Origin of the sequence: Nonomuraea terrae (assembly GCF_044465245.1) — a bacterium.
GTDB lineage: Bacteria > Actinomycetota > Actinomycetes > Streptosporangiales > Streptosporangiaceae > Nonomuraea > Nonomuraea terrae.
This window is the reverse complement of record NZ_JBITLL010000005.1, coordinates 654,682-711,164: the sequence shown is the minus strand read 5'-3', so window position 1 is coordinate 711,164 and position 56,483 is coordinate 654,682. Positions and strand designations below refer to the sequence as shown.

The following is a 56,483-nucleotide window of genomic DNA, read 5'->3' as shown; positions in this document are numbered from 1 at the left end:
CCGACAAGAACGCCGACAAGCCGATCGTGGCCTACCTGAACGGCTCGCCGACGGACAACAACGCCACCCTGTTCAAGAGCGGCTACGACGGCGTGCTCAAGCCGAAGTTCGACGCCGGAGAGTACGTCAAGGGCCCCGAGCAGTCCGTGCCCGACTGGGACAACACCCAGGCCGGCACCATCTTCGAGCAGATGCTGACCCAGGAGCCCGACATCGCCGGGGTGCTGGCCGCCAACGACGGCCTCGGCAACGCCGCCATCACGGTCTTGAAGAAGAACAACCTCAACGGCAAGATCCCGGTCACCGGCCAGGACGCCACCGTCCAGGGCCTGCAGAACATCCTCGCCGGTGACCAGTGCATGACCGTCTACAAGGCCATCAAGAAGGAGGCCGACGCCGCGGCCAAGCTCGCCGTGGCGCTGGCCAAGGGCGAGAAGCCGGCGGCGACCAGCAGCGTCAAGGACCCGGAGACGGGCCAGGACGTGCCCGCCGAGCTGATGGAGCCGCAGGCCATCTACGCCGACAACGTCAAGGACGTGGTGGCCGACGGTTACGTCACCAAGGAGGAATTGTGCACCGGCGACTTCGCCGAGAAGTGCACCGAGGCGGGAATTCAATGACATTGAGGGGTACGGCCCGCGCCACGAGCGCGGCCGTACCCCCTGTTTAGGGAGCTACATGACCCCCCTCCTTGAACTGCGCGGGATCGACAAGAGCTTCGGTCCGGTGAAGGTCCTGCACGACGTCGGGCTCTCCGCGTACGCCGGCGAGGTCACCGCGCTCGTCGGCGACAACGGCGCGGGCAAGTCGACGCTGGTCAAATGCGTGAGCGGCATCTACCCGATCGACGCCGGACAGATGTTCTTCGACGGCCGCGAGGTCCACGTGCACAGTCCCCGCGACGCGGGCGAACTGGGCATCGAGATCGTCTACCAGGACCTCGCCCTCTGCGACAACCTGGACATCGTCCAGAACATGTTCCTCGGCAGGGAACGCAAGAACGGCCTCCTCCTCGACGAGGACACCATGGAGGAGCTGGCGGAACGGACGCTCAGCGGGCTGTCCGTGCGCACGGTCACGTCCATCAGGCAGCAGGTCTCCAGCCTGTCCGGGGGGCAGCGGCAGACCGTGGCGATCGCCAAGGCCGTGCTGTGGAACAGCAAGGTCGTCATCCTCGACGAGCCCACCGCGGCGCTGGGCGTGGCCCAGACCGCGCAGGTCCTGGAGCTGGTGCGCAGGCTGGCCGACACCGGCCTGGCCGTGGTGCTCATCTCCCACAACATGAACGACGTGTTCGCCGTCTCCGACCGGATCGCGGCGCTCTACCTCGGCAGGATGGCCGCGCAGGTCAGGACCGCCGACGTGACGCACGCGCAGGTGGTCGAGCTCATCACCTCCGGCCGGAGCGGCGAACTGGGCCTCAAGAACGGGGTCACCGCATGAGCAAGGTCAAGGAACTCCCCGGAGCGGCCATCGTCGCGGCGACGCAGGTCCCCTCGGTCAGGAACACCGCCGCCGCGTATGTCCAGCGGGTGCGCGGCGGCGAGATGGGAGCGCTGCCGGCCGTGCTCGGCCTGGTCGTGCTCTGCGCGGTCTTCGCCACGGCCCGGCCGTCCTTCTTCACCGCGATCAACTTCGCCAACCTGTTCACGCAGGGCGCGGCGGTCACGCTCATCGCCATGGGCCTGGTCTTCGTGCTGCTGATCGGCGAGATCGACCTGTCGGCCGGCTTCGCCAGCGGCGTCTGCGCGGCGGTGCTCGCCGTCACGCTCACCAGCGCCGGCCTGCCCTGGTACGTGTGCATGCTGGCGGCCATCGTGACGGGCGTGGTCATCGGCGTCGTGCTGGGCACCCTGGTCGCCAAGGTCGGCATCCCGTCGTTCGTGGTCACGCTGGCCGCGTTCCTCGCCTTCCAGGGCCTGGTGCTGGTGCTGGTGGACGAGGGCACGAACATCTCCATCCGCGACGAGATGGTCGTCGCCATCGCCAACAGGAACCTGCCGCCGTGGCTCGGCTGGGCCCTGTACCTCGTCTGCGTGGCGATCTACGCCGGCGTCCAGCTCCGCCGGGCCAGGAGCCGCACCAGGCGGGGGCTGGCCGCCGACCCGCTGTGGCTGATCGGCGCCCGCGTCGGCACGCTGGCGCTCGTCGCCGGGCTCGCGGTCGCCGCGCTCAACCTCGAGCGCAGCCGCAACCCCAACCTCGTCTCGCTGACCGGCGTGCCGATCGTGGTGCCGATCATCCTGGCGCTGCTGGTCCTGTGGACGGTGGTGCTGCGCCGCACCTCGTTCGGCCGCCATCTGTACGCGGTCGGCGGCAACACCGAGGCGGCCCGCCGGGCAGGCATCCCGGTGGACCGGATCAAGATCATGGCGTTCGTGATCTGCTCCTCGATGGCCGCGATCGGCGGCATCGTGGCCGCGTCCAGGGCCAGCTCCGTCGACCCGAACACCGGCGGCAGCTCCGTCCTGCTGTACGCGGTCGGCGCGGCCGTCATCGGCGGCACGAGCCTGTTCGGCGGCAAGGGACGGGTGCTCGACGCCGTGATGGGCGGCGCCGTGGTGGCGGTCATCGAGAACGGCATGGGCCTGATGGGGTACGGTGCCAGCGTGAAATACCTGGTCACCGGGTCGGTCCTGCTGCTGGCCGCGGGCGTCGACGCCCTGGCGCGTAAACGGGCGTCCGCTGCCGGGCTAAGGTGATCAGCGACTCGCGGCCCTTCAGGGAACCCCAGACCATGCGTGCCGGCCCCTCACAGGAGGACATCAGGCGCCACAATCTCGGCGCTCTGCTCCGCCATGTCCACCTCGGCGGGCCGATCTCGCGCTCCGAGCTGACCAACCGGATGGGGCTCAACCGCAGCACCATCATGGCGCTGACCTCCGACCTCACCGCCGCCGGGCTGGTGCGCGAGGAGCTGCCGCGCGAGACGGGCCGCGCCGGGCGGCCCTCTCTCGTGGTGCGCCCGGAGTCGGCGCGGGTCTACGTGTTCGCCTTCGACGTGGGCCCCGACCGGCTCGCCGCCGCCCGCGTCGGGCTCGGCGGGGTGATCCTCGACCGTCGCGAGGCCGTGCGCGAGCGCGGCGCGTTCCAGCTGGACGAGCTGACCGAGGTGCTGGCCGGGTTCGCCCGCCGGATGCGGCGCAAGACCACCGCCGACACCGTCTGCGTGGGAGCGGCGGCCGCCGTGTCGGGCGGGGTGCGCAAGGGCGACGGCGTGGTGCGGTTCGGGCCCAACCTGAAGGCCGAGGAGGTGCCGTTCGGTGAGGAGCTCGCCCGCCGGCTCGGCCTCGGCCTGCCCGTCAGCGTCGGCAACGACGCCAACCTCGGCGCCCTGGCCGAGCACAGCCGCGGCATCGGGGCGGCCGCGCGCGACCTCATCTACCTGCACGGCGACGTGGGCATCGGCGGCGGCATCATCGCCGGCGGCCACCTGCTCGGCGGCCACGAGGGCTACGGCGGCGAGGTCGGCCACATGGTGGTCAACCCCGGCGGGCGGGCCTGCGGCTGCGGCTCCCACGGCTGCCTGGAGGCGGAGGTGGGGGAGCGGGCGCTGCTGGAGTCGGCCGGCCGCTTCGGCGGGCAGCAGGGCCGCGACGCCGTCCGCGCCGTGGTGGAGGCCGCCGACCGCGGCGACATCGTGGCCCAGGAGGCGCTCAACCGGGTCGGCGAGTGGCTCGGGCTCGGGGTGGCGAACCTGGTGAACATCTTCAACCCCGAGATGGTGGTCTTCGGGGGGATGCTGCGGGAGATCTACCTCGGCTCGGCGGCCCAGGTCCGCAGCCAGCTCGCCCTGCACGCGATGGCGCCGCAGCGCGAGCGCCTGCGCCTGCGCACCTCGTCGCTGGGCGACGCCGCCACCCTCGTGGGCGCCGCCGAGCTGGCCTTCTCCAACGTGCTGTCCGACCCGCTGGAAGTGCTGGCGCGGGCGCACGCCCAGCTCAGCTGATCTTGTCCCGGCCGGCCGTCCACGTGTTGCAGAAGCCGGTGGCCCCGCCCCGGTAGCCGCGGTTCTGCCAGAACGCCAGATTGCGTGGCTTGCCGTGGATGTCGCTCTCGTCGGCCAGGCGGACCGCGTCCATCCACGCCTCCCATCCGATGCCGGGGTCGATCGAGTCGAGCGCGGCGCTGTAGAAGACGCCGGCGAAGCACTCGGCCTGCATCTCCAGCCGGTGGTTCAGCAGCCGGCGGGCGTCGCCGGAGGCGGGGCCGTACAGGGCGCTCTGCGCGGACAGCACCCCGATGAGGCCCTGCACGTGGTGGCCCCACTCGTGGGCGACCGAATGTGCCAGATTCATCCTGAACGGCTCGCGCACGTCCTCCTCGGTGACGCGGATCACGATCGTGCGCTGCTGCGGGCAGTACTGCGCGCCGCTGCCGCCGATCGCCCCGCAGACCGAGTCGTCCCCGGTCGTGATCTGGACCGCCGGCGGCGTGTACGCCAGCCCCGCCGCGGCGAACCGGTCCGCCCAGAAACGGTCGGCGCACTCGGCCGTCGCCCGGTGGAAGGACCGGAGCGAGGCCACGCGGCCCGCCCGGATCGAGGGGATCGCGCAGTCATGCGGGACCACCTCCCCGCCCATCACGCCCATCAGCCCGCCGCCCTGCCCGGGACCGGGGGCCGCCAGGGCCGGTGCGGGCACGCCCAGGACCACACCCAGGATCACGGGCAGGCACAGGAGCGGCGCCAGGAGGAAGATGCGCACGATCGCGGATCCTAGACGTTTCCCGGCCGAGCGGGGAGCGGGCGGCTCAGGTCACGTTGCGGGGGCTGGCGGCCCAGGTGTTGCAGGCGCCCGGTGTGCCCCGGTTGAAGCCGCGGGTCATCCACGCCGCCTGCGTGGGGCCCCTGCCGTGGTCGTTCTGCGGCCAGCCCTTGGCGCCGTTCTTCCTGAACCAGTCGACCGTGTACGCCCAGTCGGCGTCGGTGACCAGCGGCGTGCCCTTCATGGTGCTCATGAAGACCGCCGAGAAGCACTCGGCCTGCAGCTCGGAGTTGCGCGACAGCTGCAGCCGCCTGGCCTTGCCGGCGATCGTCCGCGCGGCCCAGTAGTAGCCCCACACGCCCGAGACCTGCTGCACGTGGTGGCCGTACTCGTGGGCGACCAGGCGGGTGATGCCGAGCGGGAACGGGTTGCGTAACTGGTCCTTGCCGATCATCAGGTAGATCGTGCGGTCGGTGGAGCAGTAGACGCCGTCGGCGCCGGCGTTCCACGTCCCGCAGAGCGTCGTGACCCGGCGGGTGATGATGCGCAGCTCCGGCTTGGTGAACGGCAGCCCGGCCTTGCGGAACTGCGCGGCCCACGCCTTGTTCAGGCACTGTGTCACCCGGGTCAGGAAGCGCCGGTACGCCGTCATGCTCCCGGCGGGCAGGTCGCCCGGCCGGCAGTTCACGTCGGCGAGCCGCCCGGTGCGGTAGAGCGGGTTCGCCGTCGCGATCCGCACGCCCTGCGCCGCGCCGCCCCCCTGCTTCTGCCCCGCCTGGTCCTTCGGGGGCGGTGCGGCGGTCTGCCCGGCAGCGGCGGGCGGGGACGCCGCCGAGGTCGTGGCTCTGTCGGCCAGCACCACCACCAGGGCGGCCAACGCCACGGCAAGAGCCGCGACGGAGGCAACGATCGCTACCACTTTGCCCTTGGTGACGGAATTCATATGGTCCGCAAGACTAGGTCAAGATCGGACATATGTGTGCGCACTTTGACTCGATGGAGTCAACGGGGCCTTTGCGAACTAGACTCTGGGAGGTCGGCGAACAGAGCAGAGGGGAGTCGCATCCGTGAGCGGGTTGCTGGGCTCGATCAAGGGACCGCAGGACGTCAAACGACTCACTGACGAGGAGTTGCCGCGGCTCGCGGGCGAGATCCGTGACCTGCTGGTCGACTCCTGTGCCAGGTTCGGCGGCCACCTGGGCCCCAACCTCGGTGTGGTGGAGCTCACCATCGCCGTCCACCGCGTCTTCGACTCGCCGCACGACCCCGTCGTGTGGGACACCGGCCACCAGGCGTACGTGCACAAGATCCTCACCGGCCGCGCCACCGGCTTCGACGCGCTCAAGCAGGAGGGCGGCCTGTCCGGCTACCCGAGCCAGGCCGAGTCCGAGCACGACTTCGTCGAGAACTCCCACGCCTCCACCGCGCTGTCCTACGCCGACGGCCTGGCCAAGGCCTACAAACTGCGTGGCGAGCACGACCGCACGGTCGTCGCGATCATCGGCGACGGCGCCCTGACCGGCGGCATGGCCTGGGAGGCGCTCAACAACATCGCCGCCGTGAAAGACCTGCCCGTCGTCATCGTCGTCAACGACAACGGCCGCTCCTACTCGCCCACGATCGGCGGCCTGGCCTCCCACCTGTCCTCGCTGCGCGTCAACCGCCGCTACGAGGACGTCCTCGAGTACGTCAAGGACAAGCTCGGCAACGTCCCCGTCCTCTACGACGCCCTGCACGGCTTCAAGAAGGGCGTCAAGGACGTCCTGGCGCCGCAGGTGATGTTCGAGGACCTCGGGCTCAAATACGTCGGCCCCATCGACGGCCACGACGAGCAGGCCATGGAGGCGGCGCTGCGCAAGGCCCGCGACTTCCGCGGCCCCGTCATCGTGCACGCCCTCACCCAGAAGGGCCGCGGCTACACGCCCGCGGAGAACCACGACGAGGACCAGTTCCACTCCCCGGGCGCCTTCGACCGCGCCACCGGGGCGGAGAAGCCCAAGGACCGCAGCTGGACCAACGTCTTCGGCGAGGAGCTCGTCCGGCTCGGCAAGGAGCGCGACGACCTCGTCGCGATCACCGCGGCCATGCTCCACCCGACCGGGCTCAACGCGTTCGCCGAGGCGTTCCCCGATCGCATCTACGACGTCGGCATCGCCGAGCAGCACGCGCTGACCAGCGCCGCCGGGCTCGCCCTCGGCGGCATGCACCCGGTCGTGGGCGTCTACGCCACCTTCCTCAACCGCGCCTTCGACCAGCTCCTCATGGACGTCGCCCTGCACCGGCTGCCGGTCACGGTGGTGCTCGACCGGGCCGGCGTCACGGGCGACGACGGCGCCAGCCACAACGGCATGTGGGACCTGTCGATCCTCCAGGTCGTGCCCGGGCTCAAGATCGCGGTGCCGCGCGACGGCGATCGGCTGACCGAGCTGCTGCGCGAGGCCGTGGCGGTCTCCGACGGCCCGACCGTCGTGCGCTTCCCCAAGGGCCCGGTCGCCCAGCCCCTGGAGGCCGTCGGCAAGCTGGGGGAGATGGACCTCCTGCGCGCCGCCGAGGCGGAGCCCGACGTGCTGCTGGTGGGCGTCGGCCCCATGGCGCAGGTCTGCATGGACGCCGCGGTCCTGCTCGACGCCCAGGGCATCGCCTCCACCGTGGTCGACCCGCGCTGGGTCAAGCCGCTCGACGACGCGCTGGCCCTGGCCGCCGGCGCCCACAAGCTGGTGGCCGTGGTCGAGGACAACGGCCGCGTGGGCGGCGTGGGCGACGCCGTGGCCCGCCTGCTGCGCGACGCCGACGTCGACGTGCCCGTACGCACCTTCGGGATCCCGCAGCGCTTCCTCGACCACGCCAAGCGGGCCGTGATCCTCGGCCGGATCGGGCTGACCGGGCAGGACCTCGCCCGCCAGGTCACCGAGGCCATCGCGAAGCGCACCTCCCCCGTGGAGCCCGCCCGCAGCTGACGAGTTCGCCGGGGCCGGTCGGACCGTCCCCGGCCTCGCGATCCCCCGAGCGGCAAGGGAATCCCGCGCTTTCCACGGGCATGATCACCGGCGGTGTGGGAAGGATCGCCGAGCGTGGACATCTTTCGCACGAAGAGCGTCGAACAGTCGATCCGCGACACAGAAGACCCCGAGCACCAGCTGCGAAAGCGCCTGACCGCCACCGACCTCACCGTCTTCGGCATCGGCGTGATCGTCGGCACCGGAATCTTCGTGCTCACGGGGCAGGTCGCCAAAGAGCTGGCCGGACCCGCTGTGGCGATCTCGTTCATCGTCGCCGGCGTCGTGTGCGGGCTGGCCGCCCTGTGCTACGCCGAGTTCGCCTCCACCATCCCCGTCGCCGGTTCCGCCTACACCTTCTCCTTCGCCACGCTGGGCGAGTTCCCCGCCTGGATCATCGGCTGGGACCTGCTGCTGGAGCTGGCGCTGGCCGCCGCCGTGGTGTCGGTCGGCTGGTCCGGCTACGTGGCGTCCATGTTGTCCTCCATCGGCCTCGGCCTGCCCCCGTCCATCGCGGGCGAGAACCCGGTCGTCAACGTGCCGGCCATGCTGATCGTGCTCGCCCTCACCGTGATCCTGGTGGCCGGGATCAAGCTGTCCTCGCGGGTCAACCTGATCCTGGTGATCACGAAGATCGCGGTGGTGCTGCTGGTCATCGTGGCGGGCCTGTTCTTCGTCAAGGCCGCCAACTACACGCCGTTCATCCCCGAGGCGGTGGCCACGCAGCGGGTGGAGGGCCTCAAGGCGCCGCTCATCCAGCTGCTGTTCGGCATCACGCCGGTCGCGTTCGGCGTCATCGGCATCTTCTCGGCCGCCGCGATCGTCTTCTTCGCGTTCATCGGCTTCGACATCGTGGCCACGGCCGCGGAGGAGACCATCGAGCCGCAGCGCGACGTGCCCCGCGGCATCCTCGGCTCACTGGCCATCTGCACCGTCCTGTACGTCGCCGTCTCGCTCGTCGTCGTCGGCATGCAGCGCTACAGCGAGCTGAGCACGTCCGCGCCGCTGTCGGACGCGTTCACCTCGGTGGGCCACGCCTGGCTGGGCACGATCATCAGCGTGGGCGCCATCGCGGGTCTGACGACCGTGGTGCTGGTGCTGCTGCTCGGCCAGACCCGGGTGCTGTTCGCGATGTGCCGCGACGGCCTGCTGCCGCGCTCGCTCGCCACCGTCAACCCGCGCTTCGGTACGCCCGCCCGCCTCACGATCATCATCGGGGTGGTCACCATGGCGCTGGCCGGGTTCGTGTCGTTCGGCGAGCTGGCCGAGCTGGTCAACATCGGGACGTTGTTCGCGTTCGTGGTGGTCTCGGCCGGAGTCATCGTGCTGCGGAAGACGCGCCCGGACCTGCCGCGGGCCTTCAGGGCGCCGCTGGTGCCGGTGCTGCCGATCCTGTCGGTGCTGGCCTGTCTCTATCTGATGCTCAACCTGCCGGCGCAGACGTGGCTGAGGTTCCTCATCTGGATGGTCCTCGGCGTGGTGCTCTACTTCACCTACGGCTACTGGCACAGCCGGACCGCGATGCCGTGGCAGAAGACGCGCGGCTGAGCCGCGCCGGCGCCCGCCCCGGGGGGAGAACGGGGGGCGCCCGGCCCGCGTCAGAGCGCGAAGAGCGCTCCGGTGGCCGCCCGCATCTGGCAGCCGTTGGCGTAGACCTTGCCCCACTTCAGCACCTGGCCGTTCCAGCGGCCGACGACCGCGGCGGCGTGCGGCTTGAGCTCCTTCTTGCAGGCCGCCGCCGACTTGAGGTTGAGCTCGCCCGGCTGGCCCTTGGCCTTCTCCAGCAGGCGGCAGGCCGCCTGGGCGCGGGGGTGGTCGCCGCCGGTGGGCCCGCAGTGGAGCCAGACCGACTTGGTCTCGCCGCCCTTGACCGCGTAGATGACCTTGACCTGCACCTTCGGCGGCGGCGCGGCCAGGGCGGGGGACGAGCCCAGCAGGACGGCTCCGCAGAGCGCGATCGCACCGGCTGCTCTCAGCATGGTGACTCTCCGTTCGTAGGTAGGCACGGAACGCTACGAGAGAGTACACAACCCGGAGTGGAGGCCCGCCGTGCGCGCCTCCAAAACCGGGAGCACCAGATCAGGCGGGGACGGACGCCACCCCGGGCGCGAGGAATCGCGGCTGGGAGATGCCCAACCTGTCCAGGTACGGCGTGATCCCGCCCAGATGGAACGGCCAGCCGGCGCCGAGGATCATGCACAGGTCGATGTCCTCCGGCGCGGCCACCACGCCTTCGTCCAGCATGATGCGGATCTCCGTGGCCAGCGCCGTCAGCACCCGCTCGCGCACCCGCTCGGCGGTGGACGGGGCCGTGCCGCCCTCGAACAGCGCCACCGCCTCCGGGTCGAGCGTGAAGTCCGGACGGTAGACGCCCGGCTTGCCCGCCGCGACCAGCTTGGCGAGGTTCTCCGACAGGGCGAAGCGGTCGGGGAACGCCTCGTGCAGCGTCTCGGCCACGTGCAGGCCGACCGCCGGGCCGACGAGCTGCAGCAGCGCGAACGGCGTCATCGGCAGCCCGAGCCCGTCGAGCGCGTGCTCGGCCGTCTCCAGCGGCGTGCCCTCGTCCACGGCGCTGATGACCTCGCCCATGAAGCGGGTCAGCAGCCGGTTCACCACGAACGCCGGGGCGTCCTTGACCAGCACCGACGACTTCTTCAGCGACTTGCCGACCGCGAACGCCGTGGCCAGCGTGGCGTCGTCGGTCGCGGCGCCCCGGATGATCTCCAGCAGCGGCATGACGGCGACCGGGTTGAAGAAGTGGAAGCCGACGAGCCGCTCGGGGTGGGCCAGGCCGGCGCCCATCTCGGTCAGCGACAGCGAGGAGGTGTTGGTGGCGAGCACGCACTCCGCCGACACCACGGCCTCGACCTCGGCGAACACCTGCTTCTTGACCGCCAGGTCCTCGAAGACGGCCTCGATGACGAAGTCGGCGTCGGCGAAGGCGTCCTTGGCCAGCGAGCCGGTCACCAGTGCCTTGAGCCGGTTCGCCTGGTCGGCGGAGACGCGGCCCTTCGCCAGCAGCTTGTCCACCTCGGCGTGTACGTACCCGACGCCCTTGTCGAGGCGGGCCTGGTCGAGGTCGGTCAGCACGACCGGGACCTCCAGGCGGCGGGCGAACAGCAGCGCCATCTGCGAGGCCATCAGGCCCGCCCCCACCACGCCGACCTTGGCGACCTTGCGGGCCAGCGACCTGTCCGGCGCGCCCGCCGGCCGCTTGGCGCGGCGCTGCACCAGATCGAAGGCGTAGAGCCCGGCCCGCAGCTCGTCGCTCATGAGCAGGTCGGCCAGGGCCTTGTCCTCGGCGGCGAAGCCCTCGTCACGGGTGGCGGTCTCGGCCAGCGCGATGAGGTCGAGCGCCCGGTACGGCGCCGGCGCGGCCCCGTGCAGCTTCATGTCCACCAGGAAGCGGGCGTCGGCGACCGCCTTCTCCCAGCCGTCGTGGGACGGCCGCTCGACGCTCGCCTCGCCCTGGAGCACCCGGGCGGCCCAGCGCAGCGACTCCTCCAGGAAGTCGGCCGGCTCGAACATCGCGTCGGCGATCCCCAGGTCGTACGCCTGCGCGCCCTTGATCATGCGGTTCTGCGCCAGCGGGTTCTCGATGATCAGCTTGATCGCGTTCGCCGGGCCGATCAGACGCGGGAGCAGCTGCGTGCCGCCCCAGCCCGGCACCAGGCCGAGCGAGCACTCCGGCAGCGCCAGCGCGGGCACGCCGGAGGAGATCGTCCGGTACGTGCAGTGCAGCGCGATCTCCAGGCCGCCGCCCATGGCCGCGCCGTTGACGAACGCGAACGACGGGATCGGCAGCTCGCCCAGTCGCCGGAACACGTGGTGGCCGAGCTGCCCGATGGCCAGGGCCTGCTCGCGGGTGGTCACGTCGGCCGCGCCCTTGAGGTCGGCCCCGACGGCGAAGATGAACGGCTTGCCCGTCACGCCCACCGCGGCCAGGTCGGTGCGCGCGGCGATCTCCGACAGCGCGCCGTTCAGCGCGAGCAGGCCGCGCGTGCCGAACGTGTTGGGCTTGGTGTGGTCGAAGCCGTTGTCCAGCGTGATCAGCGCCATCGTGCCGGCCCCGCCGGGCAGCCGCACGTCGCGTACCAGCGCCTTGGTGACGACCTCGTCGGGGTTGCGCTCGCCGAGCAGCGCGCGCCAGGTCTCGATACCGCTCATGCCAGGTTCTCCCAGATCACAGTGCCGCCCATGCCCATGCCGACGCACATGGTGGTAATGCCGTAACGCACGTCGGGACGCTCGCCGAACTGCCGCGCGAGCTGCGTCATCAGCCGCACGCCGGAGGAGGCGAGCGGGTGGCCGTAGGCGATCGCGCCGCCGTACGGGTTGACGCGGGGGTCGTCCTCGGCGATGCCGAAGTGGTCGAGGAACGCCAGCACCTGGACGGCGAACGCCTCGTTGATCTCGAACAACCCGATGTCCGAGATGTCGAGACCCGCCAGGCGGAGCGCACGCTCCGTGGACGGGATCGGCCCCACGCCCATGACCTCCGGGTCCACGCCCGCGAACGCGTACGACACCAGCCGCATCTTCGGCGTGAGGCCCAGCTCGGCCGCCACGTCGGCGGCGGCCACGACGCAGCCGGTGGCGCCGTCGTTGACGCCCGAGGAGTTGCCCGCCGTGACGTGGCCGTGCGGCCGGAACGGCGTCTTCAGCCCGCTCAGCGCCTCCATCGTGGTGCCCGGCCGGGGCGCCTCGTCCTCGACCGCCAGGCCCCAGCCCTTCTCGGCCGTCCTGATCGCGGTCGGCACCAGGTCAGGCTGGATCTTGCCGTCGGCGTACGCCTTGGCCGCCCTCTCCTGCGACAGCACCGCGTACGCGTCCGCGCGCTCCTTGGTGATCCGCGGGTAGCGGTCGTGCAGGTTCTCCGCGGTCATGCCCATGACCAGCGCGCTCGGGTCGACCAGCTTCTCCGACAGGAAGCGCGGATTGGGGTCGACGCCCTCGCCCATCGGGTGGCGGCCCATGTGCTCGACCCCACCCGCGATGGCGACGTCGTACGCGCCGAACGCGATGCCGCCCGCGACCGTGGTGACGGCGGTCATCGCGCCCGCGCACATGCGGTCGATGGCGTAGCCGGGCACGGTCTTGGGCAGCCCGGCCAGCACCGCCGCCGAACGTCCGATGGTCAGTCCCTGGTCGCCGATCTGGGTGGTCGCGGCGATGGCGACCTCGTCCACCCGCTCGGGCGGCAGGGTGGGGTTACGCCTGATGAGCTCGCGGATGACCCGGACGACCAGGTCGTCGGCGCGGGTCTCGGCGTACAGCCCTTTCGGCCCCGACCTGCCGAAAGGGGTGCGAACGCCGTCGACGAACACGACGTCACGAGAGGAAGGCACGGATTCGCTCCTCGTTGCTGGATGTGGTTCCGCGCCCAATGCTACTCGTCAGTAACTACCGCGCAGACGAGGGCTGCCGTGACCAGGAGGTAGACCAGCCACGAGGCCGGCTCCCAGAGGTGCGCGCGGGCCGCGATCAGGACCGCGACCGCGAGGACCGCTCCCGTCCGGAGTGCCGGGCCCACGCGGGGGCGCGCGCCGCGGCCGGGATCCCAAGGATCGCCAGGTGATCCACCCGAGCGCACGGCACGCGCCAGTATCCCCACAGCGTCCCGTGCCCACCACAGCGCGAACGACACCCCCGCCGCGACGCTGACCACCGACAGCGCCTCGACGGCCCAGCTCAGCGCGTCGGCGAAGGCGTGCAGGGCGGACTCGTGGAAGAAGCGCGGCAGGGTCCAGCCGAGCAGCAGCGTCACCGTCCAGCCGCAGGCGACGGCCAGCCGGGTCAGCGGGCGGGCCAGGCCCGAGCGGGCCAGGCCGTACAGCTCGCGTTCGCGACGCCGGACCCGGCGGGCGCGCACGCCCCAGACGTACTGGGTGACGGCCAGCGCCGGGAGCGCGGCGGCGAAGACGGCCAGCGCCAGCACGGCCAGCGGCAGCGTCTGGTCCCTGGTCGGGGCCCGTTCGGCGAGTAACTGGGTGGTGGCCAGCAGCGCGATCGAGGCGATGACGGCGACGAAGGCGCGGCGGCGGGCGGCGTCGGCCCCGGCCCGCAGGCCGGCGACGTCCCGGGCGCCGGGGAGGGGCGTCATCTCGGTCAACAGCATGAACGTCATGATGACGTCACCGTGTGTCATGGCGCCCGGAATTCGTCGGCTTTGCATGGAGCCCTCGCTGATCGCGCTGTGCGCGTCTACCATCGGCCCGGGGGGATTCCCCTCCGCACCTGGTGAGGGAGGGGTGTCCGGGCAGCCATGTTCTGGTGATGACGGAGCGGCGGGCCGGCTTTGTCGCCGGAGTCGCCCTCGCTCGCTCCGGCCGGTGAGTATGCTTCGCGATCATGGTTCGAGGAGTGGACAGCGTGAGAGGGCAGCGGGACGACGCGGTTCTCGGCCGCCGGGTCGCTCCACCGCCTGCCCCGCCGGAGGGGCGGGGCAGAGGCCGACCCAGGCCGCCGCGTAACCGGCTCACGCCGCTCGGGTGGGTGAGCGTGGTGATGACGGTCGTGCTCGTGGCCGGCCTGCTCGGGGCCTACGGCTACTACCGGTACGTCCTGAGCGGCCTGGAGACCGAGCCGATCGAGGCGGGCACGAACCGCCCGCCCGAGACCGGCGCGCTCAACGTGCTGCTCGTCGGCTCCGACTCCCGTGACGGCGACAACAAGGTGTACGGCGCCAAGTCGCAGGGCACGGGCGAGCGCACCGACACGATCATGCTCCTGCACATCGCCCCGAACCGCGACAACGCCACGGTGATCAGCTTCCCCCGCGACACCATGGTCCAGATCCCCGAGTGCGAGGGCCGGGGCGGCGCCGTCCTGCCGGCCGGCATCCGGCAGATCAACTCCGCCTTCAACGACGGCGGCATCAACTGCACGATCAGGACCCTCGAGTCGCTCACCAACATCAAGATCAACCACTTCGTGAAGGTCGACTTCACCGGCTTCAAGTCGATCATCGACGCCATCGGCGGCATCGAGATCTGCCTGCCCAAGCCGGTCAACGACCCGCAGGCCAAGCTCCAGCTCGGCGCGGGCAAGCACGTGGTCAACGGCGAGCAGGCGCTCGGCTACGTGCGTACCCGCTACTCCCTCGGCGACGGCAGCGACCTGAGCCGGATCCAGCGCCAGCAGGTCTTCCTCACCAAGGTGGCCGAGAAGGTCACCGACGGCGGCCTGCTCACCGACCCCGCCAGGCTGAACAGCTTCGTGCAGGCCGCGGTCGGGGCCGTCACCGTGGACGAGGAGCTCACGGTCGATCGCATGCTGGAGATCGCCGACAGCGTCCGCGGCCTGACCGCCAAAGAGCTCAAGGGGATCACCGTGCCCGTCGAGCCGTACCCGCCGGACACGGATCGGGTGCAGTTCGCCCAGCCGGCGGCCGGCAACTTCTTCGAGAGCGTGCGCAACGACGTCGAGGTCACCGCGGCCCCGACACCCGGCAAGTCCGCCGCGCCCAAGATCGAGCACAGCCAGGTGCGGGTGCAGGTCCTCAACGCCACCGGCGAGCAGGGCAAGGCGGGGCAGGTGGCCGAGGAGCTGGCCGCCCAGGGCTTCGTCGTCACCCACGTGGGCAACGCCGCCCAGGCCCCGACCACGACGATCCGCTACGCCAAGAAGGACGCCCAGGACGGGCCCGCGTACGGCGACGTGGTGGCCGCGCGGCTGTCGAAGGACAAGCGCACGCCGGTGGAGGGCAAGATCAAGCCGCTCACCGCGGAGCCGTACGAGTCGAAGGCGGCCAAGACGCCGGGCGGTCCGGTCATCCAGCTCGTCATCGGCGCCGACTGGCCGGGCGTGCGGGTGCTGTCGGCGATCCCCGACTCGCTCAAGGACAAGGTCGTCGACACCAGCACCAACCCCTGCCTGTGACCTCGGTCGCGGGGCGCTGATCGGGCACGTCTCCGTAAGTCACACGAAACCGCATGCCATTGGGGCGGTTGTTACCGAGCGTGATTTTAGGGAAACAAGTGAAAATTCCGGACAATGTGTGGTTGATTCTGCTAGGAAAGGGCGCTGTCCGAATACGTGTGAGAGAGGTTCCATCGTGGCGCGCGACGAGAACGACAGGTCGTACGAGGATGGGCAGGGTAGGTCGTCGAACCCCGACTTGACGGGGGACGTGCTGTCGCCGCGGTGGAGCACCGAGGACACCGACGAGCAGCCCGCCATCCAGGTCTCCGGCAACGAGACCTACATCCTGCCGCTGGACAAACCGGTCGAGCCGCGCCCGGGTGAGGGTGTGCGCGACGTGCTCGACGGCCCGGCGCCGTACGACGTGCTGGGCGGCGGTAACCCGTCCCACGACGTGCTGGGCGGTGGCGACCCGTCCCACGACGTGCTGGGTGGCGGGAGCGCGTCTCGTGACGTGCTGGGAGGCGGGAACTCCTCCCATGACGTGCTGGGCGGCGCCAGTGGATCTCATGACGGGATGAGCGGGCCCCATGACGTGCGGGGCGCCGGGTACGACGACGTCCTCGGCACGAGCGCGATGGCGGGCGCGGGCCACGACTCCGGCGACTCCCGCGAGTCCGGGCGGCGCGACGACGACAGCGGGGCGTACCCGGTGGAGGACGAGCCGTCCTACCTGCCGCTCGACCGCGGCTACGACGCCGACGACGACGACCGCCCCCGCCGCGGGTTCCTCGGCTCGGGCTGGACCGACGACTCCCACGACTCCCACGAGCACCCGCGCGGTGAGCGTGAGGTGCGCCGCCGTACCAGGACGCTGCTGGTCGCCGCGGCCGCGGTGGTGGCGGTCGGCGTGGGCGTCGGCTGGATGCTCACCGGCACATCCGCCGACGACCCCTGCGCGGGCGGCCGATGCGCGAGCGTCGGGGACGTGAGCGCGCCCTCCGAGTCGGCGTTCCCCGAGGACGCACCGGTCGAGGACGAGGAGGAGGTCGCCGAGGAGCCGACCGAGAGCACGGAGCCGACGAAGCCGTCGAAGCCGCGCGAGCAGGTCGCCGACCAGCCGGACAACTCCGGCTACACCCCGCAGACGCCCGCCGAGCAGCGCGCCCGGCCCACGCGCGAGCCGTCGGAGCGCCCGGAGCGCCCGCGCGCCACCGAAACGTCGGCCGAGGAGAACGACGGGCCCGCCCGCGTCTCCGAACGGCGGGTAGGCGACAGCACCGGCAGCAACGGCACCGGCAGCAACGGCACCACGGGCAGCGGCAACACCGGTGACAGCAAGGACTCGGACAACACGGCCGAGGAGTCAACGGGCGGCGGCGGCAACACCGAGCAGTCCGACTCCACGCAGGAATCCGCCCCGGCCCAGACCCAGGCCCCCGAGCCCGCCCCGGTCCAGGAAGAGAACAAGGGCCTTCTGGACATCCTCTTCCCCTGGATGTGACGGCCGCGCCGGGCGCTGTCGACCGAGTGCCTTGGCGTTCGCCGACCGCGGCCGCCGCGTGCCGGTCGCGTTCTCGTGTGCCGTACTGCACGTGCCGGCCGTACTGCACGTGCCGGCCGTGTGCTGGACGCGCGCTGCGTGCCGGCCGCAGCTGAGTGCCGGCCGCGCACAGCGCGGCCGCCGCATGCCCGTCCCGTGCCGGACGCCGGCCTGTCGCGACCGGGTCACGCCCGCCCACCCCGCCCCGGTTCGGTGGGACACGTGCGAGGATGCGGTTTCGAGGGTCGGTCTGGCAGACTTGGAAATCGCTTTCCGGGGAGGGTGTCGTGGTCACGCTGGAAGACGTCGCCAAGCAGGCGGGCGTCTCGCTCGCGACCGCCTCGCGGGTGCTCAACGGCAGCACCCGCCAGGTGGGCGCGGACCTGCGGGCCCGCGTCGAGCGCGCCGCCGACGAGCTCGGCTACCGCGCCAACATCGCCGCCCAGACGCTGGCCCGGGGGTCGAGCAACGTCATCGGCATCGTCGTGCACGACCTGACCGACCCCTACTTCGCGGCCCTGGCCGACGGCGCGATGCGGGCGGCGGCCACCGAGGGCCTGCTGGTCATGGTCGGCACCACCCATCGCGATCCCGAGCAGGAGCTCGCGTACGTGGCCACGCTGAACGCCCAGCGCGTGCGCGCGGTGCTGCTGGCCGGCTCGCGTGTCGCCGACCAGGCGGTGACCGGCCGCCTGCGCGAGGAGCTGGCCCGCTACCGCGACAGCGGCGGCCGGGCGGCCTGCGTGGGCCAGGACCTCCTCGGGGTCGACACGGTGGCGCCGGCCAACAGGGAGGGCGCGGCGGAGCTGGCGCGGGCGCTGGCCGGGCTCGGTCACACCCGTTTCGCGGTGCTGGCGGGCCCGCCCCACCTGATGACGGCGGCCGACCGCAGCGCCGGCTTCGCCGCCGCGCTGGAGGAGCTGGGGCTGCCCGCGCCGCAGGTGATCCACGGGCCGTTCGACCGCGACGGCGGCTACGCGGCGGCGCGGCAGGTCCAGGACGCCACCTGTGTGTTCGCGGTCAACGACGTGATGGCGGTCGGGGCGCTCGCGGCCTACCGGGAGCGCGGCGTCAGGGTGCCGGACGACGTCTCGGTGGCCGGGTTCGACGACATCGTCACGCTGCGTGATCACGTGCCGGCGCTGACGACCGTGCGGCTGCCGCTGGCGGACATGGGGGCGCGGGCCTTGGAGCTGGCGCTCAACGATGAGGAGCCGGTCGTCGTCGAGCACGTCGCCGGCGAGGTCGTGCTGCGGGAGAGCGTACGGAGGATCGTGTGAGGCTGGCGGTCAGCACCCTGGGGATGCCCGGCGACGGGCTCGACCGGGCGATCGAGATCGCGTCCGGGCACGGCTGTCAGGGGCTGGAGCTGCGCCTGCACCCCGACACGGGTGTGCACGCCGGGCTCGGCCCGGAGGGACGGCGGTCCGTACGCGAGCGGGTGGAACGGGCGGGTCTCGAAATTTCCGCTCTCGCCGGATATGTCGGCATCTGTCAGCCGGGGCCGGACGAAGAGGCCGTGGAGGCGCTGCTCGCCGACCTGCGCCTGGCCGCCGACCTCGGCGCGCCCGGAGTTCGGGTGTTCCCGCGCGGTGGCGACCCGGCCGTGGGCGCGCGCCGGCTCAAGGCGGTCTCCGGCCCGGCCGCCGACCTGGGGACGCGCGTCCTCGTCGAGACACACGACCAGATGTCCACCGGCGCCGCCGTGGCCGCGCTGCTGACCGAGGCCGGCTGCCCCGGGACCACCGGCGTGATCTGGGACCTGCTGCACCCCTGGCGCCACGGCGAGAGCCCGGCCGCCACGCTGGCCGCGCTGCGGCCCTGGCTGTCGTACGTGCAGGTCAAGGACGCGGTCTCGGCGCAGGAGACCACGCCGGTGCCCATGGGCGAGGGCTCGGTGCCGCTGGAGGAGGCGGGCGAGCTGCTGCGCGGGGCCGGGTTCGGCGGCTGGGTGTCGCTGGAGTGGGAGCGGACGTGGTATCCGCAGGTGGCCCCGGTCGAGGAGGTCCTGCCGGGGGCCGTCGCATGGGTGCGCCGTTTCGCCGCGTAGACAGCCCGCTTAGATAGGGGGATGTCCGCTCTCACAACCCCCACCGACAAGGTGCTCGTCGTCGGCATGGACGGCCTGCGGTTCGACCGGCTCGTCGCCCTCGACGCGCCCGTGCTGGCCGGCCTGATGTCCACCGGCGCGTACGGCACCAGCATGCTCCCCTACGGCGAGGCCGAGGCCCCGCGTACGGAGTCGCCCGGCGAGGTCGTCCCCACCTCGCCGGAGCAGGACGACGGGGTCCGGGTGATCAGGTCACGTACGGACTCGGGGCCGGGGTGGTCGTCCATCGCGACCGGTGTCTGGCCGGACAAGCACGGCGTCGTGGACAACGGCTTCGCCGCCCCCCAGTTCACGAAATTTCCGGACTTCTTGACGCGGGCGAAGCTGGCCCGCCCCGACCTGACCACCTCGGCCTTCTTCTCCTGGGCGGCCCTGGCCGAGCAGGGCGCGTTCGGCCCGGCCATCGACCGCCGTTTCGTCCTCGACGGGTTCGCCGTCGGCTGGTCAGACGCCGACGCGCAGGTGGCCGAGGCAGCCCGTGCGCACCTGGCCGCCGACGACCCCGACGCCGTGTTCGTCTACCTGGGCGACACCGACGAGGTGGCGCACGCCCTCGGCCCGCACTGCCCGGAGTACGCCGCCGCCCTCGCCGCCCAGGACGCGTACCTGGGAGGGCTGCTCGACGCGATCCGCGCCCGCCCGTCGTACGGCGGCGAGCGCTGGACGGTGCTCGTCACCACCGACCACGGCCACGTGGACGCGGGCGGCCACGGGGGTGTCTCGGCCGAGGAGCGCACGGTGTTCGTCATCGCGCACCGGCTGGGAGAGGACCTCGGCGGCCGGGGGCTCGACGGCCCGCGCCTGGTCGACGTGGCCCCGACGGCGCTGGCCGCGCTCGGCGTGCCGGTGGACCCGGCCTGGGAACTGGACGGGACGCCGCTGGGTTTCATCAGCTGTTGAATTTCCGGCCGTGAGGCGCGAGACTGGACGACAGGACGCCGAACGCCGGGAGAACACGCGATGACGATGGTCCTCGACCTCACCGAGATCCATGCCGCGATGACGGCCGAGGTCGGCGGCAAGGCCGCGAACCTCGGTGAGCTGACCAAGGCGGGGCTGCCCGTCCCGCCCGCCCGGGTGCTGACCACGCAGGCGTACCGGCAGGTCGCCCAGGGCCTGGAGACCACCGGTGAGGGCCTGGCCGAGCGAGCCAGGCGGCACCTGCTCGACGCCCCGGTCCCGCCGGACGTGCGCGAGGCCGTCGTCGGCGCCTACGCCTCGCTCGGCGACGACGTGCCCGTCGCCGTGCGCTCGTCCGCCACGGCCGAGGACCTGCCGTTCGCCAGCTTCGCCGGGCAGCAGGACACGTTCCTCAACGTCGTGGGCGCCCAGGCGGTCGTGGCGGCCGTACGCCGCTGCTGGGCCTCGTTGTGGACCGACCGCGCCGTGGCCTACCGCGAGGCCGCCGGCATCGACCACGCCTCGGTGAGCCTCGCGGTCGTCCTCCAGGTCATGGTGGACGCCCGCGTGGCGGGGGTCATGTTCACCGCCAACCCCGTCACCGGCCGGCGGCGCGAGATCGTCATCGACGCGAGCCCTGGCCTCGGCGAGGCCGTCGTCTCCGGCGCGGTGAACCCCGACCGCTTCGTCGTCTCCGATGGCGAGATCCTGGAGCGGCGCGCCGGCGACAAGAAGGTGACCATCCGACCCCTGCCCGGCGGCGGCACCGAACGCGTCGAGACCGCCGGCGACGGCCTCTGCCTGACCGACGGCCAGGTGCACGAGCTCGCCGCCCTCGGCGCCCGCGTGGAACGCCACTACGACGCGCCGCAGGACACCGAGTGGGCCCTCGACCACGACGGGCGGCTCTGGCTCACCCAGGCCAGGCCGATCACCACGCTCTACCCGCTGCCGGAGCCGAAGGGGCCCGGCCTTCGGGTCTACTTCTCGGTCAACGTCGTCCAGGGCGTCATGGGGCCGATCACGCCGATGGGCATCGCGGCGTTCCGGCTGGTCAGCGCCGGAGGCGCCGGCCTGTTCGGCCACGGCCCCGCCGATCCCCGCGACGGCGCGCCCTTCTTCGCGGTGTCGGGGGAGCGCCTGTGGTTCGACATCACCACCGCCGTACGCAGCCGTCCCGGCCGCGCCCTGTTCGGGCGCCTGGTGACGCTCGGCGAGGCGCGTACCGCGACCGTGATGCAGCGGCTGTTCCAGGACCCGCGGCTGGCGCGGCTCACCACCTCGCGGCGCGGCTTCCTGCGCGGGGCCGGGCGCTTCGCCGGTCATCTGCGGCTGCCCGCCCGCGTCCTGACGGCGCTCGTCAGCCCGCGCCGGGCCCTGGCCTCCGTCGCGCGGATCGGCGCGGACGTCGACCGCCGGCTCCGGGTGCCCGGCTCGGCGACCCCGGCGCAGCGGCTCGACCACGCCGAGCGGGTGCTCGCCGGGACGTTCCCGCGGATCATCTCGATCATGCCGACCGTGATCACCGGGTACGCCCTGTTCGCGCTGGCCTCTCGGCTGTCCGGGGTGCCGGTGAACGAGATGGGCGACGTGCTGCGCGGCGTCCCGCACAACCCGACCACCGAGATGGACCTCGCGCTGTGGGAGCTGTCCACCAGGATCGAGCCGGAGCCGTTCCGCGAGCTGTCCGTCGCCGAGCTGGCCCGCCGCTACCGCGAGGGACGCCTGCCGCCCGCCGCCCAGCGCGAGATCGCCGCCTTCCTGGACGCGTACGGCCACCGCGGCGTCGCCGAGATCGACCTCGGGGTGCCGCGCTGGTCGGAGGAGCCCGAGCACATCCTCGGCGCGCTGGCCAACTACCTGCGCATGAAGGACGACGACCTCGCGCCGTCCGCGCTGTTCGCGAGGGGGGAACGGGAGGCGCGTTCCGCCGTCGTCCGGATCTCGGCGCGGGCCGGGCGCGGGCGGCCGTGGCGGGCCGCCGTCGTGCGGTACGCGCTCCGGCGCACCCGCACCTACGCCGGGCTGCGCGAGCTGCCCAAGTTCCACCTGGTCAAGACGCTCGCGGCGGTCCGGCGGAGCCTGCTCGTGGTGGGCGCGCACCTGGCGGACCTCGGTGTCGTCGACGCGCCCGGCGACGTCTTCTTCCTCGACCTGCGTGAGGCCAGGGCCTCACTCGGCGGGGGCGACCTGCGCGCCCTCGTGGCCGCGCGCCGCGAGACGTACGAACGGGAGCGGCGCCGCCGACACGTGCCCCGCGTGCTCCTGTCGGACGGCACCGAGCCAGAGGCGGTTCCCTCGGCGGCCGCCCCCGACGGGAGCGGCGCGCTGACCGGCACCGCCGCCTCTCCGGGCACGGTCACCGGTCCGGCCCGCGTGGTCCTCGACCCCGTCGGCGCGCACCTGGAGCCCGGCGAGATCCTCGTCTGCCCCTCGACCGACCCCGGCTGGACACCGCTGTTCCTGACGGCGGGCGGCCTGGTGATGGAGATGGGCGGCGCGATGTCGCACGGCGCGGTCGTGGCCAGGGAGTACGGCATCCCGGCCGTCGTCGGCGTCGCCGACGCCACCCACCGCGTCACCACGGGCGAGCGGATCACCGTGAACGGCGCCGCCGGCACCGTGGTTCACGAGGCCGGCAGCACCACCTCCGCGTAGCGGGACTTCATCGTGGCCACCACCTCGTCGGGGTCGGCGGCCCAGATGTCGGCGTTGAAGATCTCCACCTCGATGTCGCCGGTGTACCCGGCGGCCAGGACGGCCCGGGTGATCGGCGGGAAGCCGATCACGCCGTCGCCCATCATGCCCCGCCCGAGCAGCACGTCCTCGGGCAGCGGGTGCAGGTAGTCGCACACCTGGTACGACGCGATCCGCCGCCCCGCCCGCGCGATCTCCTCGAACAGCCGCGGGTCCCACCACACGTGGAACGTGTCCACCACCACGCCGACCTGCTCCTCCGGGTACGGCAGGCTGAGCTCCAGCGCCTGACCCAGCGTCGACAACACCGCCCGGTCGGGGCAGTAGATCGGGTGCAGCGGCTCCAGCGCCAGCTTCACCCCCCGCTCCCCGGCGTACGGCGCCAGCTCCGCCAGCGCCTCGGTCACCCGCTCGCGCGCTCCGGCCAGGTCACGGGTGAAGCCCTCAGCGGGCAGCGCCTCGCCGGGCCGGACGCCGGGCAGGCCGCCCACCACCATCACCAGGCAGCCCGCCGCCAGCTCGGCCGCCTCGTCGATGGCCCGCCGGTTGTCCTCCAGCGCCCGCGCGAAGGCCGTACGGCCCTGCTCGCCGGGCAGCCCGCCGGCCGTCAGGAACCCGCCCCGGCACAGCGACGACACCCGCAGCCCGGCCGCCCGCACGAGCTTGACGCTCTGCGCCAGCCCCTGCTCGGCGACCTTCTCCCGCCACAGCCCGATCGCCTCCAGGCCGTGCCGGACGCACCCGTCCACGGCCTCGGCCACCGACCAGCTCCGGGTCGTCCACTGGTTCAGCGAAAGACTCACAGCCCGTTCACCTCCAGCAGCGCCTTCATCCGGCGCACGGCCAGCTCCTGGTCGGTGAGCAGCCCCGCCTGGTCAGCCAGGGCGAACACCTCCGACAGGTGCAGCAGCGAGCGGGCCGACTGGGCGCCGTTCACCATGGCGAACGCGTCCTGGTGGCCGTTCAGCCAGGCCAGGAAGACGATGCCGGTCTTGTAGTGGTACGTCGGCGTCTCGAAAATTTTTCTCGACAGCGGCACGGTCGGCGCCAGGATCTCCTCGTACGAGGCCATCAGCCGTTCCCGCTCCGCCTCGTCGTCGGCGGCCTCGGCCGCGTCCAGCACCTGGAGCGCCGCCGCCGCGGCCGGCGCGATGGCGTCGAAGATGCCCAGCAGCGCGTGCGAGCCCGACCTGATCAGCGACGGGTAGTTGAAGTCGTCGCCGGTGTACAGCTTGACGCCCTCGGGCAGCGCGGCGCGCAGGCGCACCTCGTGCTCCTCGTCCAGCAGCGACACCTTCACGCCGTCCACCGTCGCCGCGTGGGCGTGGACCAGCTCCAGGAACGACTCCGTCGCCGCCGCCACGTCGCGCGAGCCCCAGTAACCGGCCAGCTGCGGGTCGAACATCTCACCCAGCCAGTGCAGGATCACCGGCCGGTCGGCCAGGCCGAACAGCTTGCCGTACACCCGGTGGTAGTCCGCGGGCCCGGAGGCCACCCTGGCGAGCTGACGGGAGGCCATGATGATCACACCGGCGCCGGCCGCCTGCACGGTCTCGATCTGCTCGCCGTACGCGGCCGTGATCGCGTCAAGGTCGTCCGCGCCGGGCGCGTGGTCGGTGCCGGCGCCGCAGGCGACGAGCGTGGCGGGATCGCCGTACGCGCGGGCCTCGGCGGCGCTGCGCCGGATGAGCTCCTTGGTGGCCGCCCAGTCGAGGCCCATGTTGCGCTGGGCGGTGTCCATGGCGTCGGCCACCCGCAGGCCGTGCGACCACAGGTGGCGGCGGAAGCGCAGCGTGGCGTCCCAGTCGACGGCGGCGGGGGAGCCGGGTGTGTTGTCGCCGAGCGGGTCGGCGACCACGTGGGCGGCCGCGAACGCGATCCGGCTCGCGGCCGGCTCGGCCGCCGGCCAGGTGACGGGCTCTCTCAGCGGGTACGCGCCCACCCCGGGCAGGTCGATCCTCACAGCTGCGGCACCTCGATCCTGCGGCCCTCGGCGGACGAGCGCAGGCCCAGCTCGGCGAGCTGGACGCCGCGGGCGCCGGAGGCGAAGTCGTTGGGGAACGGCGCGTCCTCCAGCACGTGCCGGACGAACGCCTCCCACTGCACCTTGAACCCGTTGTCGAACTCCGCGTTGTCCGGCACCTCCTGCCAGCCGTCGCGGAAGCGGGCGGTGGCCGGCAGGTCGGGGTTCCAGACCGGCTTGGGGGTGGCCGAGCGATGCTGTACGCGGCAGTCGCGCAGGCCCGCCACGGCGCTGCCATGCGTGCCGTCCACCTGGAACTCCACCAGCTCGTCCCGGTTCACCCGGACCGCCCATGAGGAGTTGATCTGCGCGACGACACCGCCCTCCAGCTCGAAGATCCCGTACGCGGCGTCGTCGGCGGTCGCCTGGTAGGCGTCGCCCTGCTCGTCCACCCGCGACGGGATGTGCGTCACGGCCCGGGCGTAGACCGACTGGACCCGGCCGAACAGGTTCTCCATCACGTAGTGCCAGTGCGGGAACATGTCGAGCACGATGCCGCCGCCGTCCTCGGAGCGGTAGTTCCACGACGGGCGCTGCGCCTCCTGCCAGTCGCCCTCGAACACCCAGTAGCCGAACTCGCCCCGCACCGACAGGATGCGGCCGAAGAAGCCGCCGTCGATCAGCCGCTTCAGCTTGAGCAGGCCCGGCAGGAAGAGCTTGTCCTGGACGACGCCGTTCTTGACGCCCTTGGCCGTGGCGGCCTCGGCCAGCGCGAGCGCCTCCTGCGTCGACTCGGCGGTGGGCTTCTCGGCGTAGATGTGCTTGCCGGCGTCGATGGCCTGGAGCACGGCCTTCACCCGGGCGCTGGTCACCTGGGCGTCGAAGTAGATCAGGTTGGCGTCGTCGGAGAGGGCGGCGTCGAGGTCAGTGGTGAAATCCGATATTCCATGCTTCGCCGCGATATTTCCAAGCTTGTCGGCATTGCGCCCGACCAGCACCGGCTTGAGGATGACGCGCCCGCCGTCCGAGAGCGTGACACCGCCCTGCTCGTTGATGGCCAGGACGGAACGGACCAGGTGCTGGCGGTAGCCCATCCGTCCGGTGACGCCGTTCATCACGACGCCGATGGTGCGCACGCTCATGAGGATCCCTTCACCGAGGAAAGCGCTTTCCCGAACGGTACGGCCGAGCTGCCGAGGGCGTCAAGTCACGGCCCGGAGTCCCGAAGCCGCGGCGAGCCGCAAAAGTGGTGAGGCCGGCGAGTCTCACGTTCGTCGCGCGTCACCCGCTGGCCGGCGAATGCCTGCTCGAAACCGGCGGCACGCCGTTCCTCGTGACCCCGGCCGCCGCCTCAGGCGTGCTCCCGGTCTCGGGGGGCGGCTACGGGCGGCGGCGCAGCCCGTCGAGGACGATGCGGAGCAGGTGCCGGGCCTTGGCGTCCCACTCATCCTCCTCGAGACGTGTCAGGCAGCCGATGAGGAGGATGACGTCCCGGGCGTCGACGTCCGATCGGATGGTCCCGTCGGCCTTCCCGGCCTCCAGCAGCGTGGTCAGCGCGTCGCCGATCGGCCCGAGGCTGTGCGCGGCGAGGTCCTGCCACACCGCCGCTTCGACGGCGGCGAACACTCCGCGCTTGACCTGCGCGTAGTCGGCCACCCGGTCGAACCAGCGAGCCAGCGCGGTGACGGGCGGGTGCTCGGCGAGCAGCGCCGTGGCCGCCGCCACGAGCTCCTCGACGTCCTCCCGGTAGACCTCGGCGAGCAGATCCTCACGGGTCGGGAAGTGGCGGTAGAGGGTGCCCTGGCCGACCCCCGCCTCCTTGGCGATCGCATTGAGCTTGATCTCGTCCGCGTTCGCGATGACGGCTCGCGCGGCCTGGATGATCCGTGCGCGGTTGCCGGCGGCGTCGGCCCGGCGGTGGCGTGGCTCCATCGTTCCCCTGTAGCTCGGTGACCAAAGCGGACACGTGTCCGGTAAGCTGTTCCATCATGCGGACACGTGTCCACTTTAACGAAGGGATCCCCATGACAGTCATCGACGGAAAGGTCGTGGCCATCACCGGCGCGAGCGGCGGCATCGGTGCAGCCACCGCGCGCCTGCTCGCCGAGCACGGCGCGGCCGTCGTCCTCGGTGCCCGACGGGCACAACGCCTCGACGAGCTCGTCCAGGACATCCGCGACCGCGGCGGACGTGCCATCGGCTGCGTCACGGACGTGCTGCGGCAGGAGGACCTCGAACGACTCGTCGGCGCGGCCGTGGCGGAGTTCGGCCGGCTCGACGTGCTGGTGGGCAACGCGGGCATCGCCAAGATCGGGCCGGTGGCCGACCTCGACGTCGACGGCTGGTCGGTCATGATCGACGTCAATCTCCGCGGTGTGCTCAACGGCATCGCCGCCGCCCTGCCGGTGTTCCGCCGGCAGGGCCACGGCCACCTGGTGACCACGGTGTCGACCGCCGGCCTGACGATCACCCCCACGATGGCGGTCTACGCCGCGACCAAGAACGCCGTCCGTACGCTGCTGGAGGGCCTGCGGCAGGAGTCGACCGACGGCGTGCTGCGCACGACGGCCGTGTCGCCGGGCTTCGTCCGCACCGAACTCGCCGACTCGATCGACAACACACCAGTCCGCGAGCAGATCCTCCACCACATGGGACAGATCGGCATCGCGCCGGAAGCCGTCGCCCGCGCCATCGCCTTCGCCGTCGAACAACCCCTGGACGTCGAGATCGGCGACATCACCATCCGTCCGACCGTCCAAGGGTGACCGCCGTGCCGCCATTCCAGGCCGTCACGCGCGGAGGCGGGGGTCCCGCTCTGGCGGGCGTCCACGTCAGAGCGGGAGGGGCGACGGCGTCAGAGCTCGCTGCGCGTCTCCAGCCTGGCCAGGGCCTTGGCGATGGGCTGGGCGGTGAGCGTGCGCTGCCACTCGCGGGCGCCGAGCTCGCGCAGCCTGGCGGCCACGCTCTCGTCGGTGATCTCCGCGGGCGGCTCCCATGTCAGCCGGCGCACGGCGTCGGGCTGCAGGAGGTTCTCGGTGGGCATGTGGTGCTGCTCGGCCAGCGCGGAGATCACGGCCCGGGCCGCGGCCAGGCGCTTGGCCGCGGCCGGGTCGCGGTCGGCCCAGCGGTTGGGCGGCGGCGGCCCGTCGCCCGCCGTGCTGGGCAGCGGCAGCTGGCTGTCGGGCAGCGCCCGCGCCCGCGCCACCGCGGCGAGCCACTCGCTCATGTGCCTGCGCGCACTTCTCCCGGTGAATGCCGAAATTTCGGTCAATGCCTTTTTCGTGCGAGGCCCTTCCAGCGCGGCCGTGACGATCGCCGCGTCGGGCAGGACCCGCCCGGGCGCGAGATCGGCCTCACGGGCGATCCGGTCGCGCATCGTCCACAACTCGCGCACGATGGCCAGCGCGCGTACGTTGCGCACCTTGTGGATGCCCGACGTGCGCCGCCACGGGTCGGAGCGCGGCGCCGGCGGCGGGGTGTTCAGCACGGCGGCGAACTCCTCGTGCGCCCACTCCAGCTTCCCGCTCTCCGCCAGCTGCTGGTGGAGCACGTCGCGGAGCTCGACCAGCACCTCCACGTCGAGCGCCGCGTAGCGCAGCCAGTCTTCCGGCAGCGGCCTGGTGGACCAGTCGGCCGCCGAATGGCCCTTCTCCAGCCGCAGGCCGAGCACGGTCTCGACCATCGTGCCGAGCCCCACGCGCTCGTAGCCGAGCAGCCGGCCGGCCAGCTCGGTGTCGAACATGCGGCGAGGCCTGAACCCCACCTCCAGCAGGCACGGCAGGTCTTGCGAGGCGGCGTGCAGCACGATCTCGGCGTCGGCCACCGCCCGGTCGAGCGCCGACAGGTCCGGGCAGGCGATGGGGTCGATCAACGCGCTGCCGGCACCGCCCCGGCGCAGCTGGACCAGGTAGGCGCGGTTGCCGTAGCGGTAGCCGGAGGCGCGCTCGGCGTCGACCGCCACGGGCCCGTCGCCCGCGGCGAACCGCTCCACGACCTCGGCTAGGGCGTCGGCGTCGGAGACGACCGGAGGGATGCCTTCGCGCGGTTCGAGCAGCGGCTCCACTGTGCGTTCTTCTGTCATGAGCTCACCGGCCTCATGACGCTGGTGCTGTCTTGACTGGTGCCCTCACTTCGTTCGGTCACTCTCCGGATCATCACGTCGGCGTGGCAGGGCGGCCACGTCGGGCGGGAGCGGCGGTATGCCCGCGGCCAGGCACATGAGGTCGCACCAGGCGGCGACATGCCCCGACAGGTCCTCCTGGGCGGGTGACCACGACGCCCGCAGCTCGAGCTCGGTCGTGACCGGGTCGTCGGCCTTGTTGCCGAAGCCCTCGGACACGGCTCTTGTCACCGTACCGCCAGCGGCGGAGTAGTCGGCTTGGTGGGCGTCGAGAGCATCGGTCAGCCAGCTCCAGGCGACCGGCCCCAGCAGGGGATCGGAGGTGATCTCGGGCTCCATGTCGGCCCTGACGTAGGCCACCAGCCGGAACGGGCCTTCCCACCCGCGCTGGCCGTCGGGGTCGTAGAGCAGGATCAGCCGGCCGACCGCGAGCTCGTCGTCGTCGCGGTAGACCGAGGCGCCGATGGCGGCCGCATAGGGGGCCAGTCGCTGGGGCGCGGGCAGGTCTTCCAGCTCGATCTCCGGCCTGACCTCGGACGACCGCAGGCTCTCGGCCGCACGGGTGAACGCGGCGGGAGGCGGCGGCTGGTCACCGAGTGTCATAGCCGAAGCGTAGGTCGAGGTGGGACGGAAGGGGACCACGGGGGTGCTCATCCTTGGTGATCAAGCCGCAGCCGTAACCAGCTGGCGAGCAGGAAGGGTGGACTCGGCGGTGCCGAGCATGATCGCGTGGCCGCAGTCGGCGCAGGCCCATTCGGGGCACTCGCCCGGCTCGTGCCCGTCGGCGCAGGGAGGTTGCTCGAACGGCCGCTCACCGGAGCAGGACGGGCAGTGCCCCCCGCGGCGCTCTGGGGAACTCCACAACGCGGTCATCGCACGAGTCATCGAACCGGGGCCTTTCGTCGGGTCGTGGCTCCGACGTTGGCACGAGCCGCTGACAATTCCCCGCAACGCGCTCGGCGTGTCCCGAAAGTGGTCGCTGAATCGGTGCCGCGCGGTGGCTTGGGAAAGTTTTGGCCCAGTCGAGACCGGCTCTCTGGGCGGGCATGGGGTGTGTTCGACCCGTGCGCGACGCCGACACCGAGCAGACCGGTAAACCTTCATCTGGCTATCTGATCATGATTTGGGGTGTCCAATGCATCTTTTTCCGACACCTCGCATCCTCGCGTCCGCATTCGCCGCCTCTCCCACCTGGACGGACGCCGGCGACCGGGCCCCGGACGGGCGAGGACCGGGGGTGGAACCGGTGCCCGCCCGTGGCACCCTTGTGGGGTGAACCTCGCCGACTCCGTCTTCCTGCGCGCCTGCCGCCGCCAGGCCGTCCCGTACACCCCTGTCTGGTACATGCGCCAGGCCGGACGGTCGCTGCCGGAATACCTGAAGGTCCGCGAGGGCGTGCCGATGCTCACCGCGTGCTCGACGCCCGACCTGATCGTCGAGATCACCATGCAGCCCGTACGCCGCTACGGAGTCGACGCGGCCATCTTCTTCAGCGACATCGTCGTGCCGCTCAAGGCCATCGGCATCGACCTCGACATCAAGCCGGGCGTGGGCCCCGTCGTGGCCGAGCCCATCCGCGACGCCAAGGGGCTCGACGCGCTGCGTCCCCTGGAGCCCGGCGACGTGCCGTACGTCACCGAGGCGATCCAGGCGCTGACCGGCGAGCTGGGCGGCACGCCGCTCATCGGCTTCGCCGGCGCGCCGTTCACGCTCGGCTCCTACCTCATCGAGGGCGGCCCCTCGAAGAACCACGACCGCACCAAGGCCATGATGTACGGCGAGCCGGAGCTGTGGCACGCGCTGATGGAGCGGCTGACCGACATCGTGCTGGAGCACCTGCGCATCCAGATCGCGGCGGGCGCCTCGGCCGTGCAGCTCTTCGACTCCTGGGTGGGGGCGGTGGCGCCCGACGACTACCGCGAGTTCATCCTGCCCCACACCCGGCGCATCTTCGAGGGCGTCGCCGGCGTGCCCCGCATCCACTTCGGCGTCGGCACCGGCGAGCTGCTCGGCGTGCTGGGCGAGGCCGGGGCCGACGTGGTGGGCGTCGACTGGCGGGTCCCGCTCGACGAGGCGGCCCGCCGCGTCGGCTCCGGCAGGGCGCTGCAGGGCAACCTCGACCCGGCGATCCTGCTGGCGCCGTGGGAGGTCGTGGAGCGCAAGGCCCGTGAGGTGCTGCGCCGCGGCCGGGCCGCCGAGGGCCACGTGTTCAACCTCGGCCACGGCGTGCTCCCCGCCACCGACCCCGACCAGCTCAAGCGCCTGACCGACCTCGTCCACGAGTTCTGAGCCCCGCCGGTCAGGTGGTCTCCGGATCCGGCGCGGGGGAGGGCGGCGGCGTGGGGCGCCGGCCGCGGCGTACGAGATGGACGACCAGGGCGACCGGCGGGAGCAGGACGGCCAGCCACGGCACGAGAGCGCCGAGCACGGTGAGCGCCGTCTTGGTGACCGCGACCAGGGCCTGCCAGCCGGCCTTCAGCCCGCCGAGGAAGCCCGCCGGCTCCTCCGCGGGGTCCTCCACCACGGCGACCGGCCCCACCAGCCGCAGCGTCAGCGTGGCCATCGAGACCTGCGCGGCCAGCTCCTTCTGCTGAGCCTGCAGCGACTCCAGGTCGGCCTCCCGGGCGGAGATCTCCCGCTCGACGTCCAGCACCTGCCCGATCGTGTCGGCCCGCTTCAGCAGCTCGCGCAGCGACTCCAGCGACTCCCGCGCCGACGCCAGCCGGCTCTCGACGTCGGCCACCTGCAGGGTGACGTCCTGGGTGGCCTGCTGCAGCGACAGCTGCCTGCCGAGCTCCTTGCCCAGACGGCCGAGCACCTCCGGGTACTTCGCCGGTGGGATCTTGAACTCCAGCAGCGCCGTGTCCTCGGTGCCGCCGGAGGAGTCGCTCTCCTCCTTGCCGAGGTATCCGCCCGCCTCGGTGACGATCTGCTTGGCCTGCTGCGCGGCCGTGGCGACCTGCCGGGCGCGCACGGTCATGCTGCCGGTGTAGATCACCTGGCGCTCCTGCCGGGTGACCGTCACGTCGGAGACGCTGCCGTCCGTACCGGACTCCTGCCGCCGCGGCGTGCGGTCGCTCTCCTCGGCGCGGCCGGTGGCGGGGGCGTCGGCCTGGGCGGGCGCGGCCTCGCCCGCGCGGCTCTGCATGGTCGCGCCGCCGCCGCCGCAACCGGCCAGGAACAGCGCCAGGCAGGGGATCGCGATGCCGTACCGGATTCTCGTCATGCCCTTACGACGGCTGCCGGTTCGGGGTGGTTTGACGGAGGCGATCACGGTACGGTCACGCGCCCCGCGCGGCCGGGCGCCCCTCTGAGACGGTAGCGTCAGGAGACGTGGAACGGAATCGAGCCCACGTGGTCGTGGTCGGCGGAGGGATCTCCGGTCTCGCCGCCGCGTGGTATCTCCGTCAGGGCGCGGGCGAGCGGGTCAAGGTGACCGTGCTCGAAGGGTCACCGCGGATCGGCGGCAAGCTGTACGCCTCGGAGGTCGCCGGGGTGAGCGTGGACGCGGGCGCCGAGGCCATGCTGGCCCGCCGCCCCGAGGGCAGAGACCTGGCCAGGGCCGTGGGGCTCGGCGACGACCTGGTCTTCCCCGGCACCACGCGCTCGGCCGTCTACAGCCGGGGCGCCCTGCACCACCTGCCGAAGGGCCAGGTCATGGGCGTGCCGTCCGACCTCGCCGAGCTGGCGAAGTCGGGCATCATCTCGCCCGGCGGGCTGCTGCGCGTGCCGCTCGACCAGATCCTGCCGGCCACCCTGGTCCGCACCGACGTGTCCGTGGCCGCCTACATCCGGGCGCGCATGGGCGGCGAGGTCGTCGACCGGCTGGTCGAGCCGCTGCTCGGCGGCGTCTACGCCGGTCGCGCCGAGCTGCTGTCGCTGGAGGCCACGATGCCGCGCGTGGCGGCGGTGGCGCGTTCCGAGCGTTCGCTGCTCAGCGCGGCCCGCCGGCTCGCCGAGGAGACCCCGAAAGACGCCGGCCCCGTCTTCACCACGCTCAGGAACGGCGTCGGCGGCCTGCCCGAGGCGGTCGCCAAGGCGTCCGGCGCCGACGTCCGCACCGGCGTCACCGTACGCGAGCTGCGCCGCACCGACTCCGGATGGCGGCTGGTCGCCGGGCCCGTGCCCAGACCGGAGACGATCGAGGCCGACGCCGTCATCGTCGCCACGCCCGGCCCCGCCTCCAGCCGGCTGCTCAAGGCCGACGTGCCCAGAGCCGCCGCCGAGCTGGCCAGGATCCAGTACGCGAGCATGGCGGTCGTCACCCTGGCCTACCCCGTCGACGCCTTCCCCGAGCCGCCGGCCTCCAGCGGCTACCTCGTGCCGCCGGTGGAGCGGCGGCCGGTCAAGGCGGTCACGTTCAGCTCGGTGAAGTGGCCCCATCTGGCCAACGACCTGGTGATCCTGCGCTGCTCGATCGGCCGGCTGGGCGAGGAGCACCTGCTCCAGCGCGACGACACCGAGCTGGTGTCGCTGGCCACGGCCGAGATGGCCGACGTGATGGGCGCGCGCGGCCTGCCGCTCGACTCCCGGGTCACCCGCTGGGGCGGCGCGCTGCCGCAGTACAACGTCGGCCACCTCGACCGGGTGGCCAGGGTGCGCGCCGCGGTGGCGGTGCAGCCGGGCCTGGCGGTGTGCGGGGCGGCCTACGACGGCATCGGCATTCCGGCGTGCGTCGGCACGGCCCGTACGGCCGCGGCCCGGATTCTGGACCACCTCGACCTGCGAGGAGAATAGTCACCATGACAGAGGGCGCTCCGCGGCCGAAGGCCCGCGATCTCAACCAGGTGATCCGTTACACGATGTGGTCGGTCTTCCAGTCGACCGGGCCCTGCCCGGCCAACCGCGACGACCTGGCCGACGAGGTGCAGGAGCTGCTCGACCAGGCCGCCGGGAAAGACGTCGTGACCAGGGGGGTCTACGACGTGTCGGGGCTCCGGGCCGACGCCGACCTCATGTTCTGGTGGCACGCGACGACGCCGGAGGACCTCCAGGACGTCTACTCGCGGTTCCGGCGCACCGAGCTGGGCCGCCACACCCGGCCCGTCTGGTCGGCGATGGCGCTGCACCGGCCCGCCGAGTTCAACAAGTCGCACATCCCGGCCTTCCTCGCCGAGGAGGAGCCGCGCGCCTACGTGAGCGTCTACCCGTTCGTGCGTTCCTACGAGTGGTATCTCCTCGAAGACTCCGAGCGCCGGGCGATGCTCGCCGAGCACGGCCGGATGGCGCGCGACTACCCCGACGTGCGGGCCAACACCGTCGCGTGCTTCTCGCTCAACGACTACGAGTGGATGCTGGCGTTCGAGGCCGACGAGCTGCACCGCATCGTCGACCTCATGCGTACGCTGCGGGGCGCGCAGGCCCGCCGCCACACGCGCGTCGAGATCCCGTTCTACACCGGCGCCCGCAAGCCGGTCCGGGAGATCGTCGCCGCCCTGCCCTAGCCGGACGCCCGGGGCGGCGCGCAGCCGCCCCCGCCTGCCGAGTCGGCCATCTCGCTGAATTGATCTACCCCGTTTGCCACAATCAGGGAATCGCCGATCGACTGGCACGTTCCACGAGGGGGCGGGGTGACGGACTCCCGGAAGCGAGGACGCCACGCGGCGGGGCGTTCCCGGCGCGCGCGGCGCCGTACGGGCAGAGGCCTTTGGGCGGCGGGGGCGCTGGCCGGAGGGGCCGTGGTGCTGCTCGTCGTGAACGGCACGTCCGACGGCGACCGCACGCTCGGCGCGTCGCCGGCCGCCTCCGGATCCGCCGCAGGACCGGACGGTCCGCCTGGGCGCGTTCCCGCTGGCGCGCACGGCGGCCGGGGCGGGTCGCCGGGGCCGTCCGAGCGTCCCGGGTCGCGGGCGCAGGCGCGGCCGCGCGAGGCGGGCAGGCCCGCGTCTCCTCCCTCCGCCGCACCGGGGACGGTGGCCGGGGCGTCCGCTTCGCCGGGCGCCGACGGCGGTGGGTTCTCGCGGCACACCGACCCGCAGGCGGCCGAGTTCTTCCGTACGACCTGGGGCTCGCGGGACAAGGCGCTGAAACGCCTCAGAGATGTCCGTACGGTCGGCGGGTATTTACGGATTTATACAGATTTGCCGGATAACGCGGACAATTCCACCGCGGCGATCATGCTGTGTGAGCGCGGCCTGCACTACCTGCGCAGCCGCGGCGTGGCGGACCCGGTGGTGTTCGTGCACGCCAAGGCCGGCGGCAACGGCAACCCGGTGCTCGCCAACATCCTCGGACCCGCCGACCGCACCTGCCGTGTCACCCGTCCCGACCCCGGCTGACCCGGGATCGGGACGCTCGCCCGCGCGTCAGGCCTTGGGCTCGAGGCGCAGCGAGATCGAGTTGATGCAGTAGCGATCATCGGTGGGCGTCGGGTAGCCCTCACCGTGGAAGACGTGCCCCAGGTGGGAGTCGCAGCGCGCGCAGCGCACCTCGGTGCGCGCCATGCCCAGGCTGCGGTCCTCGATCAGCCGCACCGCGTCGGATTCGGACGGCTCGAAGAAGCTCGGCCATCCGCAGTGCGACTCGAACTTCGTGTCGGACCGGAACAGCTCCGCGCCGCAGGCACGGCACGAGTAGACGCCCTCGGTCTTGGTGTCGACGTATTCCCCCGTGAACGGGCGCTCGGTCCCGGCCTCCCTGAGGACGTGGTACTCCTCGGGCGACAGCTCGGCCCGCCACTCCGCCTCGCTCTTGACGACATTCTCCATGCGTCCAGAGTACGAGATGGTGGCAAAAAGAGATCTCCGCAGGGTGAAGCATCCGTTCTGGGGCGAATTCGCGTCTTTGTAGGCAAGGGGGTGTCATCGCCTCCTGCAAGGGGTGAGATCGTCCGCCAAGATCCCGCCGAGCGGCGCAGCCCACGCCCGTGCTGGAGCCGCGGGGATCGTGAGGGGCCGGCCGGGTGGCGCGCCAGCGCCCGGAACGGCGGCGGACGGTCTGGTGGCTCGTCCCGTCGAGCCCCCGGTCCCGCCACCGCGGCGGCTCCGGGACGAGCCCACCCCGCCTTACCGGCCGAGTTGTCGGACCGGGGGAGTAGGTTCGAGGGCATGGCATCGCCGTACATCGAGCTCGAGGTGGGGGAGCGGACCGTCAAGGTCACCAATCCCGACAAGGTCTACTTCCCGGAGATCGGCGCGACCAAGCGCGAGCTGGTCGAATACTACGTGAGCGTCGGCGAGGGGGCGCTGCGCGCCCTGCGGGACCGGCCGACCAACATCAAGCGCCATCCCGACGGCGTGCAGACCGAGGCCATCTACCAGAAGCGCATGCCGCCGCGGCACCCCGACTGGCTCCAGTCGGTCACCGTGACGTTCCCGAGCGGCCGCACGGCGCAGTCCCTGCGCGTCACCGAGATCGCCGCGATCGCCTACTGCGCCAACCTCGGCACCATCGACTTCCACCCCTGGCAGGTGCGCGCCGCCGACGTCGAGCACCCCGACGAGCTGCGCGTCGACCTCGACCCGCAGCCGGGCCTGGAGTTCGACACCGCCCGCGAGGCCGCCTTCCTGACCAGGGAGGTGCTCGCCGAGCTCGGCATGACCGGCTACGTGAAGACGTCAGGCAACCGCGGCGTCCACATCGCCGTGCGCATCGAGCCGCGGTGGGATTTCGTCGACGTCCGCCACGCCGGCATCGCCCTGGCCCGGGCCGTCGAGGCGCGCGATCCCGCCCTGGTGACCACGGCCTGGTGGAAGGAGGAGCGCGGCGACCGCGTCTTCATCGACTTCAACCAGAACGCCCGAGACCGCACGGTGGCCAGCGCCTACTCCGTCAGGGCCCGGCCGCACGCCCCCGTCTCGGCCCCGCTCACCTGGGACGAGCTGGCCGACGCCGACCCGCGCGACTTCGACATCCGCACCATGCCCGCCCGGTTCGCCGAGGTCGGCGACGTGCACGCGGCCATCGACGACCACGCCCACTCCATCGAGCCGCTCCTGCGGATGTACGCCGAGGACGAGCGCGGCGACATGCCGTACCCGCCCAACTATCCGAAGATGCCGGGCGAGCCGAAGCGGGTGCAGCCGAGCAAGGCCCGGTCCGACACCTGACGCCGGTCAGTGTCTGACGAGGCGGTGCGGGTCAGTGTCTGACGAGGCGGTGCGGCGCGAGTTCGCGGGTCTCGCCCCGTTCCAGACAGACGACCCGGTCGGCCAGGCCGGCCTGCTCGATGTGCCGGCGGAAGTCGTCCAGCGGTGAGCTGAAGACCGTGTAGTCGTCGTAGTGGATCGGCACGACCGCGTGCGGGTTCATCAGGTCCACCCATCCGGCGCCCTGCCGGCCGTCCATGGTGACGAGCAGCGAGCCGAGCAGCTTGGTGCCGCCCAGGTGCACGAGCGCCAGGTCGATGTCGGGGAAGCGGCGCGGGATCGAGTCCAGGCGGCGGTCGAGCAGCGTGTCGCCGCTGATCAGCATGCGCAGCTCCACCAGCCCCTCCTGGCCGCAGAACTCCAGCATCGTGCCGATCACCGGCGGCAACAGCCCCGCGATCGGGCCGGGCGCGTGCTTGGCGGGCAGGGCGGTGATCGTCACCGTGCCGCCGGGGCCGCGCAGCTCGTGCTGCTGCCAGTTCTCCAGCCCGACGCTGCGCCGGAAGCCGCGCCTGCGCAGCTTGCCCGCCGCCGAGGTGGTGGTGATGACCGGCGTGTCCTTGTCGAGGCCCTTGCGCGCCACGCGGTCCCAGTGGTCACCGTGCAGGTGCGAGAGGACCACCGCGTCGATGACCGGCAGGTCCTCGATCTCCACCGCGGGGTCGTGCAGGCGGCGTGAGGTCAGGCCGTAGCCGAGGTACGCGCGTTGCCCCTGGTGCAGGAAGTTCGGATCCGTCAGCAGGGTGATGCCGCAGTAGCGGATCAGCGTCGTCGCGTTCCCGATGAACTGCAGGCTTCCCTTCACGCTCTTCACCCCGGATGGTTCGGTCGCTGGGCCGGCGGCACGCCTCCGCCCTTGCCTCCGCCCTTGCCGCCCTTGTCCGTGCCGTGCGGGTGGGCGGCGGCGCGCTTGGCGGCTCCCTTGGTCTCGCGGGCGGCGTCCGCGGATTTGGAGTCGGTGCTGGCCTTGCCGGACCTGCGAAGCTCTGGCTGTTGTGGATTACTCATTCCTTTTGTCCCCCTTTGTCGTGATATCTCCCCTGCCACGATGCGCCACAGCCAAACGCGCCGGCAGGGCCGGAAAGACACGTGGCGGGACGGCTGCCGGCGTCGTTCCGTGATCGCGCTTGTGGCGAGCGGGCCGTCGCTCGCCTGCCGGCGCAAAGGGCTCGCTCGTGCTCGATGCTTCCGCTCGGACGGGAACCTTCCGGGGGTCGGCGTATGGGGCGGGGAGACTTCGGGGCCTCTCGCGGACAGGGGTTTGTGGCGCGGTTTTGTCGGCGGCGTTGTCTAGGGTCGCCAGGGACGGCGAGTGGGAGTCGGAGGTCCGGGTGCGAGAGTTCGAGGTGGCGCTTGGGGATGGGCGCAGCGTGCATGCCTACGATGCCGCTCCGGGGGATGACGGGCTGCCGGCGGTGCTCTGGCACCACGGGACACCCAACGTCGGGGCGCCGCCGGAGCCGTTGGCGGACATGGCCGTGCAGCTCGGCCTGCGGTGGGTGTCCTATGACCGGCCTGGTTACGGCGGGTCCACGCGGTGGCCGGGGCGGAGGGCGGGATCCGCGGCGGTTCTGGGTGAGCGGGTCGCCGACGCGCTGGGGATCGGGCGTTTCGCCGTCATGGGGCACTCCGGTGGGGGTGCGCATGCCCTGGCCTGTGCCGCCCTGCTGCGTGAGCGGGTGACGGCCGCCGTCAGCGTGTCCGCGCCGGCGCCGTACGCGGCCGAGGGCCTCGACTGGTTCACGGGGATGTACGCCTCCGGCGCGGCCGGGTTCCGCGCCGCCCTGCGGGGACGGGCCGAGCTGGAGCGCCACCAGGCGGCGGCCGCGTACGACCCGGAGATGTTCACCCCCGAAGACCATGCCGCGCTGGAGGGAGACTGGTCCTGGTTCGGCGAGGTCGTGGCGGCCGCGCAGGCCGGCGGCCCCGGCGGGCAGATCGACGACGACCTGGCCTACGTCGCCCCGTGGGGCGGCGACCCCGCCGAGGTGACGGCCCCGGTGCTGATCATGCACGGTGACCAGGACAGGGTCGTGCCCAGCGCGCACGGCGGGTGGCTGGCCGGCCGCTGCCCGTCGGCCGAGCTCCGCCTCCTGCCCGGCGACGGCCACATCTCGGCCATGCGCGCGGCCCCGGCGGCCCTCGAGTGGCTGGCCGGGATCAGTCGCCGAACTGCAGGTGCAGAGCCCGGGTGAAGTCGGAGACGGCCTCCTCGTGCCGGTCGAGCTCCTGCAGGATCTCGCCGCGCACCCGGTAGGCCCAGATGTACTCCGGGTCGAGCTCGGTCGCCTTGTCGAGGTCGGCCAGCGCGGCCTCGTTGTCGCCCAGCTCGCTCAGCACCGCGCCTCGGCTGCCGAGCGCGCGGTCGTTGCCCGGGTCGAGCTCCAGGGCCCGGTTCAGGTCCGCCAGTGCCTCCTCGTAGCGGTCGAGCATGCGCAGCGCCTCGCCCCGCCTGCTCAGCGCCCGTACGTGGTCCGGCTCGGCCTCCAGGGCTCTGGCGTAGTCGTCGACGGCCTCGGGATAGAGCTGCATCCGCTGGTAGAGGTCGCCGCGCGCCACCCACGAGTACGCCAGGCTCTCGTCCAGCGCGATGATCTTGGTGTGCGTCTCCAGGGCCTCGTCCAGCCGGTCGAGGTCGGCCAGCGCGTCGGCCTTGGCCTCCAGGATCCACAGCGAGTCGGGGGAGAGGGTGAGCGCGTGCTCGAAGTCGTCCATGGCCTCCTCCAGCCGGCCCATGGCCGCGTACGTCTGCCCGCGCGAGCCGAGGGCGTACGCGCTGTCCGGCTCCAGCTTCAGGGCCTCGTCGAAGTCCTCGAGCGCGGCGTCGTGCCGCCCGGTGACGCGGTGGCTCTCGCCGCGCAGCCGCCAGGCGCGGGCGTTGTCCGGCACCAGCGCGATCGACTCGGTCAGGTCCGCGATCGCCGCGTCGTGCCGGCCCAGCGCGATGTACGACTCTGCGCGGCTGCGCAGCACGGAGGCGCGGGAGTGGGCGGCCTCCTCGGACAGCTCGGGACGGTCCGTGATCCACTCGCTCATGACCGGTAAATCTATCCGACGGAATCGCCGACAAGAACAGCCTTTCGGCCAGGCGTCCACGGTCGGAGCCGACGACCGAAACCAAGCGTATGCTTGCTCAAATTTCTCGCCTACAGTCGGACAGATGGCGCGTACCCCAAACATCACGTAAAGCGCCCGAACGGTGACGCATAGTCGCAATAGCGCAGGGGCACAACCGGTCGCAGGGTGGTGGCGATGGCATACAGATGGCTCGGCAGACTGGCGTACGGCTCCCGTTACGACCGTGTCCCGTGGGGACAGCGGGTGTACGTCCGGCCAGGGGAGCGGCTCATCCGTGAGGCGCAGTGGCAGCGGCTGATCCGGCGGGCGCCGGTGATGACGCTGGAGGAGTACCAGAGGCTGCGGACGCTCGGCGAGATCGAGGAGTTCCTCAGCTGCATGATGTGCGGGGAGTCCCGGCAGCAGCCGCTCTTCGAGCCGACCGGCGGCACGGGCAAGGGCTGGCGCTACCACGTCGTCCGCTGCCCCTCCTGCGGCTTCCTCTACCGCAACCCGAACGTGCGGCCGGAACGCCTCGGCGACCTGTACGCCTCCGGCTACAGCAACTTCCTGAGCGGCAAGTACGCCGCCAACCGGCAGCGCCGCTACGACCTGACGATGAAGGCGTTCTCGCCGGTCTTCGACGAGGGCAAGGAACGCCGGCTGCTCGACTTCGGCTCCGGCGTCGGGCTCTTCCTGGAGCTGGCCGAGCGGCGCGGCTTCGACGCGTACGGCGTGGATCTGTCGCCCGAGTCGGTCGAGCAGGCCAACCAGCGGCTCAGCCGGGCGCGCACCTACTTCGGCGCGCCCGAGGACGTGCCCGAGATCGCCGCCGGCGGCTTCGACGTGATCACGCTCTGGTCGGTGCTCGCGCACCTGCCCAGGCCGCTGGAGGACTTCAGGAAGTTCAGGAGCCTGCTCGCGCCCGGCGGCGTGCTGCTCATCCTCACCGTGAACGCACAGTCGCTGCTGCTGAAGGCGTACGGGCCGAAGTGGAGCGGGTTCACCAAGAACCACCTGATGTTCTACTCCTCGAAGACCGTGCCCACGCTGCTGGCCCGTACCGGATTCGCGGGCGTCGCCTTCGCCCCCCACTACGGGGACACGATCGAGGCCGGCACCACCGCGCTGCCCCCCGACCTGAGCAAGCGGCTGCGCCGCAACGTCGACCGCAGCGACGGCGGCAACATGATGCGCGTGCTCGCCTTCGCCGACGAGGAGGCGATCGGGCGCTGGGGCGGCGGCCCGCTCACGGTCCACCGCCTGCACACCTAGAGACCTGCACGCCTGGAGACCTGCACGCCTGGAGACCTGCACGCCTGGAGACCTGCACGCCTGGAGACCTGCACGCCTGGAGACCTGCACGCCTGGAGAAGCCGGGACGTCTAGATTTCGGGAACCCCGGCGTCCGACGCCGGGGACGGCTTGCCCAGCCCTGGGTCGAGCTGCTCGATCAGGCGCTGCGCCAGCGCGGCCCGGCGCACCCGCTCGCGGCCGAGCTCCTGCGGCACCGCGCCGAGGTGACCGCCGGAGGGATAGATGTTGGGCGCGTTGCGCAGGCCCATCTTCAGGTAGACGGGAGCGGCGGCCCGGACGATCTCCGCCGCCTCGTAGAAGCGGACGAACCCGCCCTGGTCGTCGGGCACCTCCAGGTAGAGGTCGATCGGCAGCCCGGTCGCGGCCCGGATCTCCGCCAGGTGCGGGATCGTCAGGTCGGTGCCCACGTTCAAGGTGGTCGCGCCGAGGCGTTCGTAGATCGCGGCCGTCGGGCCGTTCGTCAGCGGCATCAGCACCGACGTCTTCAGCACGAGACCGGCCGGCAGCGTGCCGTCCTCCTTCAGCGTGCGCAGCACCTCCAGCGCGCCGAGGTCGCCGACGAGCAGGCTGCGGATGCCGAGCGTGCAAGCCCGCAGCGCGTCGGCCACGCACGCCGCGACCATCGCGTTGCCCCGCGCCGCCGCGCCCACGGCCTGGGTGAGCTTGGCCTGGCCGCCGGTGTCCCAGGCGGCGCGCGGCCCCAGGAACAGGTTGACCTCGATGTCGCGCTCTGCCCCGATCCGCGCCATGCGCCGGATCTCGTCGTCGGTCAGCATCATCACGCCGCTGCCCTGCGAGGTGCGGGCGACCGGCACGCCGAGCCGGTCCGCCTCCGCCACCACGGCCTCCAGCACGGCGGGCCCCTCGACGCTGGGGATCTCGAACCGGTACGGCGCCCCGTCGGCGAAACGGGCGGCGGACTCGGCCGCGGCCCTGGCCACCGGGTGGCCGAGGCGCTCCATCAGGGCGTGCAGGTCGGCAAGGCTCGTCATCGGGTCCCTCCTCGTCGTCGCATGTGATCCACGCTAGGCCGGAACGGGCAGCATGGAAGGGAAAGGAGATCATGTGAGCGATTTACTCGTGACCGCCGACGGACCCGTGCTGCGGGTCGTGTTCAACCGGCCCGCCCGCCACAACGCCCTGACCTGGGTCATGCGGGACGGCCTGTACGACGCCTGCGAACGTGCCGACGCCGACCCCGGCATCCGGCTGCTCGTCCTGTCGGGCGCCGGGGAGCGGGCGTTCGTGTCGGGCACCGACATCTCCCAGTTCGCCGCGTTCACCGACGGCGCCGACGGCGTCGCCTACGAACGCCGCATCCAGCGCGTCGTCGACCGGCTCGAACGCGTCAGGGTGCCCACCCTGGCCGTCGTCCAGGGCTACTGCGTGGGCGCCGGCCTGATCCTGGCGGCCGCGTGCGACCTGCGGCTGGCCGTGCCGGAGGCCCGCTTCGGGGCGCCGATCGCGCGGACGCTCGGCAACTGCCTGTCGATGAACACGTACTCGCTGCTCGTGCACCACCTCGGCCCCGCGCGGACCCTCGACATGCTGCTGCGGGCCCGCCTCTACACGGGGGAGGAGGCGCACGCGGCCGGGTTCACCGCCGAGCTGTGCGAGCCGGGCGACCTGCCCGCTCGCCAGGCCGAGGTGGAGGAGCGGCTGCTGTCGCACGCGCCGCTGTCGATGTGGGCGGCCAAGGAGGCCGTCAGACGGCTGCGGGTGGCCGGCCTGCCGGACGGCGACGACATCGTGGCCGAGGTCTTCGGCAGCGCCGACTTCCACGCGGCCGTGCCCGCGTTCCTGGCCAAGGAGAGGGTCGCCTGGCAGGGCCGCTGAGGTGTCCTAGGATCGGGGGCATGCAGCTGGCCCCCGGCGTCCACGTCGCCATCACCGATCGTCACGGAGGGGTCAGCGCCCCTCCGTACGGCTCTCGCAACCTCGGCGGCATGGTCGGCGACGACCCGGCCGCCGTGCGCGCCAACCGCGCGGGCGTGGCCGCCGAGCTGGGCGTGCGGGCCGTGGTGTTCATGCGCCAGGTCCACAGCGCCGAGGTCGCGTACGTGAGCGAGCCGTTCGGCGACGATCCGCCCCCGCTCGACGGGGTGTTCACCACCGAGCCGAAGCTGGCCCTCGCCTCGCTCGGCGCCGACTGCCCCGCCGTGCTCGTGGCCGACCCGGTGGCGCGCATGGTCGGCGCCGCCCACTCCGGCCGCCCCGGCACGGCGGCGGGCATCGCGACGGTGCTGGTGGAGGCCATGGCGGCCAAGGGCGCGCAGCCGGGGCGCATGGTCGCGCTGATCGGCCCGGGCGCGTGCGGCCGCTGCTACGAGGTGCCCGCCGACCTGCGCGGGCGGGTGGCCTCGAAGGTGCCGCAGACGTGGTCGACGACGTCGTGGGGCACGCCCGCGCTCGACCTGAGAGCCGGCATCGAGGCGCAGCTGCGCGCGGCGGGGCTGGCCGACGTGCGCCACGACGCGCGCTGCACGATCGAGTCGCAGGAGCTCTACTCCCACCGCCGCGAACAGCCGGGCGGCCGCTTCGCCGGCCTCATCTGGCTCGCCTAGTCGCGGCCCTTCGACCCGTTGAAGATCGCGTTGAGCACGAAGATGGCGACCCAGATGGGGATCAGCGCCGACATGTGCCCTTCGCCGAGGATGGTGAGCACGAGCGTGGAGACCATGCCGAGCGAGAGCGAGACGATCGCCAGGGCCAGCCGCTGAGCATGGTTCGGGCCGCCGGCCGCCGCCTTCCCTGCCTTGGGCGCGGCGGCCAGGCGCTCGTCCACCCGGCGGTCGATCTCCTGGCCCATCTTGTCGAGGAACGACTCCACGACGGCGTCCTCGAATGCGGGCCCGAGGTCGCGGCGGGCGGACACGGCAGCCTTGAGCTCATCACCAGTAGTCACATGTCGAGATATAACGCCATGGTGAGCTACCGGGCAAGGATGTCGTCAAGGTTGTAACTCACCGGACGCTCCAACTGCTCATACGTGCATGATTCGGGCGTGCGGTCGGGCCGCCACCGCCGGAACTGCGCCGTGTGCCGGAACCGGTCGCCCTCCATCTGGTCGTAGGCCACCTCCATCACCAGCTCCGGCCGCAGCGGGATGAACGACAGGTCCTTCTTGGCGTTCCACCGCGACACCGCGCCCGGCACCCGCTGCCCGCCCGTCGCCGGCCCGGCGGCCGGCTGACCGGCGGTGGCCGCCGCCTGCTCGGCCCAGTGGCCCCAGGGGTGCTCGCTCAGCTCCGCGAGGTACGGCTTGACCTCCTCGACCAGCTCGGCCCGGCGCTTCATCGGGAACGACGCCGCCACGCCCACGTGGTGCAGCCGCCCGTCGTCGCCGTAGAGGCCGAGCAGCAGTGAGCCCACGACCGGGCCCGACTTGTGCTCGCGGTAGCCGCAGACCACGACGTCGGCCGTGCGCTCGTGCTTGACCTTGAACATCGTGCGCTTGTCGGGGACGTACGGCTGGTCGCCCGGCTTGACGATGATGCCGTCGAGCCCCGCACCCTCGAACGCGTCGAACCACTCGGCAGCCTGCGCGTCGCTGGTCGTCACCGGGGTCAGCCGGATCGAGCCGCCCTTCTCCGGGAACAGGCCCTCCAGCCGCGCCCGCCGCTCGGCGAACGGCAGCTCCATCAGCGACTCGTCGCCCAGCGCCAGCAGGTCGAAGGCGACGAACTGCGCGGGTGTGCGCTCCGACAACATCGTCACCCGCGACTTGGCCGGGTGGATGCGCTGCTGCAGCGCGTCGAAGTCGAGCTGCGACCCCATGGGCAGCACGATCTCGCCGTCGACCACGCATTTGTCCGGCAGCTCCGCCCTGACCGCCTCGACCAGCTCGGGGAAGTAGCGCGTGAACGGGCGCTCCTTGCGGCTGCCGAGATAGACCTCGTCGCCGTCACGGAACACGATGCAGCGGAAGCCGTCCCACTTGGGCTCGTAGAAGAGCGTGCCGTCCTGCTTGGGCATGGCCTTGACCGGCTTGGCCAGCATCGGCGGCACCGGCGGCCGCACCGGCAGGTTGGGCACCGGCTCCGGTTCTTCCTCCACGCCCGGCACGTCCACGCCCGGCACGTCCACGCCCGGCACGTCCACGGGCGGCATGTCGTCCGGTGTGGCGGCGTGCTCAGACTGCGTCGTCGGCTCGGTCATCGCTGCGCTCCCTCGTGTACGTGCAGAAGAGGACCCCCTCCTCCTCCAGCACCTGGCTGAGATTCAGTGGCACCGTCGCGTGCTCGCCGTTCTGGATGCGCGCCGCGTCGCCTCCGACCAGCAACGGGCTGATCGACAGGCACAGCTCGTCGACCAGGTCGCAGGCCGACAGCTGGGCGTTGAGGCGGGGCCCGCCCTCGCACAGCACCCTGGTCAGCCCGCGCTCGTGGAGCCCGGCGACGGCGAGCTTCATGTCGACGCACTCGTCACCGGCCACGATCAGGTCGGACCGCTCGGCCGCCAGCCTGCGCCGGTCGATCGGCGCGTGCTCGCAGGTGATGACGATCGTGCGGCTCGGGGCGTCGGTGAACAGCGGCCCGTCGAGGTCGAGCGCGAGGCTGCGGGAGATCACCGCGATGGGCGGCACCTCGGGCCGCCCCCGGCGGAGCTCGGCCCACGACGCACGCGGCGGAACCGGGCCGTAGCCCTCCTTGCGCACGGTCGCGCCGCCGGCGACCACCACGTCGGCCAGCCCGCGCAGGGTCTGGAAGATCCGCTTGTCGCCCTTGCTCGACAGCCCTCCCGAACGCCCGTCGAGCCAGGCCGCGCCGTCGGCGCTGGCGACCATGTTGAGCCGCAGCCACGGCCGGTCGTCAGGGTAGGCGTACGCCTGCACGATGTCTGGGTTGTCCTGTATGTCGGGATAGATGCGCCGCACTCCTCTACCTTGGCACACGCCACCGACATCCCATCCGCCGGCAGATACCGCTTTTCCGTATCTCCGGACGTACGGGCGATTCTCCGCTTAACGTGACAAGAGGGATGGGGACTGACTGGGAGGCACAATGGGCCTGGTAACCGCCCTCACAGGGACGATCGCCGTGCTCGCGGGGGTCTATCTGCTCTCCTTCTGGTTGCCGCACGGCGGTCCGCGCCGGACCAAGGTCACCCGTTTCCCGTCGGCGCTGGTCTTCTCCCATCCGGCGCTGGCGGTGTCAGCGCTGGCGTGCTGGGCGGCCGGCCTCGCCACGGGGAGCCGGGCGCTGGTCTGGGCGGCGTTCGGCGGGCTGGCGGCGGCCGCGCTGCTGGGCTTCACGATGTCCACGCGGTGGCTCGGGACGGGCCGGCACGGGACGGCCGCGCGCCGGTTCCCGGTGCTCGCGGTGACGCTGCACGGCCTGGCCGGGGTGGCGACGTTCACGCTGGTGTTCCTCACCGCCAGCGCGGCCCACGTCATCTAGCGGCAACGCCGTTCAGCGGCGCGCCGGCCATGACGGGTGGAAGGCGAACGCGGCGACCGGCCGGCTGACCGGATCGGCCGCCTCCTCGCGCGACAGGCCGAGGCGGATGATCGAGCGCCGGATCGAGCACCGCGCCGCGCGGCGCCCGCCGAGGCTCAGGACGGGCTGGGCCGGGCGGCCTTGCGGGGCTGGCGCAGGAGTTGCAGGGAACGGGCGGTGACGGCGACGACGTCGCCCGCCCGCCACTGTTCGTCGGCGAAGGCGTCCTCCACCGTCTCGCGGGTGGTGTCGAGGACCGGCAGCCACCCCGTGCCGAACTCCTCGCCCGGCAGCGTGAACGCCAGGCTCTCGTGATGGGCGTTGATCAGCAGCAGGAACGAGTCGTCGACGATGCGCTCGCCGCGCGGCCCCGGCTCGGTGATCGCCTCGCCGTTGAAGTAGACCATCAGCGACTTGGCGTAGCTGATGTGCCAGTCGCTCGCCGTCATCTCGCGCCCGCCGGGGGTGAGCCAGACGATGTCGCGCTTGCCGCTGTCGGGGTTGCGGCCGTGGAAGAAGCGGCGGCGCTGGAAGACCGGGTGCTCGCCGCGCAGCTTGGACAGCGCCCTGACGAACTCCAGCAGATCCGACTCGGTGTACAGCAGCGACCAGTCGACCCAGGCCAGCTCGTTGTCCTGGCAGTAGGCGTTGTTGTTGCCGCGCTGGGTGCGGCCCAGCTCGTCACCGTGGGAGAGCATGGGCACGCCCTGCGACAGGAACAGGGTGGCCAGGAAGTTGCGCCGCTGGCGGCGGCGGAGCGTGACGATCTGCGGGTCCTCGACGGGGCCCTCCGCGCCGCAGTTCCACGAGCGGTTGTCGTTGGTGCCGTCGCGGTTGTCCTCGCCGTTGGCCTCGTTGTGCTTGTGGTCGTACGAGACCAGGTCGTTGAGCGTGAACCCGTCGTGGCAGGTGACGAAGTTGATCGAGGCGACCGGGCGGCGGCCGGAGGACTCGTACAGGTCGGCCGAGCCGGTCAGGCGGGAGGCGAACTCGGGCAGAGCCGAATGCGTACCTCTCCAGAAATCTCGCACGATGTCGCGATATTTGCCGTTCCACTCCGTCCACAGGGGCGGGAAGTTCCCGACCTGGTAGCCGCCCGGCCCGACGTCCCACGGCTCGGCGATCAGCTTGACCTGCGAGATCACCGGATCCTGCTGGATCAGGTCGAAGAACGCGCTCAGCCGGTCGACGTCGTGCAGCTCCCTGGCCAGCGCCGAGGCCAGGTCGAAGCGGAAGCCGTCGACGTGCATCTCCAGCACCCAGTAGCGCAGGGAGTCCATGATGAGTTGCAGCGCGTGCGGGGAGCGGACGTTGAGCGAGTTGCCGCAGCCGGTGTAGTCGAGGTAGTAGCGCCGGTCGCCGTCGTGCAGGCGGTAGTAGGCGCTGTTGTCGATGCCCCTGAACCCCAGCGTCGGCCCCATGTGGTCGCCCTCGGCCGTGTGGTTGTAGACCACGTCGAGGATGACCTCGATGCCGGCCTCGTGCAGCGCCCGCACCATGGCCTTGAACTCCAGCACCTGCTGGCCGCGCGTGCCCGCGCTGGAGTAGCCCCCGTGGGGGGCGAGGTAGGCCATGGTGTTGTAGCCCCAGTAGTTGGTCAGCCCGCGGGCCACCAGGAAGTGCTCGGGGATGTAGTGGTGCACCGGCATGAGCTCGACCGCCGTCACGCCCAGCGACAGCAGGTGCTCGATGATCGCCGGATGCCCCACTCCGGCGTACGTGCCCCGCAGGTCGGGCGGCACGTCGGGGTGGCGCATCGTGAGCCCGCGCACGTGGGCCTCGTAGATGACGGTCTGGTGGTACGGGGTGCGCGGCGGCCGGTCGTTGCCCCACTCGAAGAACGGGTTGACGACCACGTTCTTCGGCATGTAGGGCGCGCTGTCCTCGGTGTTGCGCCGGCTCGGATCGGTGAAGTAGTAGGGGAACAGCGCCTGGTTCCAGGTCAGATCCCCGTCGATCGCCTTGGCGTACGGGTCGAGCAGCAGCTTGGCCGGGTTGCACCGGTGACCCTGGGACGGCTCGTACGGCCCGTGCATGCGGTAGCCGTAACGCTGCCCCGGCTGGATGCCCGGCAGGTAGCCATGCCAGACGAACCCGTCGACCTCGGGCAGCTCGATGCGCTCCTCGGAGCCGTCATCGTCGAAAAGGCACAGCTCGACCCGCTCGGCGACCTCTGAGAACACCGCGAAACTGGTGCCCACGCCATCCCAGGTGGCGCCGAGTGGATAGGGCTCGCCCGGCCAGACCTCACGCATGTGACCCGATTGTCGCACGCGAACACGCTCTTGGTCTCTTGTTAACCCGAACGCTCTTCGAAAGACGACCGCAGGACAAGGTCAGAGCAACTCCGCCTTGAGGCTGATGCTCGTGCCGGCCAGGGCCTGGCTGACGGGGCAGTTGGCCTTGGCGTCCTCGGCGGCCCGCTGGAACTGCTCGGCCGTGATGCCGGGCACCCGGCCCCGCACGGTCAGCACGATGCCGGTGATGCCCTCGCCCGGCTGGAACGTCACGTCGGCGCTCGTCCGCAGCGACTCCGGCGGCGTGCCGGCGCCGGCCAGCGCGTGCGAGAGCGCCATCGAGAAGCAGGACGAGTGGGCGGCGGCGATGAGCTCCTCGGGCGAGGTCTTGCCGTTCGCCGACTCGGCACGGGACGGCCAGGAGACGTCGAACGTGCCGGCCCCGGACGTGTCGAGCGAGACGGTGCCCGAGCCGTCGAGCAGGGCGCCCTTCCATTGAGTGGTGGCGGTGCGGGTGGTGGCCATGGCTATGTGTTCCCCTCCGTATGTCGACTTTCGACACTATCCCTACTCGGACGTGTCCCTGGACGGTCATCCCGCTCTACATTTGGTGCGAACAGTGACATGCGGCGGACATGCGGCTGAGCCGCCATGGACCGAAGACACGGGAGCGTGGTGCCAGTGGAGGCACCGTACGACGACCGCCTGCTGCATCAGCGGGTGGTCGGCGGCGACGAGTCCGCGCTGGGGGAGGTCTACGACCGGCTCTCCCCGTTGATCTTCGGTCTCTCCCTGCGGGTCACCAGGGACCGGGTGATCGCGGAGGACATCACGCAGGAGGTGTTCCTGCTCTTCTGGGAACGCCCGCTCGCCTACGACCCGGACCGCGGCACGCTGCGCGCCTGGCTGGCCACGATCGCGCACCGCCGCGCGGTCGACCACGTACGGGCCGAGGAGCGGCGCAGGGTGTCGGTGATCGGGCCCAGGCTGTTCGAGCGCGAGCCTGTCAGGCTGGAGGACACCGTGCTCGCCGCCGACGAGGCCGAGCGGGTGCGGCAGGCGGTGAGCGCGTTACCCGACGGCTTACGGCAGGCGGTCGAGCTGGCCTATTTCGGCGGCAGGACCTACCGGCAGGTCGGCGAGGAGCTCGGCGTGCCGGAGGGCACGGCCAAGTCGCGCATCCGGCTGGCGCTGCGGCGCCTGGCCGACGCGCTGGCCGAGGAGGAAGTGTGATGGGCGCCGGCTTGCCCTACGCGGGCCCGGCGTCCGTGCGTGCTCAGGAGGAGGTGTGATGGATCCCGTCGAGCGTCTCTACCTGGACGCGATGATGGAGGACGCGGCGGTGCCGGCCCACTCGCTGCGGCCCCAGCTGCTGGCCGGGGCCCGGGCGCGGCGCAGGCCCGCGGCCCCCACCGCGGACTGGGCGCAGCCGTACGCCGGCCGGGTGGCCGCCATGGACGCGCTGCTGGCCTCGGCCGTGGACGACGACTGGGCGCGCGTCATCGTCGAGGGCTGGACGCTCCAGGAACTGGTCGCCCATCTGGCCGCCACGGACGGGCTGGTGGCCGCCTCCGTCGGCGCCCCCGTGCTGGGCCCGCCGATGGGCGCCGCCGACTCGCTGGGCCGGACGGGCGACGTGCAGGCGTACGAGCGGGCGCGCAGCCCCGAGCAGACGCGTCGCGACTGGCGGGCGCAGGCGGACGCCCTGTGCCGTCACCTGGCGGCGCTGCCGCCCACCACCCCGGCCACGCTGGACGGGCTGGAGTTCGCGGTGCGCGACCACATCCTGGCCCGCGGGCTGGAGACGTGGATCCACGCGGCCGACGCGGCGCGGGTGGCCGAGATCCGCCTGCCCGACCCCGTCCCCGAGCACATCCGCCCGACGGCCGACCTGTGCGCCCGCCTGCTGCCCTGGACGATGCTCTTCTCCGGTCTCGACGGGGCGGGACACACCCTGCACCTCACGCTGACCGGCCCGGGCGGCGGCGAGTGGCGTGTCGCCCTCGGCGTGGCCGACACCGAGCCGGGGGAGCCGGACGTCCGCATCACGGCCGACGTGGTGCGATTCTGCTTCCTGCTGGGCGGCAGGGGAGACCCGGAGGATTTCCCCGCCGAAGTCGAGGGCGACCATTCGCTCGCCCAGGACGTCCTCACCACGGCACCCGCTTTTTCCGGCCCTTAGTCCCGCAAATCGGACGAATTTCGAGTATGGCGCTTTTTCGGGATAAGTAAACGCGGGGAAAAGCGGATTCCGCCGATGAGTTTCCGCCCGCCGGAGAGTCTGTCCTCACGAACCCGACGAAAAGGAGCTTCGATGAGCCCGAGCGGACTCTCCCCGGCGCGGCTGGACCGGATGCGCGACGTGCTGGGCGCCGCCGTGGAGCGCGGCGACGTACCGGGGGTGGTGGCGCTCGTCCACCGCCGCGGCGAGACGCACGTCACCACGGCCGGCGCCGCGCAGGCCGGCGGAGGCGCGCCGATGCGGCGTGACACCGTCTTCCGCATCGCGTCCATGGGCAAGCCGATCACCGCCGTCGCCGCCATGATCCTCGTCGAGGAGTGCCGGCTGCGCCTGGACGACCCGGTCGACGACCTGCTGCCCGAGCTGTCCGGGCGGCGGGTGCTGCGGCGCGTGGACGGGCCGCTCGACGACACGGTCCCCGCCGCGCGGCCCATCACCGTACGCGACCTGCTGACCTTCCGGGCGGGCTTCGGCGTCGTCATGGCGCCGCCGGGCGCGTATCCGATCCAGCGCGCGATGGACGAGGCGGGGCTGACGGCCGGGGCCGACGGGCCGGGCTGCGGGCCGGACGAGTGGATCAAACGGCTCGGCGCGCTGCCGCTCGCCCACCAGCCGGGAGCGGGCTGGATGTACCACACCGCGGCCGACGTGCTCGGCGTGCTGGTCGCGCGGGCCTCGGGGCGGCCTTTCGACGCGTTCCTGCGCGAGCGGGTCCTCGAGCCGCTCGGCATGCGCGACACCGGGTTCCACCTGCCCACCGGTGAGCTCGGCCGGCTGGCGGGCTCGTACGCGCCCGATCCGGCCACCGGGGCGCCGCTGCCGCGGCCCCATCCGCGCGACGGCGCGTGGGACCGTCCCCCGGCCTTCCCGTCGGGCGGTGGCGGACCGAGCCTGCTGTCCACCGCCGACGACTACCTGGCCTTCTGCCGCATGCTCCTGCACAAGGGGCGCCACGACGGCGGGCGCCTGCTGTCGCGGCCCGCGGTCGAGCTGATGACCCGCGACCACCTCACGCCGGAGCAGAAGGCGGGCAACGAGGTGTTCTTCGGCTCCGGCGGCTGGGGCTTCTGCCTGGCCGTGGACGGCGACCGGGACGACCTGGCCACGCGGCCCGGCCGGTTCGGGTGGAGCGGCGGCCTCGGCACCTCCGCCTGCACCGACCCGGCGGAGGAGATGATCGGCGTCGTGATGACCCAGGTCGCCTTCACCTCGCCCAGCGCGCCGAAGGTGATCCGCGACTTCTGGACGTCGGCGTACGCGGCGATCGACGACTGATGTCCGGTATCAACGGAGAAGCCGCAAACATGGATCAAATAATCGTTTAATCACACCTCCGGCGAACGCTAATGATTTGACGGGTTGTTTGGGTTCGTGGAGGTAAATGGGATTCTGCGTATGGGTACGTCTGATCATGTCCGAGTGCTCCTAGAAAATGAGCATCGGATTTCGGGTTTCTCTACCCATGGACGGAAATAATGCACGCAAAATCCACACGTATGCATACGTCGCGTCGCGGGCGTATCGCAGGGCTGGCTGTGGCCGTCGCCGCCGCCGGCTTCACCCTCCTTCCCGGCCAGGGGGTCGCCGGCGCGAGCGCAGGCGCAGCCGTCGTCCAGACTGGCCCCGGGTATGTCTCCGGTGAGAAGCCGCTGCTCCGCTGCGGCCGTAAATGCGCGTGGGGCCCCCGCTGGTCCCGCACCTTCTACGAGGTCGAGATCCACAACATCAACGAGAACAAGCGCCGCAAGGAGCAGCACCACCGCCACGACAGGCACGACAGGCCCGTGGTCGTCGAGGCGCCGCCGGTGGTCGGCGAGGAGCCCGTTGCCGACGAAGAACCGGTGGTCGACGACAAGAAGCGGGACGACAAGAAGCGGGACGAGGACAAGTGGAAGTGGGACAAGCGGGATGGAGGGGACGGCGGCGGCTGGAAGCGCGACGACTGGTGGCCCTTCCGCGATGACGCCGAGCCGGACAACACCATCGTCCGCGACATCTATTTCGACGACGACGGCGAAGTGATCACCGACGAGCCGAACACCTACGCCGACGACGCATACACCGTCGAGCCGAACACCTACGGCGACGACGAATACTCCGGGCGCTAGCCCGGTGCGCGGCGGCCGGGCGTGAACCGCTCGCCGCGCGGACGGAACATGACGGGGGATGCCGTGACCGGCCGACCGGTCACGGCATCCCCCGACAGCCGGGCGGGGCACGGCGGCGGCGGAAACCGTCGTCTAGGCTCTGCGCCATGACGAGAGGGGGTCCTCGTGGCGGATGACGTGACGGGTCTGGCAGGGCTGCTGTACGAGTTCGGGCTGCTCAAGCGGTACAAGCGGACGGGATGGCTGGTCGCGGGCGTACGCGACCCCGAGAGCATCGCCGAGCACTCGTTCCGCGCGGCCGTCATCGCGGCGGTGATCGCCAGGCTGGAGGGCGGCGATCCGCAGCGGGCGGCGTTCATGGCCCTGTTCCACGACACCCAGGAAACCCGCATCACCGACATCCCGTACATCGGCAAGCGCTACCTCAAGGCGGCCTCCAACGAGGACGTCACCGCCGACCAGGTGCGGGGCGTACCGGCGGCGGTGGCCGACATGGTGAGCGACGCGGTCGCCGAGTACGAGGAGAAGACCAGCCTCGAAGCCGTCTGCGCCCGCGACGCCGACAAACTGGAGTGCCTCATCCAGGCCGTCGAATACCGCGAGCAGGGTCACCGCAACGTCCAGGGCTGGATCGACAGCTCGCTCGCCGCGATCACCACCGCGACCGGCAAACGCCTGGCCGAGGAGGCCCTGAGCACGGGCACCCTCGACTGGGTCGTCCGCGTCCTGAACGGCGACTGAAGCGCTCAGCCCGCCGCGGTCGGGGTGACGAGGCCCCTGGCGTAGTCGTCGTCGCTCTCCGCCAGCACGCGCTCCGCGCCCCGGCCGGCCCGGTCGTCGCCGCGGATCGCGAGGCCGCGGGTGGCCTCGGCGACCGTGCGCAGGTCGGAGTCGGCCAGCCGGGCCGCGAGGGCCTCCCTGATGCGGGGCGTGTCGGCGGCGAGCCCGGCGAGCCCGGCGGTGGCCCAGTCGCGGATCTCGGCGTCGTCGTCCGTCGTCATCGAGATGAGCAGCGCCAGGCCCTCCTCGTGGTCCGGCGGCAGCACGTCGGCCAGCGCGATCGGGTCGGTGACCGTGCGCTTGCGGCCGGGCCGCCCGATCAGGTCGAGCACGTACGGCAGCGCCCGCGGATCGCCCTGGTGGCCGAGCGCGGCCAGCACCGAGCGCAGCACCTGCGGATCGGCCTCCGTGGTCACCATCTTCTGCAGCAACGGCAGCGTGCGCTCGAGGTAGGGCTTCTCGTCTTCGGCGAACCCGAACTGGGCGATCGCGTCGACCCCGAACTCCCGCTCCCTCGCGTCCTCGCTCACGCACAGCCGGGCGAGGACCTCGTACGTGGCCTCGTCGGCTCGCTTGGCGAGCGCGTCGGCCACGATCCACCACGTCTCGGCGTCCTCGTCGATGTCGCGGTGGGCCAGTGCCCGCGCCACCAGCCGCTCGACCGGCGGCTGGACGTCGACGGCCTCCTCCAGGAGGGTCGCGACGGCGGCGTGGCCGCGCTGGGCCTGCACCTCCTCGGTCTGCGAGCCGTCGGGCGAACGCCCGGAGACGGTGACCAGCTCGGTGCCGTCCTTGGCGTACTGGCGGGTCACGACGTACTCCCAGCTCTCCTGCTCGATCTGGTCGAGCAGGGCGCTCTCCAGGTGCACGCCCACCCAGTCGACGGCGATCTCGAGCGGGGTGTCGCCGTCGCCGTCGAACTTCTGCGGGTCGGCCCCGGCCTCCAGCAACTCGCGCACGACGCCCAGCGCGCCGCGCCTGGCGGCCAGCGTGAGCGGGGTGTCGCCGTCGTCGTTGGTGGCGTCGACCTCCGCCCCCGCCTCGATCAGCACCCGGGCGACGGAGGCGTGGCCGTTGGCGGCGGCCCAGAGCAGGGCGGTCCAGCCGCCGGCCTCACGGGCGCCGACCTCGGCGCCGGCCGCGAGCAACGCCTCGGCCACCTCGGTGCGGTCCCAGGCGGCGGCCGCGCACAGGGGCAGCCCGCCCTCTCCGCCTTCCTCCGCGGGCTCGCTGGGCCGGTTGGGATCGGCGCCGCTCGCGAGGAGCTTGCCCACGGTCTCGGTATCGCCGTTCAACGCCGCGCGGTAGAGCTGTTCCTCATGCATGACAGGGACCCTAGCCTGGACCGGCCGCGCCCCGGACCATGCCAGGGCCCCGTGTCATGAGGTGGTACGCGGCCCGGCCGCGAACGGGTTCACCGCCCATGCCGGACGCGCATGGATCGAACGTCGTACGGATTCCTACCAAAGGAGGAGCTTCACGGCGGCAAAGACGCGATATGTTGCGTCTATGACTGATCCCGGTGGGGTCCGCGCGTCGGACGCCGAGCGCGAGGCCGTCGTCGAGCAGCTCCGTGTCGCCTCGGTGGAGGGGCGGCTCACCCTCGCCGAGCTGACCGACCGCACGGAGGCCGCCTACACCGCGACCACCCACGCCGAGCTGGCCCTGCTCACGCAGGACCTGCCGTCCGCCGGCATGACCGCGCCGTCGCCGGCGCCCGTCAAGTCAGGCAGGAAGCGGCGGTGGTTCGTCGGCGTCATGGGCGACTCCAAGCGCCGCGGCACCTGGCGCATCGACCAGGAGCTCGGTGCGGTGGCCGTGATGGGCGACGTGCTGCTCGACCTGCGCGAGGCCGAGGTCCGCACGGACGAGGTGGACATCCTCGCCGTCTCCGTGATGGGCGACGTCAAGATCATCGTGCCCGACGGGGTCAACGTGGACCTGGACGGCGTGGCGATCATGGGCGACAAGAAGGTCGACGTCCTGGAGGGGGCCCCGGGCACGAACGTGCCCGTGGTGCGGGTGAAGGCGTACGCGGTGATGGGCGACGTCAAGGTGATCGGCGATGCGCAGGCCAAGCCGCTGCAGCGCGGGTTCGCGGCCTGGCGCGAGCACTGGCGGAAGCTGCACGGCGACGACTGGCGCGAGATCGGCCGGCAGCTGCGCGCCGACGGCCGCGAGCTGCGCAGGCAACTCCGCGACGACCGCCACGACGGCTACTGACGGACCACGGCTACTGACGGACCACGCGGACCACGGCTACTGACGGACCACGCGGACCACGGCTACTGACGGACCACGCGGACCACGGCTACTGAG

53 protein-coding genes (1 of these 53 running past the window's edge) are annotated in these 56,483 nt (G+C 72.0%); 29 read left to right on the top strand and 24 right to left on the bottom strand.

Annotated elements, in window-relative coordinates:
* The 4 genes in view from ACIBP6_RS27080 to ACIBP6_RS27065 are tightly spaced (at most 58 nt apart) and all read left to right on the top strand, a layout consistent with a single transcriptional unit that may run on beyond the window.
* Positions 1–620 carry the 3' portion of a sugar ABC transporter substrate-binding protein gene (locus ACIBP6_RS27080; RefSeq protein ID WP_397056488.1) on the top strand. It extends 490 nt beyond the left edge of the window, so 620 of the gene's 1,110 nt are visible here — the last part of the coding sequence; its start codon lies off the left edge, out of view; the stop codon is at positions 618–620.
* Positions 621–678: 58 nt separating this feature from the next.
* Positions 679–1,443: an ATP-binding cassette domain-containing protein gene (locus ACIBP6_RS27075; protein WP_132611949.1), complete on the top strand. Its 765-nt coding sequence runs from the start codon at positions 679–681 to the stop codon at positions 1,441–1,443.
* A complete protein-coding gene (locus tag ACIBP6_RS27070; RefSeq protein ID WP_397056486.1) occupies positions 1,440–2,702 on the top strand; it encodes a sugar ABC transporter permease in 1,263 nt (420 codons plus the stop codon). Before ACIBP6_RS27075 ends, ACIBP6_RS27070 begins: the two co-directional genes overlap by 4 nt.
* A 35-nt stretch (positions 2,703–2,737) precedes the next feature.
* Positions 2,738–3,949 (top strand): ROK family transcriptional regulator, encoded by a 1,212-nt coding sequence (locus tag ACIBP6_RS27065; RefSeq protein ID WP_397056484.1) that lies wholly within the window; start codon positions 2,738–2,740, stop codon positions 3,947–3,949.
* Here the strand turns inward: ACIBP6_RS27065 and ACIBP6_RS27060 are convergent.
* On the bottom strand, positions 3,942–4,706 hold the full coding sequence (locus ACIBP6_RS27060; protein ID WP_397056482.1) for a neutral zinc metallopeptidase: 765 nt from the start codon (positions 4,704–4,706) through the stop codon (positions 3,942–3,944). The two genes, ACIBP6_RS27065 and ACIBP6_RS27060, sit on opposite strands and share 8 nt — an antisense overlap.
* Positions 4,707–4,752: 46 nt before the next feature.
* Positions 4,753–5,625: a neutral zinc metallopeptidase gene (locus ACIBP6_RS27055; protein WP_397056480.1), complete on the bottom strand. Its 873-nt coding sequence runs from the start codon at positions 5,623–5,625 to the stop codon at positions 4,753–4,755.
* Positions 5,626–5,782: 157 nt separating this feature from the next.
* Here ACIBP6_RS27055 and dxs point away from each other — a divergent pair, with 157 nt between their 5' ends.
* Both dxs and ACIBP6_RS27045 read left to right on the top strand, forming a co-directional pair.
* Positions 5,783–7,663, top strand: coding sequence for a 1-deoxy-D-xylulose-5-phosphate synthase (gene dxs, locus ACIBP6_RS27050; protein WP_397057087.1), 1,881 nt, complete (start codon positions 5,783–5,785; stop codon positions 7,661–7,663).
* Positions 7,664–7,777: 114 nt separating this feature from the next.
* Positions 7,778–9,250, top strand: coding sequence for an amino acid permease (locus ACIBP6_RS27045; RefSeq protein WP_397056478.1), 1,473 nt, complete (start codon positions 7,778–7,780; stop codon positions 9,248–9,250).
* A gap of 50 nt (positions 9,251–9,300) precedes the next feature.
* Here the strand turns inward: ACIBP6_RS27045 and ACIBP6_RS27040 are convergent, their stop codons facing one another.
* The 4 genes from ACIBP6_RS27040 to ACIBP6_RS27025 all read right to left on the bottom strand — a co-directional run bounded on the left by ACIBP6_RS27040 (position 9,301) and on the right by ACIBP6_RS27025 (position 13,820).
* Complete coding sequence (locus tag ACIBP6_RS27040; protein ID WP_397056476.1) at positions 9,301–9,681, bottom strand: SSI family serine proteinase inhibitor; 381 nt, start codon at positions 9,679–9,681, stop codon at positions 9,301–9,303.
* Between the two features lie 100 nt (positions 9,682–9,781).
* Positions 9,782–11,869, bottom strand: a complete 2,088-nt coding sequence (locus ACIBP6_RS27035; protein WP_397056474.1) for a 3-hydroxyacyl-CoA dehydrogenase NAD-binding domain-containing protein — start codon at positions 11,867–11,869, stop codon at positions 9,782–9,784.
* Positions 11,866–13,029 (bottom strand): thiolase family protein, encoded by a 1,164-nt coding sequence (locus ACIBP6_RS27030; RefSeq protein WP_397057086.1) that lies wholly within the window; start codon positions 13,027–13,029, stop codon positions 11,866–11,868. The genes ACIBP6_RS27035 and ACIBP6_RS27030 overlap by 4 nt, the downstream gene beginning before the upstream one ends.
* 62 nt (positions 13,030–13,091) lie before the next feature.
* Positions 13,092–13,820 carry a hypothetical protein gene (locus tag ACIBP6_RS27025; RefSeq protein ID WP_397056472.1) on the bottom strand — a complete coding sequence of 243 codons (729 nt, stop codon included), beginning with the start codon at positions 13,818–13,820 and terminating at the stop codon, positions 13,092–13,094.
* Between the two features lie 377 nt (positions 13,821–14,197).
* Here ACIBP6_RS27025 and ACIBP6_RS27020 point away from each other — a divergent pair, with 377 nt between their 5' ends.
* The 6 genes from ACIBP6_RS27020 (at position 14,198) to ACIBP6_RS26995 (ending at position 22,776) form a co-directional block, all read left to right on the top strand.
* A complete protein-coding gene (locus ACIBP6_RS27020) occupies positions 14,198–15,583 on the top strand; it encodes an LCP family protein (protein ID WP_397056470.1) in 1,386 nt (461 codons plus the stop codon).
* Positions 15,584–15,758: 175 nt separating this feature from the next.
* On the top strand, positions 15,759–17,069 hold the full coding sequence (locus ACIBP6_RS27015; protein WP_397056468.1) for a hypothetical protein: 1,311 nt from the start codon (positions 15,759–15,761) through the stop codon (positions 17,067–17,069).
* Between the two features lie 326 nt (positions 17,070–17,395).
* Complete coding sequence (locus ACIBP6_RS27010) at positions 17,396–18,388, top strand: LacI family DNA-binding transcriptional regulator (protein WP_397056466.1); 993 nt, start codon at positions 17,396–17,398, stop codon at positions 18,386–18,388.
* Positions 18,385–19,158, top strand: coding sequence for a sugar phosphate isomerase/epimerase family protein (locus tag ACIBP6_RS27005; RefSeq protein ID WP_397056464.1), 774 nt, complete (start codon positions 18,385–18,387; stop codon positions 19,156–19,158). Before ACIBP6_RS27010 ends, ACIBP6_RS27005 begins: the two co-directional genes overlap by 4 nt.
* 21 nt (positions 19,159–19,179) lie before the next feature.
* Positions 19,180–20,118, top strand: coding sequence for an alkaline phosphatase family protein (locus ACIBP6_RS27000; protein WP_397056462.1), 939 nt, complete (start codon positions 19,180–19,182; stop codon positions 20,116–20,118).
* Between the two features lie 60 nt (positions 20,119–20,178).
* Entirely contained in the window at positions 20,179–22,776 is a 2,598-nt protein-coding gene (locus tag ACIBP6_RS26995) for a PEP/pyruvate-binding domain-containing protein (RefSeq protein ID WP_397056460.1), read from the top strand.
* Here the strand turns inward: ACIBP6_RS26995 and ACIBP6_RS26990 are convergent.
* The 4 genes from ACIBP6_RS26990 to ACIBP6_RS26975 form a co-directional block, all read right to left on the bottom strand.
* The gene (locus ACIBP6_RS26990) at positions 22,746–23,618 is read right to left on the bottom strand and encodes a sugar phosphate isomerase/epimerase family protein (RefSeq protein WP_397056458.1); all 873 of its coding nucleotides are present in this window, start codon (positions 23,616–23,618) and stop codon (positions 22,746–22,748) included. The two genes, ACIBP6_RS26995 and ACIBP6_RS26990, sit on opposite strands and share 31 nt — an antisense overlap.
* Entirely contained in the window at positions 23,615–24,778 is a 1,164-nt protein-coding gene (locus tag ACIBP6_RS26985) for a dihydrodipicolinate synthase family protein (RefSeq protein WP_397056456.1), read from the bottom strand. Before ACIBP6_RS26985 ends, ACIBP6_RS26990 begins: the two co-directional genes overlap by 4 nt.
* Positions 24,775–25,920: a Gfo/Idh/MocA family protein gene (locus tag ACIBP6_RS26980; RefSeq protein ID WP_397056454.1), complete on the bottom strand. Its 1,146-nt coding sequence runs from the start codon at positions 25,918–25,920 to the stop codon at positions 24,775–24,777. The genes ACIBP6_RS26985 and ACIBP6_RS26980 overlap by 4 nt, the downstream gene beginning before the upstream one ends.
* Before the next feature lie 238 nt (positions 25,921–26,158).
* Positions 26,159–26,710 carry a TetR/AcrR family transcriptional regulator gene (locus tag ACIBP6_RS26975; protein ID WP_397056452.1) on the bottom strand — a complete coding sequence of 184 codons (552 nt, stop codon included), beginning with the start codon at positions 26,708–26,710 and terminating at the stop codon, positions 26,159–26,161.
* A gap of 92 nt (positions 26,711–26,802) precedes the next feature.
* On the opposite strand from ACIBP6_RS26975, the gene ACIBP6_RS26970 reads away from it, so the two are divergent.
* Positions 26,803–27,543, top strand: a complete 741-nt coding sequence (locus ACIBP6_RS26970) for an SDR family oxidoreductase (protein WP_397056450.1) — start codon at positions 26,803–26,805, stop codon at positions 27,541–27,543.
* Positions 27,544–27,632: 89 nt separating this feature from the next.
* Here the strand turns inward: ACIBP6_RS26970 and ACIBP6_RS26965 are convergent, their stop codons facing one another.
* Positions 27,633–28,859 (bottom strand): HRDC domain-containing protein, encoded by a 1,227-nt coding sequence (locus tag ACIBP6_RS26965; RefSeq protein WP_397056448.1) that lies wholly within the window; start codon positions 28,857–28,859, stop codon positions 27,633–27,635.
* Between the two features lie 45 nt (positions 28,860–28,904).
* Positions 28,905–29,501, bottom strand: coding sequence for a DUF3000 domain-containing protein (locus tag ACIBP6_RS26960; protein WP_397056446.1), 597 nt, complete (start codon positions 29,499–29,501; stop codon positions 28,905–28,907).
* Between the two features lie 693 nt (positions 29,502–30,194).
* Here ACIBP6_RS26960 and hemE point away from each other — a divergent pair.
* Complete coding sequence (gene hemE / locus ACIBP6_RS26955; protein ID WP_397057085.1) at positions 30,195–31,187, top strand: uroporphyrinogen decarboxylase; 993 nt, start codon at positions 30,195–30,197, stop codon at positions 31,185–31,187.
* A 10-nt stretch (positions 31,188–31,197) separates the two neighbouring features.
* Here the strand turns inward: hemE and ACIBP6_RS26950 are convergent, their stop codons facing one another.
* Positions 31,198–32,124, bottom strand: a complete 927-nt coding sequence (locus ACIBP6_RS26950) for a DUF4349 domain-containing protein (protein ID WP_397056444.1) — start codon at positions 32,122–32,124, stop codon at positions 31,198–31,200.
* 107 nt (positions 32,125–32,231) lie between these two features.
* On the opposite strand from ACIBP6_RS26950, the gene hemG reads away from it, so the two are divergent.
* From hemG to ACIBP6_RS26935, 3 genes are all read left to right on the top strand, one after another.
* Positions 32,232–33,635 carry a protoporphyrinogen oxidase gene (gene hemG, locus ACIBP6_RS26945; protein WP_165969673.1) on the top strand — a complete coding sequence of 468 codons (1,404 nt, stop codon included), beginning with the start codon at positions 32,232–32,234 and terminating at the stop codon, positions 33,633–33,635.
* 5 nt (positions 33,636–33,640) lie between these two features.
* Complete coding sequence (gene hemQ / locus ACIBP6_RS26940; RefSeq protein WP_397056442.1) at positions 33,641–34,342, top strand: hydrogen peroxide-dependent heme synthase; 702 nt, start codon at positions 33,641–33,643, stop codon at positions 34,340–34,342.
* A 234-nt stretch (positions 34,343–34,576) separates the two neighbouring features.
* Positions 34,577–35,176, top strand: coding sequence for a hypothetical protein (locus ACIBP6_RS26935; protein WP_397056440.1), 600 nt, complete (start codon positions 34,577–34,579; stop codon positions 35,174–35,176).
* Positions 35,177–35,203: 27 nt separating this feature from the next.
* Here ACIBP6_RS26935 and msrB read toward each other — a convergent pair whose 3' ends face one another.
* The gene (gene msrB / locus ACIBP6_RS26930; RefSeq protein ID WP_397056438.1) at positions 35,204–35,605 is read right to left on the bottom strand and encodes a peptide-methionine (R)-S-oxide reductase MsrB; all 402 of its coding nucleotides are present in this window, start codon (positions 35,603–35,605) and stop codon (positions 35,204–35,206) included.
* Positions 35,606–35,944: 339 nt separating this feature from the next.
* On the opposite strand from msrB, the gene ligD reads away from it, so the two are divergent.
* Positions 35,945–36,946: a non-homologous end-joining DNA ligase gene (gene ligD, locus ACIBP6_RS26925; RefSeq protein WP_397056436.1), complete on the top strand. Its 1,002-nt coding sequence runs from the start codon at positions 35,945–35,947 to the stop codon at positions 36,944–36,946.
* 31 nt (positions 36,947–36,977) lie between these two features.
* Here the strand turns inward: ligD and ACIBP6_RS26920 are convergent, their stop codons facing one another.
* Both ACIBP6_RS26920 and ACIBP6_RS26915 read right to left on the bottom strand, forming a co-directional pair.
* Complete coding sequence (locus tag ACIBP6_RS26920) at positions 36,978–37,790, bottom strand: MBL fold metallo-hydrolase (RefSeq protein ID WP_397056434.1); 813 nt, start codon at positions 37,788–37,790, stop codon at positions 36,978–36,980.
* Between the two features lie 5 nt (positions 37,791–37,795).
* Entirely contained in the window at positions 37,796–37,993 is a 198-nt protein-coding gene (locus tag ACIBP6_RS26915) for a hypothetical protein (protein WP_397056433.1), read from the bottom strand.
* A gap of 362 nt (positions 37,994–38,355) precedes the next feature.
* Between ACIBP6_RS26915 and ACIBP6_RS26910 the strand changes: the two genes are divergently transcribed.
* Positions 38,356–39,180, top strand: coding sequence for an alpha/beta fold hydrolase (locus ACIBP6_RS26910; RefSeq protein WP_397056431.1), 825 nt, complete (start codon positions 38,356–38,358; stop codon positions 39,178–39,180).
* Here the strand turns inward: ACIBP6_RS26910 and ACIBP6_RS26905 are convergent.
* Entirely contained in the window at positions 39,146–40,021 is an 876-nt protein-coding gene (locus ACIBP6_RS26905; RefSeq protein WP_165969672.1) for a tetratricopeptide repeat protein, read from the bottom strand. The genes ACIBP6_RS26910 and ACIBP6_RS26905 overlap by 35 nt on opposite strands.
* Positions 40,022–40,237: 216 nt before the next feature.
* On the opposite strand from ACIBP6_RS26905, the gene ACIBP6_RS26900 reads away from it, so the two are divergent.
* Positions 40,238–41,317, top strand: a complete 1,080-nt coding sequence (locus tag ACIBP6_RS26900; RefSeq protein ID WP_397056429.1) for a class I SAM-dependent methyltransferase — start codon at positions 40,238–40,240, stop codon at positions 41,315–41,317.
* 110 nt (positions 41,318–41,427) lie between these two features.
* Here the strand turns inward: ACIBP6_RS26900 and ACIBP6_RS26895 are convergent, their stop codons facing one another.
* Positions 41,428–42,351 (bottom strand): hypothetical protein, encoded by a 924-nt coding sequence (locus ACIBP6_RS26895; RefSeq protein ID WP_397056427.1) that lies wholly within the window; start codon positions 42,349–42,351, stop codon positions 41,428–41,430.
* Between the two features lie 73 nt (positions 42,352–42,424).
* Here ACIBP6_RS26895 and ACIBP6_RS26890 point away from each other — a divergent pair, with 73 nt between their 5' ends.
* Positions 42,425–43,195, top strand: a complete 771-nt coding sequence (locus ACIBP6_RS26890; protein WP_397056425.1) for an enoyl-CoA hydratase/isomerase family protein — start codon at positions 42,425–42,427, stop codon at positions 43,193–43,195.
* Between the two features lie 20 nt (positions 43,196–43,215).
* Entirely contained in the window at positions 43,216–43,923 is a 708-nt protein-coding gene (gene pgeF / locus ACIBP6_RS26885; RefSeq protein ID WP_397056423.1) for a peptidoglycan editing factor PgeF, read from the top strand.
* Here pgeF and ACIBP6_RS26880 read toward each other — a convergent pair.
* From ACIBP6_RS26880 to ACIBP6_RS26870, 3 genes are read right to left on the bottom strand one after another with little or no spacing between them, the layout of a single operon-like run.
* Positions 43,920–44,264 (bottom strand): hypothetical protein, encoded by a 345-nt coding sequence (locus ACIBP6_RS26880; protein WP_397056421.1) that lies wholly within the window; start codon positions 44,262–44,264, stop codon positions 43,920–43,922. The genes pgeF and ACIBP6_RS26880 overlap by 4 nt on opposite strands.
* A gap of 26 nt (positions 44,265–44,290) precedes the next feature.
* The gene (locus tag ACIBP6_RS26875; protein WP_397056419.1) at positions 44,291–45,517 is read right to left on the bottom strand and encodes an ATP-dependent DNA ligase; all 1,227 of its coding nucleotides are present in this window, start codon (positions 45,515–45,517) and stop codon (positions 44,291–44,293) included.
* Complete coding sequence (locus tag ACIBP6_RS26870; RefSeq protein WP_132610952.1) at positions 45,492–46,235, bottom strand: pyrimidine reductase family protein; 744 nt, start codon at positions 46,233–46,235, stop codon at positions 45,492–45,494. Before ACIBP6_RS26870 ends, ACIBP6_RS26875 begins: the two co-directional genes overlap by 26 nt.
* A 127-nt stretch (positions 46,236–46,362) precedes the next feature.
* On the opposite strand from ACIBP6_RS26870, the gene ACIBP6_RS26865 reads away from it, so the two are divergent.
* Positions 46,363–46,758 carry a hypothetical protein gene (locus ACIBP6_RS26865; protein WP_397056417.1) on the top strand — a complete coding sequence of 132 codons (396 nt, stop codon included), beginning with the start codon at positions 46,363–46,365 and terminating at the stop codon, positions 46,756–46,758.
* A 155-nt stretch (positions 46,759–46,913) separates the two neighbouring features.
* Here the strand turns inward: ACIBP6_RS26865 and glgX are convergent, their stop codons facing one another.
* Positions 46,914–49,052, bottom strand: a complete 2,139-nt coding sequence (gene glgX, locus ACIBP6_RS26860; RefSeq protein ID WP_397056415.1) for a glycogen debranching protein GlgX — start codon at positions 49,050–49,052, stop codon at positions 46,914–46,916.
* A gap of 81 nt (positions 49,053–49,133) precedes the next feature.
* Entirely contained in the window at positions 49,134–49,559 is a 426-nt protein-coding gene (locus ACIBP6_RS26855) for an OsmC family protein (RefSeq protein ID WP_132610940.1), read from the bottom strand.
* Between the two features lie 156 nt (positions 49,560–49,715).
* Between ACIBP6_RS26855 and ACIBP6_RS26850 the strand changes: the two genes are divergently transcribed.
* The 5 genes from ACIBP6_RS26850 (at position 49,716) to ACIBP6_RS26830 (ending at position 54,125) form a co-directional block, all read left to right on the top strand.
* A complete protein-coding gene (locus ACIBP6_RS26850) occupies positions 49,716–50,267 on the top strand; it encodes a sigma-70 family RNA polymerase sigma factor (protein WP_397056413.1) in 552 nt (183 codons plus the stop codon).
* Positions 50,268–50,325: 58 nt separating this feature from the next.
* Positions 50,326–51,216: a maleylpyruvate isomerase family mycothiol-dependent enzyme gene (locus ACIBP6_RS26845; protein ID WP_397056411.1), complete on the top strand. Its 891-nt coding sequence runs from the start codon at positions 50,326–50,328 to the stop codon at positions 51,214–51,216.
* Between the two features lie 132 nt (positions 51,217–51,348).
* Complete coding sequence (locus ACIBP6_RS26840) at positions 51,349–52,551, top strand: serine hydrolase domain-containing protein (protein ID WP_397056409.1); 1,203 nt, start codon at positions 51,349–51,351, stop codon at positions 52,549–52,551.
* 260 nt (positions 52,552–52,811) lie between these two features.
* A complete protein-coding gene (locus ACIBP6_RS26835) occupies positions 52,812–53,384 on the top strand; it encodes a hypothetical protein (protein WP_397056407.1) in 573 nt (190 codons plus the stop codon).
* A 165-nt stretch (positions 53,385–53,549) separates the two neighbouring features.
* Positions 53,550–54,125 (top strand): HD domain-containing protein, encoded by a 576-nt coding sequence (locus ACIBP6_RS26830; RefSeq protein ID WP_132610930.1) that lies wholly within the window; start codon positions 53,550–53,552, stop codon positions 54,123–54,125.
* 5 nt (positions 54,126–54,130) lie between these two features.
* Here ACIBP6_RS26830 and ACIBP6_RS26825 read toward each other — a convergent pair whose 3' ends face one another.
* Positions 54,131–55,489 (bottom strand): ankyrin repeat domain-containing protein, encoded by a 1,359-nt coding sequence (locus ACIBP6_RS26825; protein WP_397056405.1) that lies wholly within the window; start codon positions 55,487–55,489, stop codon positions 54,131–54,133.
* Between the two features lie 184 nt (positions 55,490–55,673).
* On the opposite strand from ACIBP6_RS26825, the gene ACIBP6_RS26820 reads away from it, so the two are divergent.
* The gene (locus tag ACIBP6_RS26820) at positions 55,674–56,387 is read left to right on the top strand and encodes a DUF1707 SHOCT-like domain-containing protein (RefSeq protein WP_397056403.1); all 714 of its coding nucleotides are present in this window, start codon (positions 55,674–55,676) and stop codon (positions 56,385–56,387) included.
* Positions 56,388–56,483 lie beyond the last annotated feature (96 nt).

Bases quoted from the DNA above. Each gene is read 5' to 3' on its own strand.
- ACIBP6_RS27075 (WP_132611949.1), top strand. From the start codon at position 679: ATGACCCCCCTCCTTGAACTGCGCGGGATCGACAAGAGCTTCGGTCCG.
- ACIBP6_RS27070 (WP_397056486.1), top strand. From the start codon at position 1,440: ATGAGCAAGGTCAAGGAACTCCCCGGAGCGGCCATCGTCGCGGCGACG.
- ACIBP6_RS27065 (WP_397056484.1), top strand. From the start codon at position 2,738: ATGCGTGCCGGCCCCTCACAGGAGGACATCAGGCGCCACAATCTCGGC.
- ACIBP6_RS27040 (WP_397056476.1), bottom strand. From the start codon at position 9,681: ATGCTGAGAGCAGCCGGTGCGATCGCGCTCTGCGGAGCCGTCCTGCTG.
- ACIBP6_RS27035 (WP_397056474.1), bottom strand. From the start codon at position 11,869: ATGAGCGGTATCGAGACCTGGCGCGCGCTGCTCGGCGAGCGCAACCCC.
- ACIBP6_RS27025 (WP_397056472.1), bottom strand. From the start codon at position 13,820: ATGCTGTTGACCGAGATGACGCCCCTCCCCGGCGCCCGGGACGTCGCC.
- ACIBP6_RS27000 (WP_397056462.1), top strand. From the start codon at position 19,180: ATGTCCGCTCTCACAACCCCCACCGACAAGGTGCTCGTCGTCGGCATG.
- ACIBP6_RS26995 (WP_397056460.1), top strand. From the start codon at position 20,179: ATGACGATGGTCCTCGACCTCACCGAGATCCATGCCGCGATGACGGCC.
- ACIBP6_RS26980 (WP_397056454.1), bottom strand. From the start codon at position 25,920: ATGAGCGTGCGCACCATCGGCGTCGTGATGAACGGCGTCACCGGACGG.
- ACIBP6_RS26975 (WP_397056452.1), bottom strand. From the start codon at position 26,710: ATGGAGCCACGCCACCGCCGGGCCGACGCCGCCGGCAACCGCGCACGG.
- ACIBP6_RS26970 (WP_397056450.1), top strand. From the start codon at position 26,803: ATGACAGTCATCGACGGAAAGGTCGTGGCCATCACCGGCGCGAGCGGC.
- ACIBP6_RS26965 (WP_397056448.1), bottom strand. From the start codon at position 28,859: ATGACAGAAGAACGCACAGTGGAGCCGCTGCTCGAACCGCGCGAAGGC.
- ACIBP6_RS26960 (WP_397056446.1), bottom strand. From the start codon at position 29,501: ATGACACTCGGTGACCAGCCGCCGCCTCCCGCCGCGTTCACCCGTGCG.
- ACIBP6_RS26950 (WP_397056444.1), bottom strand. From the start codon at position 32,124: ATGACGAGAATCCGGTACGGCATCGCGATCCCCTGCCTGGCGCTGTTC.
- hemQ (WP_397056442.1), top strand. From the start codon at position 33,641: ATGACAGAGGGCGCTCCGCGGCCGAAGGCCCGCGATCTCAACCAGGTG.
- msrB (WP_397056438.1), bottom strand. From the start codon at position 35,605: ATGGAGAATGTCGTCAAGAGCGAGGCGGAGTGGCGGGCCGAGCTGTCG.
- ligD (WP_397056436.1), top strand. From the start codon at position 35,945: ATGGCATCGCCGTACATCGAGCTCGAGGTGGGGGAGCGGACCGTCAAG.
- ACIBP6_RS26915 (WP_397056433.1), bottom strand. From the start codon at position 37,993: ATGAGTAATCCACAACAGCCAGAGCTTCGCAGGTCCGGCAAGGCCAGC.
- ACIBP6_RS26905 (WP_165969672.1), bottom strand. From the start codon at position 40,021: ATGAGCGAGTGGATCACGGACCGTCCCGAGCTGTCCGAGGAGGCCGCC.
- ACIBP6_RS26900 (WP_397056429.1), top strand. From the start codon at position 40,238: ATGGCATACAGATGGCTCGGCAGACTGGCGTACGGCTCCCGTTACGAC.
- ACIBP6_RS26895 (WP_397056427.1), bottom strand. From the start codon at position 42,351: ATGACGAGCCTTGCCGACCTGCACGCCCTGATGGAGCGCCTCGGCCAC.
- pgeF (WP_397056423.1), top strand. From the start codon at position 43,216: ATGCAGCTGGCCCCCGGCGTCCACGTCGCCATCACCGATCGTCACGGA.
- ACIBP6_RS26875 (WP_397056419.1), bottom strand. From the start codon at position 45,517: ATGACCGAGCCGACGACGCAGTCTGAGCACGCCGCCACACCGGACGAC.
- ACIBP6_RS26865 (WP_397056417.1), top strand. From the start codon at position 46,363: ATGGGCCTGGTAACCGCCCTCACAGGGACGATCGCCGTGCTCGCGGGG.
- glgX (WP_397056415.1), bottom strand. From the start codon at position 49,052: ATGCGTGAGGTCTGGCCGGGCGAGCCCTATCCACTCGGCGCCACCTGG.
- ACIBP6_RS26855 (WP_132610940.1), bottom strand. From the start codon at position 49,559: ATGGCCACCACCCGCACCGCCACCACTCAATGGAAGGGCGCCCTGCTC.
- ACIBP6_RS26845 (WP_397056411.1), top strand. From the start codon at position 50,326: ATGGATCCCGTCGAGCGTCTCTACCTGGACGCGATGATGGAGGACGCG.
- ACIBP6_RS26840 (WP_397056409.1), top strand. From the start codon at position 51,349: ATGAGCCCGAGCGGACTCTCCCCGGCGCGGCTGGACCGGATGCGCGAC.
- ACIBP6_RS26825 (WP_397056405.1), bottom strand. From the start codon at position 55,489: ATGCATGAGGAACAGCTCTACCGCGCGGCGTTGAACGGCGATACCGAG.
- ACIBP6_RS26820 (WP_397056403.1), top strand. From the start codon at position 55,674: ATGACTGATCCCGGTGGGGTCCGCGCGTCGGACGCCGAGCGCGAGGCC.